This window comes from Flagellimonas pelagia (genome assembly GCF_003584135.1).
GTDB classification, from domain to species: domain Bacteria; phylum Bacteroidota; class Bacteroidia; order Flavobacteriales; family Flavobacteriaceae; genus Flagellimonas; species Flagellimonas pelagia.
On the sequence record NZ_QXFI01000033.1, the window covers coordinates 1 to 57671 of the forward strand.

The following is a 57671-nucleotide window of genomic DNA, read 5'->3' on the forward strand; positions in this document are numbered from 1 at the left end:
AAATGTGGCAATCAAAGCGAGATTTGTGGTATTACCGGTCATGGAATGTTTCTGCACAATGGACAAATGGCTGATGGCAAAGAACAAAATAATGGTCGCCAAACTAACAATGACAAGCCAAGAGGTATAAGTCTCGTTCAAACTGCCCAACATAAAACCGATTATGGCCGTTATCGGAAATGTTCGAATACCGGCAAACCCCTGCTCATCCTTTAGCTTGTCATATTCCCTTTCCAGTCCAAGGATAAGACCTATACCCGTGCTTAGGAGTACCCCCAGAATGTAGGGGCTTAATAGCTCACTTATGTTTTGATGTGTTTGCATTATTTTTTTCTTCCCTTTGTAACCATTATCATTTCATTAATTCCCTTTACGGTCACAATACCTGTCAACTGCCCATTATCCAAGACCGCGGCAAGTTGAGAGTTATTGGACACGAGCTTTTCATACACCTGTTGTAGGGGCGTATTTGGCGCAACTATTGCGAAGTCGTTTCGCATTATATCGGACACGCGGGAATTATTTCCATATGCGGTCAACCCCTTGATCAGTTCCTTTCGTGTCAGGACACCTATTGCCTGATCGTTCTCTACGACCACAAAGCCCTGTTCCTGGGTATTCTGCAACAACTGTACTGCTTTTTCCAAGGTTTCCATGGGCGATAGTCGGGTATATTTTTGAATCAAAACGTCACTTGCGGTATATCCGATGAGTGCAGATTTCGTGCTTTCCTGTACCGCTTCGGCCCCGGCCCCCAAAAAAATGAACAGGCCGATGAACACCAGCCAAAAATTGGAAAAGAACCCTAGGAATACAAATACGATGGCCAGCAATTGTCCTACCCGTGCAGCGATGGTCGTTGCCTTGAGCTTGTCCATATTGAACGCCAAAACTGCCCTCAACACTCTTCCGCCGTCCATTGGAAAAGCCGGTATCAAATTAAAAACAGCTAGGATCACATTGGCGGCCATGATGTTGAACCAAAAATTGTCACCGCTCATATGGTCTATTTCCGAGATGGGCAACAATTGATCGGTCGAAAACAGAAAAATATAGAGAATCCCGGCAATTATGACATTTACCGCGGGGCCGGCCACGGCCACGGCCAACTCTTGGGCGGGTTTTTCGGGCATTCTATCGAGACTCGCTACCCCACCAATGGGATAGAGCGTAATATCACGTGTTGGGATACCATATTTTTTGGCCGTTAACGCATGGCCAAATTCATGCAGTACCACACAGGCAAACAAAGTTAGGATAAAGAGGGCGCCTGCCAGGCCTTCGGCCCATCCATGTCCCATTTCAAAATGCATCATGAATATCCATCCAATAATGATCCAGAAGGTCCAATGGATAAATACCTTGATTCCTGAGTAGCTTCCTATATATAAGGACCATTTTTTCATGTGTGTACGATTTTAAGGGTTTTTAATCTGTACGCCAGCATTATCACTACACCGTATCCGAACAAGCCGAGCAGGAATACAAACCTGTAACCATACAGGATGGAAATGACAATGGCAAAGATCGAGGCAGCAACACCCGCCACGCTTGATATACCTAATAAATAGGGAATGCTTTTCTTCTCTTTCAGCGAGGAGGCCGTTTTTAGCAATACTGGAAAAGGGATCCCTATAAAGAAAGACGGAAGCAGTAAAAATAAGGCTATCCAGAATTCTGATAGTTGTTTATACCATATAGGGAGCAGTACATATACGGTCAATAAGGAAACCAAAACGATCAAGGCCGAGTATACGATGAGCTTACGGGAAAGATTTTTTTTGAAAGTTCCCGTCAAAAGGCTGCCCACCCCATTGCCCAGTAAAAACGTAAAAAGCAATAATGAAAAGGACTGGGAAGGGTTGGAGAGCTTTAAGTTGAGTATTTGAAAAAGATACCCTTGTATGAGTATATATGAGAATCCCAACAAAAAGGATATAAGTGCCCAGGCTCTAAATTTTCTTTGCATGTATATAGAGGTGTTTTCTGAAAAAGAAACCGATCTCCATCCGTTCACATGGTTGACTATGAACCACCCGACGATGAACAGACCAAGCCATAAGGGGGTGGTCATGGCATCGGGTATGCCATTGTTGTAATTAAAAAAATAGGGGGAATCATCGGAAACCGGACTCAAGTTTATGGATGCGGTTTTCCAAAGTTCATCATACGCATAGGAGCCTTTGGAGATATCATACAACAGATCGTCGAACATATACCACTTATAATTTACGTTCTGTACGATGGTGTCCAAACCTTCTTGTTCGATATATGGAAAATAAAACGGCTCCTTGTCCAATCCATAATAGTGTGCGGTTTTATGTGCCTCCTCTATTGTTTTTTGTTCAAAAGGGTTCTTTTTAATGACCAATACAGGGTTCATTTCGTTGGAATAGATATAAACCTTTTTTAACGCCTCTAATTGACCTACCCCCATCCGCTCCTGTAGCTCCAAAAAGTTCGCCAACATTTTATATACCTCCTGCCTTCCGTGCATCGTAAAATAGATGGCACCGTCTTCCGTTAAACCATCCAGATAATCCGCAAGTGCCTCCATGGTAAACAGATAGTTCTCGGTAAGTCCGTAAAAATCTGTGCCCCTTGAACTTTTGGTCACCGGAATGGTCAACATAACGGCATCGTATTTTCCCTTGTTTTCGACCACAAAATTTCTTCCCTCGTTCACATGTACCTTTATGTTCTCCTTGTCATTAAAGGTTGAAGGGTTGTACTTTTTCATCAGTGCCACAAAGGAGGGGTTGACCTCTGCCGCTTCAATATATTTAAAGCCCATGAAGTATGTTGCGGCAATATCAATTCCACCACCGGGACCAATTATCAGCACGGAATCCTTTTCCTTTTCGCTTAAAAAATTCATGGCAAAAATCCCCGGAAACCCATACAGCACCCTTTTCATTTCTACGGTATCCTTGGCAAGCTCGTCAATGGAGATTACATCGGTTCCTGCCGCACCATCGATAAACATTGATTTGGACACCGTACCATCAGGATACGTGAACTTGACCAGATCGGTCTTGCCAAATGCGCTCCAACGGCTTTCCAGTTTTTCGCTTTTCAAAGCAGGGTTGGCCATCAACCGGTACAAATCCTTGGACGGGTCTTTTGCAACGGGTATATCGAAGTTCAGGGCATCCTTTGCAAATCCCATTAAAAAAATAACGACCAGCACTAAGGGGACCAGTATTTTTGAATAACGGTTCTTGACTGTTATCAACGCTATTATCAGGGCCAGCAACAGTAAGCCTATGGCTATCGCCACTACCTCTACCAAGCCAAATGCATTAAGCAAAAAAATGGAGGCGAGTGCGCCTGTGGCCGCCCCTATGAGATCTAAGGCGTATAAGGTTGACACATGCCGTTTATCCATTTCAAAAATATGGGCATAGACTATTCCGATGGCTATGAACGGAACGGTTGACAAGAGTATAAAAATGGGCAGGCCAAAATCCGTGGATGACGAAACGCCTATTTGTGAAAGGACAAGCAAAAGGGTAAAGCTTAAAAACATTGAGATTGACGGTAGTGCCATCCACCAAAGCAATGAATGATCTATCTTCTCGGAATACTTGGCATACGTTATCTGGCCAATGCCAAGACCGAGTATGGAAAAAGCAATGATAATGAGCACGAAATGAAAACTAAGAAGGTATGAGAACAGGCGTGAAAGACTTATCTCAAAGATAATAGTCGCTGCAGTCAGCAAGAAAATAATCGCTATGTTGGTTGTCGATCGTTTCATTCTATTTTTAGTTCCCGAAAATTTTTAATAGGCCCTGCAATTCATCGTTCACTTGATGCTCTTTTACCACTCGGTCAAATGGGGTCAGGCTCAGTTCGTTGTTCAAGATTCCCGCCATGACATTCTTCCTTCCGCGCAAAAGTGCCTCTACAGCAGCTGCACCAAGCCGTATGCCCAACATTCTATCAAAAGCGGATGCGTTGCCCCCGCGTTGCACATGCCCCAGTTTCGTAATGCGCAGGTCCACGTCAGGGTTTATTTCCTTTATCTTTTTGGCTGCCACCTCGGCCCCGAGTTCATCTCCTTCTGAAACGATTACGATAAAGGCCTCTTCACGATCGTAACTTCCCGCCTTTTCCAACAATTGGATAAAGTCATGTGCGCTTTCAGGGATCAAAATGGCATCCGCGCCGGTACCCAATCCAGAGTGGATGGCGATATAACCACAGTCCCTACCCATCACCTCGATCAGAAATATTCTGTTATGAGCTTCTGCGGTATCCCTGATCTTATCGATGTTTTCAATTGCGGTATTTACGGCAGAATCGAAACCGAGCGTAAAATCGGTACCGGCCAGATCGTTGTCTATGGTGCCGGGAATGCCCAAAAACGGGAGGTCACAGATTTCTGAAAATGCCAACAGACCTTTAAATGTTCCATCGCCACCTATGGCGATCAGAGCATCGACTTCATTTTTTTGAAGATTTTCCAATGCCCGCTGTCTTCCTTCTAGCGTTAAAAAACGTTTGCTTCGAGCTGTTTTTAACAGTGTTCCTCCCCGATGTACCATCTTTTGTAATTTGTGGGCGTCCAAGGGAACCAAATCGCCATCTATTAGGCCCTCATATCCTTTTCGGATACCACTTAACCTGATACCACTTTGTTCTGCTTTTTTCACAATTCCGTATAAGGCGGCATTCATCCCCGGGGAATCGCCCCCCGACGTAAAAATTGCTATGTGTTCAATAGTCTTCATACACTTGGTTCTTTATAATTTTTTTATTGAGTACCTCCCGAGAAGATTAACCAGCCCGGTTTACAATACGTCGTTTCAACTAGCGGATATTTCGTACGCCAATCCGAACGAAGAAATCACAATATTCCATTTACCCATCCCATACGTTGGATTTCCCAAAATTTCTTCGGAGGGAAGCCCTCGGACTTTTTTGCCTTTCGCTAAGTCCGTATGGTATTGTTTTATCATCATTGCCATCTTTAAAATACTCTTGGGCCACATTTTTTGCAATGATGGTCTCCTCGTCAGAATGAATTACTTTAACTAGTACCTTACCGTCCACGTCCGAAATTTTATATGAATTTTTCCTGTTTTGTTCTTCATCGAGTCCAATACCTAAAAAGTCAAGTCCCTGACAAATCCTTGACCGTATGATAGGGGCGTTTTCGCCTATGCCGCCAGAGAAAACCAGTACATCCAGTCCGCCCAAGACGGTGGTAAACGCTCCGATATATTTTCTTATCTGATAACAGAATAGGGCCACCGCTTCCGCCGCCCTTGGATCAGCATCTTCTTTCAGTAATAAATCATGTATATTGGCACTTGTTTCGGAGATTCCGAGCAAACCACCCTCATGATTGATCAAACGGTTGAACTGTTTTGCCCCCAACCGTTCTTTTTTCAGTAAATACCCTACAACACCGGGGTCTAAATCTCCGCTTCGAGTGCCCATGACCAATCCACCCGAAGGTGTAAACCCCATACTGGTATCTATGCTCTTGCCCTCTTTGACAGCGGTCAGACTCGCTTCTTCACAAAGATGTACAAGAATGACCCTTCCATTGGCTTTTTGAATACCGATCCTTTTTTTGAGTTCAATCATGAGATGGGAAAAGGACAGGCCGTGAAAGCCATACCTATGGATTCCGGTCCGTTCAAAACGCCTTGGAATAGGGAGTATCTTGGCAACCCGAGGCAAGTCTGCATGAAAGCTGGTATCGAAACAGGCCACCTGCCGTAAGGTCGGATATCGCATTGTGAACGTTTCAACAATCTCAATCTCTGCGGGAAGACGGTCGGGAATGTAGTCCGCGATCTGTTTCAGCTCGGCCAACAGGGCGGTATCGATTACTTTCGGTCCTTGATGGTTCAATCCATATGTTATCTTGTGCCCTATGTGCCCAATACGATCAGAGCCTGGCTGGTTTTTGAGCCAGCTTATTAAAAAAACAGTAGCTTGGTAAAAGCCAGGAGCGTATATCCGTGAGTTTTCCCTTTCATTGCCTTTAACGTGGGTTACCCTGAAAACCTCGTTACCGGAACCGATGTGACGGATATCGCCAAAAAGTTCCTTCACGGGATTTTCGGCCATTTCATACATAGCGAACCTAATACTCGATGGACCGGCACTGATCGTTAAAAGATTTGAATTTTGCGGATATATTTTCACTTGGTATTTTATTTATTGCCCCCGTCTTCGAAAGCACAACTTTTGTTTTCCATAAAACCGGCGGCCATCTTTTTGTATTCCTCGCCAAGGTGCTCTCCGCACCATTCAAGAAGCACTGGCTGTTCGGAACAAGTGGTATTGCGAACCGCCTTTTTCAGTTCCATCTTTAACAACCTCTTGTCGAAGCTGACTTTTTTCAATATGGTTTCGTGATATTCCAGTGTTTTCATCTGTCCGATTATTTGAAATTTGATTTAGTGCTGCCATAGTATCAAGTTATCCTCCAACGGTACGGAAACTCCTTCGTAACTGGGTACAATACGAACGGTAAAGTGATCGGTAGGCCTGTCTGTGATTACCTGTGCATAAAAGTTATGTGCCCCATCTTCCCCCATCCAATCCAATTTCATCTTGATTTTTTCGGGCGCTCCACCGTTGATCCCTTCCGCGAACAGTTCTACCTGAACATGTTTTGGGTTTATTCCATTTAACCAGATAGGTGCCTTAAAGTGATGTTTTTGGCGTTCGCTTTCGATTTGAACTTGTCCGAATTTTATGGCATCCCATTTAGCTTTGAGCTCATGGCCTGCGCCAACGATTCTTTTCCCTTTAGCCCCTTTTCTCGCTGCGCACTTTTTATAGTTGATCGCCGCTGGCAGATAATAGTCCTCCGTATATTCGCGAACCGTTCGGTTGGCTGAAAAACGGGGCGTTAGGGTCGCCATACTTTTTCGCATGCGCTCTACCCAAATTTCCGATACTCCTTTTTTGTTACGTGCGTAGAATTCGGGGACGACCTGCTGCTCCAGTATTTCATATAGTGCTGCTGCCTCGTGCGCGTCCCACGCGGGATCGTCGCCATGTTCTTGGCCATCGCCCAAGGCCCAGCCCACTTCGGGAGTATAGGCCTCGGCCCACCAACCGTCCAGTACCGATAAATTGAGGCCACCGTTCACAAGTACTTTCATACCACTGGTACCACTGGCCTCCCAGGGCCGTCTCGGGGTATTTAGCCATACATCGACACCTTGGACCAAATTTTCCGCCAACATCATGTCATAATCACTTAGAAAGAGGACATGCCTGTGCAGATTATGCTGTTGGATAAACTGCACCCATTTTCGTATCAATCCTTTTCCCGCTTCATCAAATGGCGGCGCTTTACCGGCCAGGACCAATTGTACCGGATGTTCCGGGTTGGTAAGGATTCGGACAAACCGTTCGGGATCGTGTAACAAGAGATCCGGTCTTTTGTAAGGCACAAACCGGCGGGCGAAGCCCAAGGTCAAGGTATTGGGGTCAAAAACCTGTTCTGCGGTCGTTACCACTTCCGACGGTAGGCCCGAGACTATTGCCTGTCTCTCAAACCTTTCCCTTATAAAATCGACAAGGCGATTTCTCGATCGGTTCCTAAATTCCCAGAGTTTTTCGTCGGATAGTTTCGAAATATGCGCTGAATGGTCATCGAGTTCGCCCCTCCAGCGATCCTTTCCGCAGGATTCCGTCCAGATTTCATCGGCATATTTGGAATCCCAGCATGGCATGTGCACCCCATTGGTCACATGGCCTACCGGAACTTCAGCTTCCGGCCAACGCGGGAAAAGATTGTTGAAAAGATTTCTGCTTACCTCTCCGTGCAAACGGCTAACGCCATTTACCGCCCCGCTACCACGAATGGCCAGATAGGCCATGTTAAAACTTTCCGATCGGTTATTGGCGTCCGCACGCCCCAAGGCCATCAGATCATTAAAATCCAGGTCCAATTCTTCTTTGGTATAAGCACCTAGATGGTATTCCATGGACGAGGGACTGAAATGGTCAAAACCGGCAGCAACTGCTGTATGAGTGGTAAATAGGTTGCCCGCCCGGGTTACGGCAAGCGCCTCTTCGAAAGAAGTGCCGTTCGCCTTCATAAAATCGTTGGCACGTTCCAGGACCAAAAACGCCGCATGACCTTCGTTCATATGGCAGACTTCGGGTTTTATATCCAAGGCTTTTAGTAATCTGTAGCCTCCTATACCCAATATGATCTCCTGTTTTATGCGCAGTTCGGGCCCACCCCCATACAGCTCATCGGTAATTCCACGATGAATCGGCAAGTTGGCGGCGTCGTTGCTATCCAAAAGATAGAGTCTCGCCCTTCCTACCTGTACCTGCCAGGCCCGGAGCCATATCGGGTGACCGGGCAACGATACCTTTATACGAAGCCATTCCCCGTTCGGTAAGCGTAAGGGCGTAACGGGCAATTGCCCCGGGTCGTTATAGGGGAACAGGGCATTTTGCGTGCCGTATTTATCGATTTCCTGACGGAAATAGCCTTTGGCATAAAGTAGCCCAACGGCAACAACGGGCACGCCCAGATCGCTGGCGGCTTTCAGTTGGTCTCCCGCTACATTGCCCAGGCCACCGGCATAAATAGGCAGGGCCTCGTTGAGCATATATTCCATACTGAAATAGGCAATGGTCGTAAGTGCTGCCTTCGGATGTTTTTCCTGAAACCATGAAGGAGCGGAATTCGCTTGTTCGTTTGCCTTTAATAGGCCTTTAAGTTTTTCTCGAAAAGCCGGGTCCGTCAAACGCTCCTCCAGTCGATCTCGTGAAACCGTTTGTAGAATGACCCATGGGTTTCGTGTGAATTCCCAGAGTTCCGGATCTAGTTGCTGCCATAATTCATCCGAGGCATGGTTCCATGACCACCGGATGTTCAGGGCCAGTTCAATAAGGGCATCGATTCCCTCGACGTCCGTGTGCATCAATCCGTAGAATTGATCTGTACTGTATTTTTGTTTTTTCATCTTTCTATTTCATTTTCAGATTAGTATTCATTCCTGTTCATTGTGATTTTCCGTCAAAATAATTATCTATCGCTTTCCAAACCTCAAGTGGTACCTTCAGAAAGAGCTGGTGGTCACCATCCCGTATTTCCATTAATTTTGCACGGGGAAAGGACTTTGCAAACTTTTCCACGTTGACAAAGGGTGCCACTTTATCATCGGTGCCTTGGATAAAGAGGATCTTTCGATTGATTATGTTCTTCGTAAGGGCGTAGAGATCCGTTTTTAGAATGACCTCGTCCAACGAATTGTAGTAGCTCTGCCAGGTATGCTTTTTCGAGTCCCTAAAAACGTCATCGGTCAGGTTTTTAGGCTTGAACCATTGGACAATGTATAAGGGGTGGAGCATACAGAACACTTTCCCATAGGAGCTTACGGCAAGCTTGTCAAAAAAGGAATTACTGGACATCTGTTCCAAAAATTGGTCTTTGCCTTCGAAAACGGGGAGGCCTATGACCGTAGCCCCTCTAAACCAGTCGGGGCGTTCCGCAAAGAGGGCCAAGGAAATTACCGCGCCCATGGAGTGGCCCAAGATAAGGGTGTTGCCATTATTAAAGCCCTCGTTCGTGATGATGTTCTCAAGTGCCGCAAGCTGAATTTCGAGGGTATATTCACTTTGGGGTTTTGGCGAATCGCCAAAGCCCAACAAGTCGACCAAAAGAAGCCTGTACGTTCCGGTAACTTGTTCCAAATCCTTTTTCCAATAATCTTTAGTACCTGCCATGCCATGGATCAGGATGATGTTCCTTTCGCCCTTGCCCACTATTTCATAGTTCAAGGGCATGGTATCGGGATCATATTCAGGAGCTACCACGACCATTAGGTATTGGTACCCCGCTACCGAGATGAACAATACCAGAATCACCACTACTGCCAAAAAAACCATTTTTTTTATCTTTATGTATTTCATTATCCTATCCAAATTCTTAACGAGGTTCTGTTTCCGCTACTTGTTCTTGAACATCAAAAACTCCATGGGTTTTAGCTTTACCTTGATGAAAAGGCGGCCAGCTTCTTGATCTGTATTCTTTTCTATTCTGATTTTTTTCTTGTTACCATAGATGCAGTCCATAAGACTACCCTCTTTATTGATAGCGGTATCGACCGCTATATATTCTTCTTTGGTATCCTTTGGGGAAGAATTATAGACGACAAGGATTTCGCCCTGATGCAGGATCCTTGAAAATGCCAATAGGCATTCCTTGCCATCGGGAAAATGAAAATCAACCCCGTTTTTTGAAATTTCCCTGAAATACATTCGACCGAACTTTAGAATGGACTCTTTCTGTCTTAAATGTGCCAAGACCGAAATTCGCTTGTATATCCATGAACCTTGGTTCAATACGTTGGTCTCCTTATCATCGGGATCGAACATTCCTTCCCTGATATACCGGTCATCCATACCGTTACCCTCAAAACCTTGTTCGGTACCGTAATAAATACATGGGGCGCCAAGGGCACAAATAAGAAAGCCCATGCCCGCAACAATTTGCTCGGGAGCGGCATTATGGCCGAAGCGATGCTTAAAGTCCATCCCCACCTGGTCGTGGTCATCGATATAGGTCACCAGGAATTCCCCATATTCGCCCCTGCTCAAAGCATTCTTTTGCAGTTCTGCATACCGCCGTATCAATCGGTTCGGGGATGAATTCCCCTTTATGACCTCTGCCAGAACACTGTGTAACGGATGATCTAAAATGGAATCTAGGCCGTAATATACATTCCGGTCCTTCGGCAGCATTTTGGGGCCTATATAGGGATTGCCCATCTCATCATTACCGATAATTTCGCCAAACAAAAAGAAGTTTCTTTTGCCCAAGGTGTAGGCATATTCCCTTATGTTGGAACAAAAACGGCTGATATCGCTACCCTTCATGTGTTTGACGGCATCCAATCGGAAACCGTCCACATCCGTCTCGCGTATCCAATAACAGTGTATCTTGACCAATATATCCAGTAAACTTTCGCTGGCGGGAGAACCATCGTTCCTAAATGTTTTTAACGTAAAGAAGTCGCCTTCCTGGGTCTCGGGATACGCATCGAAATTCCTGATTTGCCCTTTTCGGTTATACATTTCGGGGTCTGCCAGTTCGACTGGAAGCGGCCTGTCTTTCTCGCGCCAACCTCCTAGTGGAAAACGTTGTCCACCAGCATAGAAATAATCATAATCAAAAGGATAGGACCAATTATCCCCGGAATGGTGCAGAACGATATCCAAAAAGACCCTTATATCAAGCCCGTGTGCCTTGTCCACCAATTGTTCCAGTTCTTCCTTGGTGCCCCAGCGTTTGTCCACGTCCATATAGTTCTGGATCGCATAGCCATGGTAGGATCCCGGGTTATTTTCAAACACGGGACTTAACCAGATAGCCGTACAGCCCAAATTTTTGATGTAATCGATATTGTCCATAATGCCTTTGAGGGTGCCCCCAAAAGGCTTTTGCAACTGGTCTTCGTTCCCGAAACCGGCATGCCTGAAGTCGAAATTCTTCGAATGTCGTTTATTGCTATCATGAAACCGGTCGACCATCATAAAATAAATGATCTCCTCCCGCCATTCCCTGTGACAGTTTACCCAGTACGCCTTGCCCGGTTTCGGGGAAAGATCTATTTTGCTAATTGATTTTATCATTATCCGTTTCTTTTAATAATTAAACAGTTGAATATTCCGTAGTTGTTTTTACATCGCTCTCTTTGGTTCCCCCTGGCTTATTTCCATAAAACCTATCGAATACCATGCAGGCCGTTAGGTCTCCGGTAACGTTGATCGCAGAGCGGAACATCCCGAGCAAGCGCTCGACCCCGATGATGATGATGATTCCTTCGGCGGGAATTCCTGCACTGGATAGTACAGAGGCCAAAATCACCACGCCACCACCCGGTATGGCCGGGGTTCCAATGGAAGCGGCGACTATGGTAACTACGACAACGATGACATTGAGAAGGCCCATTTCAAGGCCATAGGCCTGTGCTATGAACAAGGTCGTTATGGTCTGATAGAGGGCCGTCCCGTCCATATTCACGGTAGTCCCGATGGGGATTATGAAATTGCTGATGGAGGCATCCACCTTAAGTTCTTCCTCCGCTGTCTTTAGCGATAAGGGCATTACCGCGGCAGAGCTTGTTGTTGAGAACGCCAAAAGCTGTACATCCGTGATCTTTCGCAAAAATTTAAAAGGGTTGCTCTGGCCAAGTATGCTGACCAGCATGATGTAAATGCCGAGCAATATGAGCAATCCCATCAGTACCACGAGCACATAAAATCCCAGACCCGTTAAGGAGTTCAGGCCAACGCTCGACGTAAGCTGTGCCATTAGACCGAATACGGCGACCGGAACCAATAACATGGCCCATTTGACCACCGTCATACAGATTTCCTGTATGGCCCCTAAGAGCAATTTTACAGGTTTGAGCAGGTCGTCGGTCAGCGACAATACGGCGACCCCTATGATAATGGTAAAAATGACGATGCTCAACATTTCGCCACTTACCATGGAGGCCAATGGGTTTTCGGGCAGTAAATTGGTTATGGCATTCGGAATATCGTTTATTCCAAAGGATAGTTCCGAACTTTTGGCAGCGTCGGCCAATGCATTTGTATGATCGACTTCCGCCTGTTGGTGCAGATATTTTCCGGGGGAAAAGATCAGTGCAAGTACGGTGCCTATGGTTACCGATATAATTGTTGTCGATATGAAATATAAGAGTACGCCACCACCCAACCTTTTCAAGTTATCCTTATCGTTACTAGCGATACCTGTAATGATGGAAGCCACGATCAAGGGAATCATGATCATTTGCACCAGTTTCAGGAAGAGCATACCCGGCAGGGCCAGCCAATTTCCTAGAACATCGGCTGTGCTTTTGGTGATCCAACCGTTTTGGGGGCTTAACAACAGGCCGACCCCGACACCGAGGAACAAGGCAATTATAACCTTGAGCCACAGCCTATTTTCTACCAGTTTACGCAGGTAGTGGTTTAGGGATTTTAATGACTTTATTTCCGTATCGAGCATGCTTATATCTGTATTATGCCACTGTGATTCTTTTCTCAATGTAAACGCCCTGGACCGCATGTATCAATTCCACCCCTTCCTTAAAAGGCCTTTGAAAGGCCTTCCTTCCCAAAATAAGCCCGGACCCTCCAGCTCGTTTGTTTACGATAGCCGTTGTGATGGCCTCGGTCATATCGGACGCCCCTTTGGAACCCCCGCCAGAATTAATCAATCCAATTTTGCCCATAAAGCAATTGGCGACCTGTAAACGGCACAAATCGATGGGGTGTTCCGTTGTCAGGGTTTTGTACATGGCATCGTCATACTTCCCAAATTGAAGGTCTTTAAAGCCAAAATTTGTTGTGGGCAATTTTTGTTTGATGATGTCCGCCTGTATTGTTACTCCAAGGTGGTTCGCCTGCCCTGTTAGATCCGCGGCGGTGTGATAGTCCTGTTTATCCGTTTTGAAAGCATCGTTGCGGGTGTAGCACCACAAGATTGTGGCCATACCGAGGCTATGGGCCTCGGCAAAGGCTTCCGCAATCTCTTTCAACTGTCGATTACTTTCCTTGGATCCAAAATAGATGGTCGCCCCAATAGCAACCGCGCCCATTTCCCAAGCTTCCTTGACTTTCCCAAAAAGGTTTTGGTCATAGGCATTGGGATAGGACAGGAGCTCATTGTGGTTGATCTTCACAATAAAGGGGATTTTATGGGCATATTTACGGGCATAGAGACCCAGCGCACCGAAGGTCGATGCCACCCCGTTACAACCCGCACCGATGGCCAGTTTTATAATGTTTTCCGGATCAAAATAATCGGGATTCTTATAAAAGGAAAAAGCGGCACTATGCTCAATCCCCTGGTCTACGGGAAGTATGCTTAAATACCCTGTATCCTTTAGATTGCCATGCCCGTACAATTGGGCAAGGCTTCGAAGCGTTTGTGGGCTTCGATTACTATTGACAAAAACTTTGGAGACAAAATCAGCATCAGGCAATTGTAGTTCATCCTTGGTGATCTTTTCGCTTACGTGGTCCAGATAGAAGGAAGCTTTGTCCCCTAATTGTTCCACTATATTTTCGTATGTTTTCATGTGTTTATTTTTTTGTTTTTCAACGGCCATATGTAACATCCATATAATCATTTCGTTGTGTGACAAAATTTTTGGTCATAGATGTTTCATTGTCCTTTTTTATCCGATTCCTAAACTTTCATTGGTCTTTTCGATGGATTTGTGCGCATCGGTCTCAATACCAGTAAGGGCCCGAATGGCGTCGATGGTCTCGGGGATTACGATCGCTTGATTGTCCACCACGTAGGCATAAAAAAGTTCATCGCCCACAACCTTGAGCATATCTTCCCAAAGTGCCACCTCGTACATGTCGCCCCATGGTCTGCCCATGTCCAAAAACATTTCCTTGATCGTGTTGTTGGAGACCAAGCCTTGGTCATAGTGTATCAATTTGATACGGCTCGAAGTTTTAAAGGCGTTGAGCACTTCTTCTTTAGATGCTTCTTTCTTTAGCTTCACGTTCCAATAATGCATATGGCTCAGGGTTTCGGGCACTTTTACCGCCGAGGTGATCACATCCAAATCCGGGTCGACACTTTGCGCATCGGGCCCTTGATGACTTGGGATGTCCTTTTCGGGCACCATGGTGTTCATTATACCTCCTAAATGGCTTTCCCATGGGTCGGTAGCCCTTCTTAATAATGTTCCCCGTGCATAATCCAATAAATCTGCCCTTTTTAAAGCGGTCAATGTTCTCAAGATTGATGTGGTATTACAGGAAACCACCCTTGTAGCATCAAGATTTACAGCGGATTTGTAATTGTTTTCCGCACTAAAGGAATGTCCTGTGGTCTGGTGCTTTTCGCCACCTTGAACAATGAACTTAATACCTTGTTTTTTATAGACCTCTACGTTCTTTGCCGCTATATTCTTCGGAGTGCAATCGACCACGAGGTCCACTTTGTCCAAAAGGTCCTGCAAGTTGCCCTTTACCGAAATGCCGGAAGCCTTCATTTGCTTTTCGGCATCGGTGGTGGCCGCATAGATATCATATTCCTTTCGCACGGCGTTCTGTATGCGCCAATCGTTGATGACATCGCAAACCCCGATAAGGTCCATATCATCTTGTACGTTGATGGCATCGGCCACTCTTTTTCCGATGACGCCGTATCCTACTAATGCTACATTTTTCATTTTTTTCATTTTAATTAATAATTACACTTTTTTGTTTTACGCCTATTTAAAGCCATTATCCCAAAGAATCGCCTTTATCGCTTAATTTTGGCATAAGGGCCTGTTATACTTTATGCTATTGTTCTTATCACTTTTTTGCTGATGGATCTGGACCTTAAAAAATATTTGCCCGCCTCTACCAATAAAGGCCTGAATTTTCCGGCACCGATCAAGGTGTACAAGATTTTGTTGTGCCTATTTTGCAACTTGATCAATTCATCGATTTCTTTACTGTGATACCTATTGTCCAGGATCATTTTCCCTATTTCCCCACCGCTAACAAGGGCCTGGTAAATGCCTTCGCCCGTCAACCTTGAAGCAAACCCGCCGGCATCACCTGCCAGATATATATTCCCTTCAAACCGATACCCTTTAAAATCCCCGTTTATTGGGAATGCCTCATATTTTCCGTCGCTTACGTCGATATGGTGTGTTTTGAGCCAAGCGGAAAAATTTTTTGTCAACCGTTTGGATGAAATTACTTTTGGGTTGCCCATACAACCGACCGATACAGAATTGTTGTGCGGAAAAATCCAGGCGTACCAGGCCGAAAACGATTGGGAATCAAAATAAACTTCCAGATCCTGATATTTGGTTTCGTTAATAATATACTGCATGGCGATTTCCGCCTTCCCTGAAGGCAATTTTAGGTACCTTCGTACCAACGAACTGGCCCCATCTGCCCCGACCAAATGGGCATAGCCTATTTTCCGGCCGTTCAGGACTACATATTCCTTTGTGATCCTTGAGACGGCACAGGCTGTCCTTACCTCGATATTGTCAAATTTCCCCAGTTGTTTCAATTGCCATTGCCCCAGTTCCTTGCGGTCTATGGTATAGGTAAAGTCCTCGTCATCTTTCAGATAGAACAGTTTGTTTTTGTGGTTCAGGTGGATTTTGTTGAAATTATATTCTATCAATTCGTCGGGAAGGTTCAAATTTTCTATGCTTTTGCCCGTTAAACCGCCCGCACAGACTTTGGGACCGACCACGTCGTTTCTTTCGGCAACCAATACCCTCAATGGGGTACCGCCGAGCTGTTTGGCACAATTCAGGCCTGCGGGCCCCGCCCCAACGATGATCACATCATATTTTTCCATATCCATATCCACTTTATTCACTTATCTGAATTTCATATTGGATTTTGATCAGCCACATCAGGAACCGCCAGATTTTTTTGGTTCGTTATCCGTGACGTTCCCGGCAACCCTATAGTTTCCCACTTTTGCCAAAGCGGACTGCAATTGTGCATTGCTTATTTCATGGTCCGTTTGTATATCCGCCTGTGGCGGGACCAGACTTACCGTTGCCGTTTTTACCCCTGCTACCTGCTTCAGGGCTTTTTCAACGGTTTGGGTGCACCCTCCGCAAGTCATTCCTTTAATTGCTACTTGTTGTTGCATAATCTTGACTTTTTAAATATTAATAATTCATTTTCTTGTTTTCATTTTGGTGTTCTTTATGTATTAGGATGTAAAGCCCAAATAACATCCACTATCGATTTCCAAATTTGTTACCGGGCATATCATATATATACTGCCGTGTTAAGGGCAATTGGTTATTGGCCCCTTTTGATAATAGTATTTGATGGACATCTATCTTGGCACAATGGAATGCCGAGGCGCAGGCGTTAAGGTAGAGCCGCCACATTCGTATAAACTTGGTGTCGAACATGGTCTCGATTTTATCCATGTTGCCCTCAAAGCGTTCTGCCCAATGCATAAGCGTTTTCATATAGTGTAGCCTTAAACTTTCTATATCAATGGTATGGAACCCCAGATCTGCGGCTAGGTACAGTTCTTCCCTCAACGATGGTATGTACCCGCCCGGAAAGATGTACTTTGCAATAAACCCATTAACTTCCGTTTCCAACATATTCGTAATATTGTGCAATAAAAACAGGCCGGTTTCGTGCAGTACGGCGTTCACGTTTTTTAAATAGAGGGGCAAATTGGCCTTCCCTACGTGTTCGGCCATACCCACACTGACCACACGGTCGAACTTGAGGCCGGTTTTTTCCAGATCCCTATAGTCCATTAATTTTACGGCCACCAGGACCTGCAGGCCTTCGTCCTTGATCCGTTCTTGGGCTTTTTTTAGCTGCTCTTTGCTTAGCGTAATGCCCAGCACCCTTACTCTGTATTTCTTTGCAGCTTCGATGGCCAGGAATCCCCAACCACAGCCAATGTCCAATAAGGTTTGCCCTTCCCTAAGGTTGAGCTTTTTCAGTATATGGTGTATCTTGTTCATTTGCGCATCGTACAAGTTGTCCGATCCCGTTTTAAAATAGGCACAGGAATAGCTCATGGTCGGGTCCAGCCATAGTGCATAAAAATCGTTGCCTATATCATAATGATGGGCAATGTCGCGTTCCGATTTCCTTTTTCCAGCAGGGCTGCATTTCCCCAACATGCCCAATAATTTGCTTTCGTTCAAGAAGCTCTTATTACGGCGCATGATACTTTCCACGATTTCCTGTAGATTGCCTACCAGCTCGATATCACCGGTCATATAGGCTTCGCCCAAGGCGGTGCTGGGGTCGGCAAACAATTCTTTCTTGCCGGGAAAGTTATGGATGATGATTTTGAATTTGGATTCCCCTTCCCCGATCTCATGGGTTTCCCCATCCCAGAACACAAGCGTGAATGTTTGGTCGCTTATGTTTTTCAAAAAGGTTTTTATAAGTACCTTGTCTATTGTTTTGGTCAGTGTCGTCATATTTTTTGCCTATTTACTCGATAATCGAGATTTAAATGCTCCGAGGCTTGCCTCGATATGTTAAGTCGTTTCCTTACGAATGCCTCGTGGGCTTGCCCCGAGGTTGTTTACTTTTAGCAACTTTTTACCGCTTCTGTGTAATAATAGAGTACCCATTACCCCTGCTATCATCGAAGCGAATAGGATGCTTACCTTGGCCGTAAATATTAGGGACTCGTCCGTGAAAGCCAATTCATTTATAAACAATGACATTGTAAAGCCTATTCCTCCAAGAAAGGCCACACCATAAATCATGTTCCAATTCACGTTTTCCGGTAGTTTGGCCAGTTTAAATGCGACCAGCAGTCGTGAAAAAGCGGTAATACCGATAAATTTTCCAAAAATCAGACCTAGACCAATCCCCAAACTAACGGGACTGGATAGTACTTTCAACAAATCTCCATGAAGATGTATTCCGGCATTTGCCAAAGCGAACAAGGGAAGAATGACGAAGCTCACTATTGGGTTTAAAGTCCTTTCCAATTTTTGAAGGGGAGTCTCCGCCTCAGAACTTATAGTCTTGATATCCTCCAATATCTCCAATTGCGTTTTTGAGATAAGTGTTCCCTTTATAGACTTGGTTTCTTGAAATCTCTTATGCAAACGGTCTAAACGCTCTAAAAAGGTATTCTCCTTAATTTTTACCCTACCAGGAATGGCAAATGCCGTCAGAATCCCGGCAATGGTTGGATGTACCCCTGAAAAAAAGAAGGCCAGCCAAACACCACCGATACCAATGATGGCATAGAACCAAGTGCTTCTCACTCCAGCATAATTGCCTATAATCAAAGCTCCGAAGAACAATAGCCCATGCAGTAAATCCATCTCGGATATACCGGAAGTATAAAATAGGGCAATGACCAAGACGCCTCCCAAATCATCCACTATCGCCAACGTAATAAGAAAAACCCTTAAAGAGGCTGGCAGTCTTTTGCCGACAAGGGCCAGGACCCCTAGAGAAAAGGCAATATCCGTGGCCATGGGAATGCCCCAACCATTAGAAGCTTCGCCCGAGCTATTGAACATAAAATAAACAAGGGCAGGAAGTACCATGCCACCTATAGCTGCACCAATAGGTAGCACCGCATCCTTTGGGGATGAAAGTTTACCACCGATTATTTCACGTTTCAGCTCCAGACCTACTTGTAGAAAGAAGAGGGCCATCAAACCATCGTTGATCCATAACAGCAGTGGCTCCGATAGCTGAAGACTGCCAACGGTAAAGGCAATATCAGTTTGCATTAAGTCGATATAATATTCCTTCCACGGCGAATTGGCCCAGACCATTGCGACGACGACCGTGATAAAGAGAACAACACCACTGTTATTGAGTTCTTTGGCCGTGCTGCCGAAGAATTTAATAATGCTGTTATTTGTATGGTGTTTAGACATCAATACTGGATTTTTTTGTGTTTACATCCTTTTCCAAATGATTTTCGGAATTATCCTTTGTTTGAGTTTTCGCAGTAGTATTAAGTTTGAAATTCCTAATAATTACCCTATTGCTCTTTTCATAGGAAAAATAGCTTACGGCCCAATTGAAACCGACCAATAACTTGTTTCGAAACCCACTAATGGATAACAGGTGTACGACCGACCACAGCAACCAGGCAAAATAGCCGGCAAACTTTAGTTTACCTAAATCTGCAACAGCCTTGCGCTTACCAACGGTAGCCAAAGAACCCTTGTCCTTATAGCTAAATAACCCTATTGGTTTATCATTGATGATCCCCATCAATGTGCAGGCAAGGTATTTTCCCTGTTGGATGGCCGCCTGTGCTACCTGTGGGTGGCCTTTTGGGGTCTCTTCGGAAATCAGGGCGGCAATATCCCCGATGGCATAAATGTTTTCTTGACCGTCTACTTTCAAATAAGCATCGGTTTTTAAGCGATTTCCCTTCACTACATGCCTCTCATCGATACCCTTTGGGAAGTCCCCTTTTACACCTGCCGTCCAAATTAAGTTCTTGGCCAAAATCGTCTTCCCACTTTTGGTTTGTACGATCCTACCATCATAATTGCTAACGGACTCTTTCAGCAATACTTTCACGTTTAGATTTTCCAAATAGGTTAGGGTTTTTGAAGAAGCTTTGTCGGACATCGCCACAAGTAGTTCGTCCATAGCTTCTACCAAATAAATGTTCATTATGGAGGAAGGGTACTCGGGATAGTCCTTTGGAAGGATGTATTTGCAAAACTCCGCCAAGGCACCTGCCATTTCCACTCCGGCGGGGCCGCCGCCCACAATCACAAAATTCGTGAGGGCATCGCGTTCCTCATCATCGCATGTAATCGCGGCCTGCTCCAAGTTTTGCAGCATCATGTGGCGGATATTTAGGGAATCTCGGATATCCTTCATGCCCAAACTATTTCTTTCCACTTCTTCCATACCAAAGAAGTTGGTCTTTGTTCCCGTTGCCAAGACCAGATAATCGTAGGTAAGGTTGCCTTTGTCCGTTATGACAGTATTGGTGGAGGCTTGAATTTCCTTTACCTCGGCCAGCCTGAAGCTCACATTCTTATATCCCTTAATTTGTTTTCTAAAAGGGAACACAATACTATCGGGTTCGAGGCCGCTAGTGGCTACCTGATAAAATAAGGGTTGGAATTGATGAAAGTTGTTGCGGTCGATCAGTACCACCTGAACATCTTTATTTTTCAGCCCTTCCACCAATGCCAGACCGGCAAAGCCCCCTCCAACTATGACTACCCGTGGCAACCTAGAATTTGGCAAGCAGATTACTTCCGTTACTTTGCATGTATGATCGTCGATACCGTTTAACATTTGATTCTGTTTCATTCACTTTTTACCGGTTATTTTTCTCTTTCGAGTCGCGTTTCCGTACTATCATGACGGAACAGCCGGCATGCGTTGCCAAGGACTGGGAAACCGAGCCAAGCAGAAATCTGGAAAATGCACCATGACCCTGCGACCCGACTACGATTAAATCGGCATCAAAGGCTTCCGCTTTTTCCAAAATTGCACTTTTGGGAAGGCCATTGACCACCGCTGTTGTTATAGACAATGCGCTATTATTGTCACTTAATGATTTTGAAGCTTCATTAACAAGATCTTCTGCCATTTTCCTTGTATCGAATATGGCTTCTTCATAATAGTTGCCAAGCGTGCCACCAAATGGTAGGACGCCGGGAACAGACGACATGGGATTTTCGGACACATTCAAAATACATACTTCGGTACCCGCAGGCAACGGCAGCGCTGCAAGTTCATCTATGGCGACTTTACTAAAGTCAGAACCATCTATTGCTAATACTATTTTCATGATTTGTCTTTTGGATGATACACTGTCTTTCATTTTTCAGCTTATAACCAATATTTATTATTGGTCCTTCTTGTTCATTCCGCGATTTCGTACAATCATGACCGAACAGCGGGCGTGCATTGCCACCGACTGGGAAACCGAGCCGAGCAGAAACCTTGATACCGCCCCGCGACCTTGTGACCCTACAATTATTAAATCTGCGTTAAAGGCTTCTGCCTCCTCCAAGATCACATTTTTAGGCCACCCGTTCACAACTGCTGTTGTTACCGATAGTCGGGGATTTTTTTCTCGTAACATCTGGACCGCCAGGTCAACGATTTCTTCTGTTGATTTTTTTGCTCGGGACAAGGCCTCTTCATAATAATTACCAAGCCCTCCGCCCATGGAAACTACTCCCGGAGCGGCCACAACAGGACTCTCAAAAACCGATATGATACGAACTTCGGTATCTGACGGCAACGGTAGCGCCGCAAGTTCATCTATGGCCGTCTTACTAAAATCAGAGCCATCTATGGCCAATACTATCCTCATAACTTGAAATTTTATGAATAAAGGCTTTCTATCCTTTATTCTTATTAATAAATGTTTGGGCATCTTCTTGAGAAGTGAAATAATAAACACTTCCGCTGTTTTTATCCTGGACAATAATTGCTAAAGCTTTATCAACTTTTTTATTGTTAAGTGGATTGCTTCCGAAGCGGACATCATCCAGGTTTTTCTGTAACTTTTCAACACAATTTTCACAACATCCGTAATAAGTAGTTCCGTTGGCTTCAATAGGTATTTGGGACACACCCATATATCGGTCGTTGACCATACATACTTTTTCGTTGGGAACGATTTCATAATTTTCGGATGGCATAATGGCTTCATCTGCTGTTAGGGATGTTTCAACAGTTGGCTGGATTTTACTTTCAGCCACTTTCTTTTTCTTGTTGGAACAGGATAGAAATAATATTGAAAACAATAAAAGGATGAATGTACCAATGGATAATTTTCGCATTGGATTTTTAATGGTAATGCCTTGGGTAGTATTGTTTTTCCTATGTGATGGAATAGGTTTCATAGTGTTAATTTTTTAGTGGAATTATAATTTCAGTTTGAATGAGTTTTCGCCAATAGAGGTGTTCGTATAATCCTGACCAGTACATCCCAAAAGTGAAGGCAAATAATAATTCTTCAATGGGGATACCCAAAACAAGGATATGGGTCAGATTTTCTAGGTTCCAGAACAATTCTACATAATCGGGATAGAACGGAAGTATACTTCCAAAATAAACAAAGTACAATGCCGTGAACAGAAACCCACTTATCCAGATTTTGGTCTTTAGGTCCGGACGGCAGTAAAGCGTGGCAATTCCACCTAAAAACATGGCCAATATTCCACAGTAGATATGATTCAAATGCGTGAACAGCGCCAACACCAAAAACGCAAGAACTGGGACGAAAAGAATGTATATGTGAAGTCTGTGCATGGCATGTTTGCGCTCAGTGTGCGGTATTTCAACATACCTTCGCTTAAAAATTAGATTGTACAGTACCGTGCCTATACCTCCGATGGCAAAAGAGAAGATTAGGCTTTCGATATCGAACCCTGTCCTTATCGCCAAATCAAAAAGGGACGGCGGATGCCAATATTCAGGAACGAACAAAGGTTCTGTAAGCCCGAAGGGCATGGTTATCCAACTCATCTTCAGCATTTCTCTTCGAGAATCTTTCTTCATTAGATAGACCACGCCCCAGAGGGCTAGAATAATAAGGGACCATATGAACCAGACATATTGCATAATTTTTACGTTTTTTGGGTTTTTAAATAATCCACGGTTTCTTTTACGGTCAAGGGATATGTAGCATTACCGGTGCGCACGTAAAAGGTCGTGTCCGCACCATCGTTAACGTAAACAGGGTCTTTGGATGGTTCAATGTCTATGACACATATTTCCTTTTCATTGACGACATAAAAGGAAATATGATTGCTGAAACAGGCTTCATGGCCCAGTTGAGTGGATATAATCCTGTAGACCTCCCGCTCGTAGCCATCCCTGTTTTTATGCTTGAGTGTCTTAAAATCCTTTTCCAGGCCCAAAACGCTTCCATCGTCATCAACACCAATAATTAGTTTGCCGCCTTTCGCGTTCATAAAACCTACAATGGTCTTGGCAATGGCCAGTTCCAGTTCGCGGTTGGTGGTTTTCCTAAAATAATCATAGCGGATGGATGACTTAAATTCTACCCGTTCATTCTCGCCGGCATTTACAAGGGCTGCAATATCCTGTTGCAGAAGGCGCTGTTGTGTACCAATAAGTTCATTTTTCTTTTTAAGGATTATCCAAAACAAACCAGAAATGGTTCCCAGAAGTGCCCCTAATAAAGCCAGTAATCCACCCATACCCCGCATATCTAAGGTAAATGATTCAAAAATGCGTTCTTGCAACACTTCTCGAAATAATGAAAATGAAAAGGTCGTATTGCTAAATTCAAACCAATAGAGCACCATGGTAAAAGGATGGACAAGGAAATAGAAAATACCTGTTCCCACGAGTGCATGAATGAATATGGTCCCTATTTTTGATGTAGTCCTTTTAACTTTCATTGGTCGTTTTCCTTAAACTATTTTATATAACCGTGTTCCAGGTTCAGCAACGAATTCCTGCCATCGAACTGGCTGTTGAACAATTTGTTGAAGGTATAGGCCAGGCCTATCTGCACCCGGTGCTGGCTCTCGCCCAGCAAGGGCTGTAGCGCACCATTGTTCTTGTTGTAGCGGTACTGGAATATAAGGTCGAAATTATTTCCCACACGGTACAGGAAATTGCCGATGGCCATATATTGGTTGGTGTTGCCATCTGTATTGGAAAAATCCTTGTACCCGAACCCGGCGGCTATCTGGAAATTGGGCCGTTCCAGCTTGCGGTTCAGGTAGCGGAGCATCCCAAAGGCCGCCGTACTGCGGGAGCGCGTGTAACTGGTATAATCTGTGATGTTTTCAATAGTTGAGAGCCCGTCATTGTAGATGCCCTGTACCTTGAAATCGACGAAATGTACGGGATCGGGCAATATACTGAAGGTGGCGTTCCCTATAAAACTGGTCAAGGTTTCGTTGCTGTCCGCATTGGGCGCCAGATCGGATCTGTCCAATAAAAAGTTGTTCCAGCTAAAGCCTATTTCCCTTAAGAAGTTCCGGTTCCACAACTGGCTTTCCGGTTGGCGATATATAATGCTGCCCCCAAGACCATTGATGGAATAATCATTGGGTTCCTCAAAATCCTGATAATTTTCGGCGTGCAGGGTTACATAGAGGCGCTGCCCAAAGATGCGGGTGTATTCCAGTACGTTCGCATATTGGTTGTCCTCGGTATTGAGGCCGTTGGAGAAGGGGTTGAGCACATAGGTATATTGCAGCGCATCGTCATCGCGTATGGTATTGAACTCGCCCAAAATGGTCTGTGAGGTGGTACGCCCGATCCTTATGATGTTGTTCTTGTTTTCCACAAGTGCCATCACCTGGTTGTAAAAAACCTGCCCCAGGCCGCTATTGGCGTCTGGGAAAGAGAAGCCCAATACCATTTGGCCCCGCCAACCTTTGTACAGTTTTTGGCGGGCGCCAATGAGGAAGTAGGAATCCGAAAAATCGGAAAGGACCTGGTCGCCTTCGTTGAGTACGGGTATGGCCAATGAGGCATTGCCCTGGTTGCTGTAAAAATTTCCCGTAGAAACGGTCTTGATGCCCAGTTCTATTTCGGGCAGCATATCTTCCCTGTTCAATTGCTCCGATCCCGGTAATTGTGCAAAACCCGGCAATGCGAAAAGTGCAAAAAATAGGATTACATATATTTTATTCATGATTATTTTTTTGGTTTATTAATAATTATTCGTCCAGGGCGATCTTGGGGAGCTTATCGTCCCCGAACAGCATCTTGTCCATATTCATTGGTTTGCCCATATCCATATCCATTCCTTCCATTCCCATGCCCTTGTTGAACATGGTGTTGCCACTGTGTTTGGTAATGATGAGTTCATCTTCGGGTAAGTCTTCGTATACCAATGCCAACAAATTTCCTCCAGGGTATAAGCCATTATTGGTCACTTTTCGCGTATCGTGGTCATGAAAGGTCCAGATACCCCTATTGTCCCCCTCAATAATGATATCGAAAGTTTTGCCGGGCGTCAACGGCACCGTGTTGCGTTTCCAAGGATGAGATAAAGGAATTCCGTCATCGGCCACCATCCAGAAGTCATGCCCGTGCAGGTGGAGGTTATGTATCTCTGCACCAGCATTGATAAGGCGTACCCGTATCTTTTCGCCCGATTTTATAAAAAGGTACGGGGTCTCGGGATACGACTTGCCGTTTACGGTGAACCAGTCTGCCTGTGGCAGGCTTGCCGGGGCCCTGCGGCTCAATGCATAGGGCGGCTCCCATCCGTTCTTGATGGATTCGGCAAACTGGTCGTGGTTATTGAACACGGCCCAGCGCTCCGGATCGAAGCGGCCTTCCTTCATAAGGTAGTTGCGTTCCTTCATACGATCCAGCATCCGGTTCATCTCATTGCGGATGTAGTTGACGTCGTGCGCACCATATACCAAGGTATATTCCCGTTCGTACGGAAACTGTTTTTTAATAGGATCGTCTGGATCCTCTACGATTATGCTCCCGAACATCCCAGCCTGCATGTGCATGACCGTGCCCCAATGGCAGTGGTAAAAATGGGTGCCCACGGGTTTTGCCTCAAATTCGTAAATAAATTCGTTCTCCGGCATTACCGGCAGCTGGCTCACGTAGGGGACCCCGTCCATACGCCAGGGCACATAGATACCGTGCCAGTGTATGGTGTGGTTGATGCCGGTTTTGTTCTTGAATTTCACCCGTACTTTATCGCCATAGTCGACCCGTATCTCAGGGCCGGGAATCATATCGTTAAAGGCCAAGGTGTGATATTTAAAACCCGGGGCGGGTTCGTGTACCTTGATATCGATGTAAAGTTCAAATTCTTTCCATTCGCCATTTTTTTTAAAGGGTAGGGGTTGTGTTAAGCGTTGTTTGTTGGCCTCCTTGGCACTTTCGGCCAAGAGATTGCCGGGAAAAAACAGCATGCCCGCCGTAGATACGGCACCCGTTGCCAAAAAATTTCTTCTGTCCATAATTTTAGAGTCTTTAATAATTTTAAGGTTTTATTTGGCTTTAAGTTGTGCATTATAAAAAGCGGCGATCAGAGCACCCGTGAGCCAGGCAATGATAAAGGTCTGGACAATGCCAATAAGTGCCTCCCAAATTGGCACGTCTACCCGTATTATACTGGTGGTGTCCAAGCCGTGCAACAGGCTGTTGAAAAAGGTTATGCTTCCTTCTTGTCCTGCTGTGGCCAAAACGATCATGCAGCCGGCGTAGAGGATTGCAGCGGTCAGCCCCATGGCAAAACCGAATTTTTTAACATTGATACGATTCATGATTCCTGTTTTAATGTTTATTGTTGTTATTATTCATTTATGAGTTTGTTCATGTGTCAAAACCAAAGTCGGGGTCAATGGTTGCGCTCAAGGCTCTTTTTGTATTCCATTTTATTGTGCATGGCTTTTTCCAATTCCTCATGCTCCAAAGTGTGGTCACAAAAGGTGTCGCTCAAAAGGCTGTCATTGGCAATGACCGGCATAAAATGGTGGGTGGTCAGTAGCATAAGGTCAGGATATCTAGTGATCATATTGCTCAATTTGTTCGCAAGTATGGTATCCTTAGCCGCCTCTTTTACGAGTTCGTCCACCATCATTCCCATGGCATGGTCGTTATCCATCATCTTGGCAATGTATTTTTTGCCCAGATCGTGGTCTTCGACCATCAAGGTCAAAACCTCCTCTTGTTGTGACGGGTCCTTAAGCATATCCTTTACAGCACTTTCCTGTTTTTGTGCACAGGCCGATAATGTGAAAACGGCCAATACAATCCCTATTGCTTTTTTGATTTCTGTTTTCATTTTGATTCATTTTAAGTGTTACTAATTGCTGCTACTTCCTAGTGTCATGTTAAAGTAGAAATGACACTATTCTGACTTTAGAATCCTTTTTGATTCCTCAAATTCCTCTTTTGTAATTTCCCCATTGGCAAATCTTTTTTTGAGAATTGCGAGAGGGTCTTCCTTCTTTGATTTTCGGTAAGGGATGTCGTATGGCACAAAGAATATCCATATTAAAAGAATGAACCATATGATCCACCATACGAAGTGCATACCGCCCCAGTGTCCGTCGAAAAAATGCATAGTTTTAGGTTTAAAGGTTAATAGTTGTTTGTCTTTCCTATTTTAAAAGTTTCTTTGATCGCTCATATTCCTCCTTGGAAATCTCGCCCTTGGCAAACCGGATTTTGAGCATTGTGGCCGGATCGTCTTCTATGGTTTCTGTGTAAGTTGTACTGGAAGGTGCAAAAAATATCCAGCCTAAGGCCACGATCCAAATGGCCCACCAGATAAGGTGCATGCCCCAAAAAAATCCATCTTTGTAAAACATGTTCTAAATTTTAAGGTTCGTATTATTTTAAATGATCTCTGTAATGGTATAGCCGTCAAGTTCATTGAGTTGCCCTTGCAGTTCTTCGACCGTAAGCTTCTTGTTCATGCTGATGATCGTCTTTCCTTTCGGGCTTAAAAAGATTTCGGCCTTCTCTATGGCCGGGTGCGCTTCCAAGGTTTTTCTTACCCTTGTGATACAGCCGCCACAACTTATTCCGTTTATTTGATATTTATGTTTCATTTGTTTCTATTTATTTCTAATGGTGCCGATGCCCTTTGTGTTCTTCTTCTTCTTCTTCAGTACCTGCTATCGATTCTGCCTTACGGTGTTCATGATCGGCACCTCCATGGCCGGCGTGGCCTTGACTGCCGCTCTTATGCCCGCCATGCCTGCCATGACCCCCGTGCGGTATTAAAAGATGTACTGCAAACATTAGAAGGATAAAGGCAAAAATTCCATTGTAGCCTGTGATACCCAGTGCCGGGGCGAAAAAAATTAACAGTAACGGAATACCGCAACCGATGACCATCCAAATCCAATGACCTTTCATGATTTCTATTTATTAGTGTTAAATGTTATATTCTTTAATGATGATCGCCATGGCTTTGGCTTTTGCTCAATTCGAGTTCGCCTCGTTCCCTGGCTTCTAATTCACTTTCTTCTATCATTTTTTTGCACGACTCCATACAATCTTCACTCATCATTCCGTTTTCGTGCATCATTTGCATCATTGAATTCATTGTTTCCGGACTTTTCATCATTCTGTCCATCATTGCGTGCATCACAGGTTGATCGCCCATCATGTTTTTCATTATCATGCTGTCTTTCATCATCATCTGCATTCCGCCACCCTGCATCATATGGCCCATCATCTTTTGGTTGCCCTGCATCATCTGCATGGCATGGTCGTTGGTTTGCATATTGTCCATGAATTGGGTCATATAGCTGTGATTACTGGCAATTGCATCAAAGAGTTCCGTTCTCGTTTGTGAATTTTCAAGCATTGCATTAGGATCTGTTTTCTGTTCGCAACTGGATAGACTTATTAAGCCCATTGCCAATAAAATAATTGTTATCGTTCTCATCATATTTGATTTTTAATTGCTACTTATTTTCGTCAATTCTATTTTTCCATTCCCTAAACTTAAAGTTGAGGGAATTTTGCTATTATTGTGTTACATAAGAAAGAGGAAGAGTTATATTTTTCCCACATTCTTTGTATTAATGTTCGTGCCTAAAAAGAGCCTCAAACCTAGCTGACGGCGAGGTAGGGTTTGAACCAAAAAGGCTTTTATTCGAACAATTTTTACCATGGACTACAAATTCTCTAGATATTTAATTCGTTTCTTTTTCCGTTTTTTATAATAAGATGGGGCGAACCCCGTAACGTTTTTAAACTGGTTCGACAAATGTGAGACGCTACTGTAGGACAGCTTATAGGATATTTCCGTTAGATTCAATTCATCATACAGCAACAGTTGTTTGACGCGCTCAATTTTGTTTAAAATAATGTACTGCTGAATGGTGATTCCCTTTACTTCGGAAAATGTATTTGCCAAATAGGTATAGTCATAACCCAGTTTTTCGTTGATGTAATCCGAGTAGTTTACCTTGGGCAATTCATCGGAATAATGGACCATTTCAATAATTAAGGCCTTAATCTTTTCAACCATGATCCTCCGCTTATCTTCAAGCAGTTCCAGACCGCAGGCCTTCAGGTTTTTACGTAGCTGATCTCTTTGGAAATCAGTGATATTCCCAAGGATTTCGATGGATCCAAGGTCTACGTTGACATAACGCAGGCCCAGCTTTCGCAGTTCTTGCTCTACCACCATCTTACAGCGCAAACTCACCATATGTTTGATGTATATAAATATTTTGTTTTCATATTAAATTAGTGTCGTTGATAAAAGTAGCTGTTACCATAAGCCTTTGTCTGCATAATTTTCGTTCTTCCTTATATAATTTCGTCAAGGAAGCTCCGTTTCCAGATTTGGCTGTTTTTATAATCCGTCATGCTTACTCCGGTAACGTTCTTGAACTGACTGGACAAATGGTTCACGCTACTGTAATCGAGTAGATAGGCTATGTCCGAGAACCCATGCTGTTGCAACTGTATGAGCTCTTTGACCCTTTGGACCTTCAGTTTTATAAAGTACTTTTCAATCGTGACGTTCTCTTTTTTGGAGAAAACCTTGCTCAACATCTTATAATCCCGATGTAGTTCCGCTGCCAAATGTTCTGAAGTCTTTTCCTTAATATGTAAAGGAAGGTCTGTTACAAGTTCGATTAAGGTGATCTTGATATTCTCAACGATCATTTCCTCCTCGTTCTTGGCGATTTCAAATCCGTTGGAATGAAGCACCTCCGCTATTTTCAAATCGATTTTTTTATCGATTTCAGTAGTGATACGGACTGATAGTTTGCCCAGTTCAAGGGAAAGCACTTCTACACCGATTTCTTCAAGGTCTTGCTTTATGACCTTAAGGCACCGACTGCAGACCATATTCTTGATCCAGTATTCTCTCTGAGAATCCATACTTTAGGGTTTATTAAATGTTCTAATTGCTTGTGTCCATAAGGACTCATTATTATTTGGTATTTTGACCAATTGGAGCGAGTGTCGTTGGAATAAAGGGTACGACATTAGAGGGCAGAACGCGATGTCGGCCAATAAGAAGTACAGATTATTGGATCAATAATCTGTTTGAATAAAAATCAAATAAGGAAAGTTTCATGAAGCACAAGAATGTCCTTCTCGATCCATGGCGGATCGTAATTTACAAAGGGAACGATGTTTTTATCTAGCCCTTCAAATCGATTTATATAGGTGTAAAAAAAGCTATGTAAGAAAACATAGTTTTCGATGCTGAATTCCGCGGTAACCTTTTTAACGTTGTCATCACCGGCCTTGCTAAATGTTTCATTCCTGCAACAATCCTCGGCTCCTACAGAACACTCCTTGGAAGGACTTTCGCTTTTTTGAACTTTATCATCACAAGATTTTGCCTTACCAAATACGGCAATATCCACTAATTTGTTACAACAGAAATGCATATCAGCGCTAAAGGATGTGGTCGCAAAAAGTATTGCGAACGTCAAACCGATGGATACTATTTTACGTAAAAAGCGCTTCATACTCTAAAATTAGCAAAAAACTGTTTAAGTTTTAAAATTAAGGGTCAATTTGAAAAATATATAATAATCTAATTTTTATGTAGTTAGAATCAATTTAAATGATATTATTTTTCAAAAGTAACGTAAGTGATCAAACACAAACATGACGATCGTCATGTTTGTAAAAAAACAGTTGAATCCTCCAAAAGCCCTTAAGTAGAGAAGAGCAGTACCTAATTTCAATAAAAATCCAATCAACTTTTACGTCAACAACGTTCCATTTTCATCCCATTCGGCCATGATTCCCCTTCTATTCTGATCTATGCATTTTGCAAGCCACTCTTCCTCGTAGGCTACGCCGTGCTGTTTCAAGACATCTTCGGGTACACCATCCCATACATTGGGTGTATTACCTTTATAGCCCAAATCTTGTATCCCGATTTCCGAGGTGTAATAACCGGTAAGCGTCAAATTTCGCATCAAGGAAAAAAACTGTATTTCCATGGGGAGTTCGTTCTCCGGAACCGATATATCGGGATAGGCAATGGTGTCCAATAGTTGTTTTTGCCGGTCTTCGGAAGCCGATTTGAATTCCGTGCCAAATTGGGTATTGCTCTCGTGGTCCAACCACATGAGCCCGCCCCTGAGGGTTGTCTGCATTTCCGGAATATCCTTGGCCATAAATTCGATGAAATCCGGTACCCCTGCTTCCGTTGCGCTGCCAAATTTATCATCAGCGGGCAAAATCAGATCGCTCAAAACGGCAATGGTACCCAATTCGTGTCCGTTGAAAAATTGCTCCGCTTCCAGTTCCACGATCCGTTCCTTCTCCTTTGGGGTCCGGCCATATTTGTAACTATATCCCTCAAGTATCTGGGCATCTTCCGCCTTGGCCTCCGCTTCCGGTTTGCAGCCGTGAACCGCCAATCCACCGGCGACCGAGCCTAGTATAATCGATTTTATGCTATTCCGTCTATCCATTTTCCTATATGTTTTGCTGTTTCAACTGTTCTATTATATAGTCGGATGTTCTCCAGGAGAGCGCCAAGATGGTCCAGGTGGGGTTCTTGTCGGCCTGGGAAACAAAGGGCCCGGCATCGACGATAAATACATTGTCGGTATCGTGGAGTTGCTGAAACTTGTTCACTACGGAGGTCTTGGGGTCATTGCCCATTCTGGTCGTGCCCACTTCATGGATGATCCATCCCGGTGGCGATATACCATAGTCCTGTTCCTTGGTGGGTTTTGCGCCCAAGGCTTCCCCGCCCATATTGTGGATCAGTTCCTCAAAAGTGTCCTGCATGTGCCTTACCTGCTTTCGTTCGTGATCCGACCATTTGTAGTTGAACCGAAGCACCGGAATTCCGAACTCATCTACTTTGGTAGGATCTATTTCACAATAGTTGTCCTTCATGGCGATGGACTCTCCCCGACCACCAAAACCAATTACGGAACCATAGTATTTTTTGACATCTTCCCTGAGGACATTGCCATAACCTCCCACTTTAGTGCCAAAAAATTTATTGAACTCGTTCGCATTGAAGCCGAACCCATAGTTGGGCATGCCCATTCCGCCCCATACCTCAATATGGTATCCGCGGGGGAAGTCCAATTTCTTATTGTCGCCCCACCAAGGGGAATATACGTGCATGCCCCCCACGCCGTCCTCGTTATAGGAAATTTTCCGGTTCATCAGATCCGGAATAAAGGCCGCCCTACTCGCCCCCGTGGAATCGTGAAGATATTTTCCGACAATATCGCTGCTGTTGCCCAATCCGTTCGGGTGTTGGGCACTTTTGGAATTCAAGAGTATCCGGGCCGAGCTGCAGGCAGATGCGGCAAGGACGACGACTTTGCCCTTTAACTTATATTCCTTTCTATCCTCTTTATTGATGTAGGAAACGCCGGTTGCCTTACCTTCTTCGTTGGTGGTAACCTCCCTTACCATGGCATTTAGGAACAGATCGATCTGGCCGCCGTTTTTCTGTGCCGGGAAGATCAAACAGGTTTCCGCCGAGAAATCGGCATATACCATGCAGGCCCTGGAGCATTGCGCGCAATAAAAACAGATGCCCCTATCCTCATTTATCATTTTGGTCAGGATCGACATCCTTGAGGGATAAACGGGTATATTCGATTTCCGTGCCCCACGGATGTAAAAAAGCTCGTGCAATCGAGGTTTGGGTGGGGGCAGAAAGAATCCATCGGGATCGTTGGGCAAGCCCTCGTTGGTGCCGAAAACCCCGATTAATTTATCTACTTTGTCATAATAGGGTTTTACATCCTCGTAGCCAATGGGCCAGTTATCGCCCAATCCATCCTCGTTTTTGTGTTTAAAATCCTTCGGGCCAAAGCGCAATGAAATCCTGCCCCAATGATTGGTCCGACCGCCCAACATTCGCGATCGGAACCACTTAAAATTACTCCCGTCACTGTTTGTGTAAGGCTCTCCTTCGATATCCCAACCTCCGTATGCGCTGTCAAAATCGCCAAAAGGCCTGACGGTATTCGCCCCTCTCCTTGGAGATTCCCAAGGCCATTTTAATTGCGTCATCAGTTCGGGATCCTTGGGGTCAAAGAACGGCCCGGCCTCCACAATGGCTACCTTTAGTCCCGAATCGGCGAGTATTTTGGTCGCCATGCCACCACCTGCGCCGGAGCCGACTATGACTACATCGTATAGGGTCGAAGATTCTTTTATCTGCATAACAATTTTCTTATGTAATAAATTGGGTAGTAAGACCTGTTCAGAGTAAGCGAAACCCCACATTCGGCTTTAGTGAACAGGTCCTTGTAAAAACGATTTGAATTATTTTGCCATTTTCGTCAGCCTGCATTTTAATTCATTTAGGCTTATCATTTTGTCGTCTAGATTCTTTCATGTTAAGCCCAAAGGAAACAAGGCAATAAACTCCTGTCAAAAGACGAGGGGTCCTCCATTATTTTCCTAGCATCGCATTGACATCGTAATCCTGCAGCCCACTGCGTTTCTTTTCATGAATATTATGTCTTGTCGAAGTTAAAAGTATCTGTTCCCAGCAATCTTTATCTACATAATTTTCTTTCTTTTTTATATAATTTCCCTCTAATACTTTCTATTGAATTCTTGGTTTTCAAAAAAGACTATGGTTGTTTTTGTATAAACACTCTCAGCACAGCACTAAGAATAGGTGTGTGGTTTTGGGCATAATACAGTATATATGTGGGTGGTCAAATACTTAAATTTGGCCCATGTCTAGATATTGTATATTTTATTTCATTTACAATATGCACTGAAGTCCACATATGTGTTATCTGCATACGATTTTCAAGTAAAAGACGTTTAAAATTTAAAAGTTATATGTTATGGAAAGAAAACAGTTTTTACGAAGTTTGGGTGCCGGTGCCGCATTCGCAATTGTTTTTCCGTGTGTTCAAGGTTGTTCCAAAGATGGTAACGGAGACGTTTCCCCAGAGGATATGAGACCTATCCCTGCCGGAATCGATTTTAATATAGACCTTAGCTCCAACGAGGGTAATGGCTTACAGAACAACGGCGATTATATTTTGAAGGACTATGTGGTCGTAGTTAAAAATTTAGAAGGTAATTTTGTGGCGGCCAGTCAGATATGCAGCCATCAACAGACCGAGGAAGTTAGGTTTGTGGAGAACGACGGCGGTATTTACTATTGTTCTGCCCATGGCGCACGCTTTGACCAAACCGGAAAGCCCTTGAACAGTATTACGAGCAACCCTTTGAAAATATTCCAGACAGAACTTACGGGAAACCTACTTCGGGTCTTTGAATGAATTGGACTAGGTTCTGGGTATCTTTTCAATTTTCACATTTTTCAATTCGATGAGCGAGAGCTCCTCCAGTTGGTCATTTTCAAAAGCCTTCTCGATTTCATCAAAATCAATGCCGTCCTTTATTTTAGGTTGTAGGTTACGGTAATCCTGTATTACGACCCCATTAACGTTGCGCTGGTTGTATGCTTCCCGAAACCGCATTCCCCCTTTGCCGGTAAAGTATTTGTAAGCCAGATAATCCATACTATAATCCTCAACATCGAACCAATAGAGGAACACATCCTCAAAATCATCGCCACCGCCCTCTTGCTTAAAAGTAACACGGATTTTATAGTACTCCTTACTTTTTATCACGCTTCTACCTTGGTCTTCTACAATGACCGCGGGATCTTTGAGCCAAAGGGGCAAAAACGCAAAATACATCACTGAATTTACCGAATTGGTATAGGCTTTCTCTCTTTTTTCGGTAAGGCTTATCAAGGTATCGGCCACATAGCGGACCAGCCCCTTATTGGTATAGACATCCCGTATTTCCGTGCTATCGCCTTTCTTGCCGATTCTTGTGTATTCAAATCGCCCCTGGTTTCTTTTGTATTTATAATGATAATCCCGAAAATCAAATGAAGCCTTTGCATTTTTCAATTTTTCGGTTCCCGAAACTGCTATCGCCTTATCGATGATATCTTTTTGCGCAAAGGAAAGACTAAAAGATAGTATGGATATGATTATTGGAATCGAAAAAAAGAATGGTTTGTTGCTTACTTGTTTCATATAGTTCTTGATCGGTCCAGTTGTTTTTTGGCAATTCATTTTATTTCTTGTTTGTTGGTATTCCCTTATTTTTTTCATTAATAGCTTTGGTCTCCGTATGTAAAAAGTCCGGTGCCAAGAACTGTATCCGTTCCCGTATTTTTTTTGCCTTATCTTCTTCCCCGGTACTGACATATCGCAAATAACGATGGTTATTTTTAAATTTTTGGTCGTCCCTTTTAGATAATTCAGTAGGCTAGTTCAATTTTAAGCAGTCATTAAATCTATTAAAATCCATAGGTTATTGAAAAATTAATCCCAAATGGATGCCCAGGCCGTAATCCGGCAGGAACCCTTGACACCGCATAGGTCGTATCGAACAAGTTAATGATATTGGCGGAAAAGGTGAAGTGGCTATTATAGAAATAGCGACCGGACAGGTCAACGACAAAATTGGAATCTACCCTTAAATTTGTGGGAATGGTCCCTGTTCCTGCTTGTGTCCTGAATGCATCGATATAGCGTGCACCCATGTCAATGCCAAACTTTTCATGCCCCAGGCCAAGGTTCAAATTGAACTGGTTCTTGGCGATATAGGGTATCTCATCACCCACCGAGACTTCCCCGAATATAGCGTTGGCACTGTCAAATGAACTAAGAAACTCGGTATCGGTCAAAGTATAGTTAAACGTTAACGGTAAGCGGACCTTTTCCGAGCTGTTATTCAAAAGGTTATAGTTCAACGATACTTCTACACCGCTGACCCTTACCTCGCCAGCGTTGAATTGGTCCAAGCTGCCCGTACCACCTGTAGCCGCAAGGTCGCTCCCCAACAAGTTTTGATAGTCGTTATAGTAGCCTACCACTTCGCCTTGAATTCCATGATAATTGAAACGGGTACCCAATTCATAATTTATACTGCTTTCCGCATCTTGGCCTTCGTTATTGCCGGGAGGGGAAAACCCCTTGTGCACCCCGCCAAAAACGGAAAGATTTTCGGCAAAGGTATAATTTGCCCCTATTCCCGGAATCCAAACATCCACTTGGTTCTCACGTTCGGAAAGGTCCGTACCCGATCTCGTTGCATCGTTGGTACCGTAATTTATCCTGCCCAACGTAATATTCTCGTACCGAATACCCGGGGTGAATGTAAACCTGCCCAAATTTAGTTTGTACAAGGTATGTGCAGCAACTGCCTTCGCGTTGCCGATACGGTTGGCATCCGCCCCTTTGATGCCGACTGTTGTGCGTATTAGTTCATTGTTCTGAAAACCATACCTGTCTACCCATTGAAACCTGTCCTCCTCATCCTCATGGTACCGTATACCCAGCTCCAGGCTTTGTAACCAGTCAGCGCCCCAGCGCAACCGGGCAATGGACTGTATTCCTTGGGAGGTATACCTCCTGTTATTCGCTTTTATGCCGAACACATCTTCCGGGGTATCCGTGTTTCCCAACAGGGCATTGTATTCCATGGCATAGGTTTCCGGATCTGCGAGCACATTGTTTATTCCAATGCGCTCCCCAAGATTTACATCGTCCAATTTATACCAGTTGCGCTTAAACTTGTTCACATATCCCGTGGTGGTAATGGACAGGGCCTGGGAAAGTTTAAGAAAATGTGTTAATTGGTATTGTTGGTGCTCCGCTTCCATCACATCTTCCGAGGATGCCCTGTATCTGCGGTACGGGTTTTCATTGAAATCGGCATCGGTCAACCCTAAATAGGTTTCATTGGCCCTTTCTTCGGAAAATTGGATTTTAAAGAGAAGGGATTGATAGACTTTGGCACCTTCATCGGTATTCATTCGAAACTTTGCCAAATAGTCCGATTTATCAAAACCCGTATTTCCCCCTCCGTCAATATTTTTAAAACCGTCTGAATTGTAGTTATAGTATTCGCTTACGAATCCGAAGTTCTTAAAACTATCGCCTACCACGATCTGGGTATTCTTTGAATTGAAGTTACCGGCCGATAAGGTCGCTCTTCCCATAAACCGCTCCGGTATCCGGGTAGAGATCATGTTGATGGCGCCACCCGTAGTATTTGGCCCATATTGCACCTGACTACTTCCCTTTAATATTTCCACGGCCTGCATCCTTCCGATCGTGGGGAAATAATATGCGGCAGGAGCACTGTAGGGGGCGGGGGCTATAAGTACCCCATCTTCCATAAGATTGATTTTTGCACTACGTTCTGGAGAAGTACCCCTCAAACTGATATTGGGCCGTAATCCAAAACCGTCCTCCTCGTAGATATTGACCCCGGGCACGTTTCTCAATATCCTGTTAATATCGTTATAACTGAATTTTTGGAGTTCTTTCGCCGATATATAATTTGCGGAACCCGTTCTGTTGCTGGCTTCAAATTTACTCCCTAGAATTGCACTTCCATTGACTATGACCTCGTTTAAGACTTCCGTTTTCAGGACAGTTGAATCTTTGCCATCATTGCTTTCCTGTGATAATCCTAAATTCGCTGTCAGGAGCATTATTGAAAATACAGTTAAAAACCATTTCATATTATACTTATTTAGATTGAATAAAAATAAAGTGCAAACGTAGGATAATTTTTGGTTTGGCGCAATCTTATTGAGAAAGATTCTAAATAATTTTTTAGTTTTATAATTACTATTAAGTTTATTGCTTTATCCATTTTGGAACTGTCAAAAAAACCGAAATGGGTATATGTCAGAATCTGTTTTGAGCATTCATATATAATATCATCGGAATTCCTAAACTCGCAGGAGTTTTAGCCTGTTGATGGATTTTTACCTGATGATTGCGGGAGTAGCAATGGCATTCAGTAGCGTATCGTTTGTAGCGAACAGCTTACGGCTAAAATGAGTAAAACTTTAATAAGAATAAGTTCAAACACGATGAAAACTTTAAAATTTAAAACAAATATCAATTGTGGTGAATGTGCATCTAAGGCAACACCTTTTCTAAACAAGCAAGACAGGCTTGAAAATTGGGAAGTGGATACTGCTAATCCTGATAAAACCCGGACAGTGGAAAGCAATGGAGCATTCGAAGAGGAGGTAAATACTACGCTCCAAAATATTGGATTTAAGGCGAAAGTGTAAATTCAAATTAATGCTGTTTTGTAAACTACTCCGCCAATCATGATTTACACCATAATCTTTGGACTACTTCTTGTGCTTGCCGTTTATTTTTTTTCCAGAATAGGAAGAAAAAAGGTAAAGCCTTTCCCAAAACATTGGCATCCGTTGCTGATGGGTCATGTGCTCTTTTACCGGAACCTTCCAAAAGCAAAGCAGGTAGTTTTTCAGGAACGAATGATGCAGTTCTTAAGCGAGGTATATATTGATGGGGTACAACTGGAATTAGAAGAACTGGACAAAATATTGATTGCCGCAAGTGCCGTGATTCCGGTTTTTGGTTTTGAGGAATGGCACTATACCAATTTGAGCGGTATACTTCTATATCCTGATTATTTCAACGAAGATTTGGAATTCGATAGTAAGGGACAACTGCGAAATATAGGGGGACTGGTCGGTAGCGGCAGGTTCGAAAAACAGATGATTCTATCAAAAAAAGCGTTATACCATGGCTTTGCCAATACCACCGATAAAAGCAACACTGGTATTCACGAATTTGTACACCTCATAGATAAAATAGACGATGTGACCGATGGAGTGCCAGAACGGTTATTGAAACATCAATATACAATCCCGTGGCTAAAGTTGATCCACAAGGAAATGGAAGCCATAAACGATAACCATTCCGATATCCGAAAGTATGGGGGAACCAACGAAGCCGAGTTTTTTGCCGTGGCTTCCGAATACTTTTTTGAACGGCCCGATTTACTAAAAAAGAAACATCCGGAACTGTATAAAATGCTGGTGGAATGTTTTAGGCAGGAACCTTCTAGTGGGAACAATTACGGCTAATGAAGAGACAAAAAGTAGTCTATGTGCCAAAATCGAAAATATTATGGGTACACGCTTTAATCTTTGAAGATTGTATTGCTAATATCATTTGTCGCGAATTTTATTGGTTACTTGAATCCAATGAGAAGTAGCATACCTTATAGTTCTGTAAAGGGTATATCGACACAACTATCGAAAGAGACCACAAATGGGATAGTCCTAGAAAACCGCACACAGTTTTTCGGTATACTTCTTTCTTCTTCGCCTATCTTTAATTTACTGATTTCCGCACATTTATAAGCGCGAAAAATTGATATCTATTGGAGTTTTGCAACGGCCACGTTCGTTTTATTTGACCTTAAAATCGCAATCAATAGTTCATATAAATTTGATGCAATCACTAAATATATATCCATATATAAGGCTTAGTGCTTAAAGGCTGTTTTGAAACGTGTGAATTATGTAATGTTTATCAATATTTATGTACCAAACTCTTTATGGTTCTTTTGCACCTTTGACTAAAGTTATCTAAATAGATATTAAGTACAATAATATTTGAAAAGAACAATTTGGTTCACAAGATAATTAAAAGTCAAGAAATTCATTCAGACCGATATTTGATAATGCAAACTCACAAATGGTATGGATAGGAAAATTAAAGGAAAAAGGGCAAAGCGTAATGCAAAAAATAGAGCGGGATACACATAAAAAAACTGTTCGCCCCATAACCTAAGCATTAAGAGTTTAAGGAATCGATTGCGTTTAAAAACGAAAAATTTAGTACTAATTCAAAACAAAAGATTATGGACAAATTACCTAAAATGGCCTTACCCGCAATAATCATATTTATTATACTGGTTATTGTAATAGCAAAATCCGCAGTGACAATCGGTTCGGGAGAGTCCGGTGTATTATACAAAACTTTTGGTGGAGGCGTTGTGACCGACGAACCACCCTTGGGCGAGGGCTTTCATATCGTAGCACCTTGGAACAAAGTTTTTATATATGAGGTAAGACAGCAGGAAGTTTTTGAAAAAATGCAGGTACTATCTTCCAACGGATTGGAAATAAAACTGGACGCCTCCGCATGGTTTGAACCAAAACGGGAATTTTTGGGAAAGCTACACCAAGAAAAAGGCTCGGAATACATTCAACGGGTACTATTACCTACGATTCGATCGGCGGCAAGAAGCGTTGTGGGGCGGTATACCCCGGAGCAATTGTACTCCAGTAAGCGAGATGCGATACAGGCCGAGATCTATGAAGAAACCAAAAAGATCGTTGACGGACAGTATATTCAACTCAATGAGATATTGGTAAGGGATGTCACTTTGCCAGTTACCATAAAGGAAGCTATAGAGCGTAAGCTAAAACAAGAGCAAGAGTCGTTGGAATACGAGTTTCGTTTGGTTACAGCTAGAAAAGAAGCTGAAAAAGTAACAATTGAAGCACAAGGAAAGGCGGATGCGAACAGAATTTTAAGTGCTTCATTGACAGATAAGATATTGCGGGACAAGGGTATCGACGCAACATTGGAACTAGCGAAGTCACCTAACTCGAAAGCAGTCATTGTTGGCAGTGGCGATTCCGGATTACCATTGATATTGGGAAGTAATTGATTTTGTTTAGTGTGATAAATCAAAAAGTTCAGACGAACCCAATCATAAATGGAGCAGGAACTAAAAAGCTCTTGATTTATTTTTCCCCACCCAAAGAAGTTGGCAGCTCAAAAACCTTTAATTCGAAATAAGGCAAGGCGGCCAAAAGATGATCGAAAATATCGGACATGACATATTCGTAATTTTCCCACCGCTTGTCGGCACTAAAAGCATAAATTTCCAAAGGAATGCCCTGTGGTGTCGGTTCCAGTTGTCGGACCATCAAGGTCATGGTCTTGTTGATTGCGGAGTGTTTTTCAAGATATGAAGAAACATATTTACGAAATACCCCAAAATTTGTCAGGTTCCTGCCGTTTATATTCAAAGACTTATCTACATCCTGCTGAGTATTATATGCGTTGATTTCGCTGGTTCGGGTATTTAGGTATTCGGCAATCAATTGTACTCTCTTGAGTTCGGTCAAATCTTCATCTGAAAGAAAACGAACACTTTTTTGACTGATTGTCATTGCCCGTTTGATTCGTCTTCCACCGGAAACCTGCATGCCCCTCCAATTTTTAAATGAATCTGAAATCATAGCGTAGGTCGGGATCGTTGTGATAGTCTTGTCGAAATTTTGCACCTTTACCGTGGCCAAGTTAATTTCGATAACATCGCCATCCGCTCCGTATTTATCGAAAGTAATCCAATCGCCGATACCTACCATATCGTTTATACTGACCTGTATACTTGCGACGAGCCCTAAAATGGAATCTTTGAATATTAATAGGATTATTGCGGAGCCCGCACCGAGGGCGGTAAAAAATTTCCAAATTTCAACACCGGTAATTATAGCGAAAACGGCCATTACACCAACGATCCAAGCAAAAATCATGAAGACTTGAATATAACTATCAATCGGTTTATCGTGAAACCTTGGCTTGGTTTTCAAGTAATCGGTCGTACTCCTGAACAATCTTTTGACCAAAGCGAGTGCCAACAAGACGAACAGAATGTGGAGTATTTTCAATACTAGAACACCGACGTAATCAAATCCGATAAATGCCATCGGGACAAACTTGAACAAGAGTATCAACGGGAAAATATGAGCCACATAGCTTGGTACCCTGTGCGCCACCAGAAAATCATCCAAGTTGGTCTTCGATTTTCGCGCTATTCGAACCGACAGTGCTCGCAGCACCTTCAAGATAATAAGGTCGAGCAACCATACAAAAAGCAGGATTCCCACTAGCCAAATAATCAAATTGAGGTATAAGGCGAGATTTTCGCTCATACCGGTCTTTAAAAAATATTTATACAGTATGCGAAATAGTCCGTCTTTCATGTCCTAAAATTAGTAAGCGTTATGGGTAGAAGAATTTGCAAAGATACGGCTAACTTGACTCTTTCCTCAGTTTACGGGAGCTTATTACTATCCTTATCTATAGCTCAACCGGAAAGTGAATTGCTTACCATATCGTAAACGATGTGCTGTTTGGTGGCATCACCTTGCTAGAAAACGTCATATTTATTCTGTATACTTTCCCAGCGTTCGCTTCATTAATATTTATCGATAAGTATAATGACCAAATTGCCTTTGGTAAAATGTTACTTCAAAGGCGGTTGATTTCCGTTTCAGTCAAACAATATTTATAGAACATGATAGTTGTGTTGGACTTCAATTTCGGACCTTCTTTTAGGCAGATGAATTTAAAACTATCTAAGTGAAAATTTGATATCCAAGGATTTTAGTTGTTTAAGACGACGTTCTTACAAACAGAACAGTAAAAATGAAAATTTTCTCCCACCTGATATATCTAAAAACCTGTGAAATGTGTAAGCTTTACGAAAGTTCTTATAAAAATATCTTTGATGGTTTATTTACCTTTAAACTTCGGTTTTAGACGTTTTATGCATACAGTAAGAATCAAAATCTTTTCTTCGTCCAATTTTATGATAAAGGCAGTTCCCCTCAAACTCGATTAGTGTCGCCTTCAACATTTTTAGCCGAAAAGTGCGATAATTCAATGGGCTGTTCTTTTTTGGTCAATTGTCAAAATCATTAGGAAAGTAAAAATAAATAACTACTGATTTTGAAATCTACATTTCTAAAATTGGTTTAATAAGTGATAAATCATAGGATAACAAAGAAATTTTCGAATTTAAAACAAGAACGTATGGAACATGATATAGAACATAGGGATCAATTGGCGAGATTACATGATCGGCACAAAAGATTTTCACTGAAGGTTTACGACCATCATACCGCCAATGAAGAAGAAAAAAAGGTAAAAGCACATAAAAAATGTAAGAAAGCCTCGGAAGAATTGGAGGCTATGAAGACTAAGCTGCTTACTAAAAAAGGAGAATAGATCTAGTAGAAGGGTCTAAATAGAACGAAGATGTTTTATTGAAAAAAGAATAAAAACTAGAGTAAGAATTCAAGGCTTGGGAGAAAAGGCAGACGAACATGCCAAAAGACCCAAGAAAAGTTTTTGGAGCATTATCCTAATTTTACAATTCGTAATTAGATGTATTCTATTTTTTTATGAACAAAAGGGGCCAGTTTTTCTGGTCTCTTTTCAATAAATTAATGAAGAATGAAAAAAATATGTATTGCGCTGGACTATAATCCGTCCGCAGAAAAAGTAGCTGAAACAGGTTATGACTATGCCAAAGCACTGGGAGCTCAAACTACATTGGTACATGTAATAACCGATGCTACCTATTATGACATTGATTATTCACCCATAATGGGTTATACGAGTGCTTTTGCCAAGAACAATTTGGAAGTGGTTGACGAACTGGTTCATGGTGCCGAGAATTTTCTATCGGCCTCGGCCCAACATTTGGGAAGCGGGGACATCAAGACCGAGGTGTTGAAAGGCGAAACCGCAGACGCCATTCTGGACTACTGCGTAAAAAATAAAATTGAACTTTTGGTTATGGGAACGCATAGCCATGGAGTACTTGAAAATGTACTGATGGGCAATACGGCGGTCACGGTCGTTCGGCATGCCAAAATTCCTATTTTAATTGTACCTACAAAAAATATAAAATAAGAAATCAGCATCAAAGCTAAATAACTATTGTAGGCCAGTCTCGAAACCCTTCATCTCGAGAAGACCAAAGAATGGATTGAACAAGTCCGCCCTTAGTAAGAAGCGTTCAGCATTTTAAGCGATTTCGTAGATTGTAAATAGCCCACAACAATCTTTAAGACTAGTTAAACAAAGGTTTATAACCTATAATGATTTCATTCTATGATGGAATTCCCTTCCTTTCTGGAATATCGAGGAAAAAAAATAGTGCGTTTACCTCGAATAACAAGATGGCGGATGAAACGGTTTGGGTGTGGTTTATGAAGTAGTTATTTCTCAAATATAGGCTCAATTAGTTATCAATATTTTTTAGCACACTTTCGCCATTATCCAAAATGCTGAGCTCTTTTCCAAGACTCGCCCCATTTTCTTCATATTATCACCAACCAACGGTATCGCTAAATTCCTAAGTACTTGCCAATATACGAATATTGACTGAAGGGTCTAGATTGGGGAAAGTTTCCGGAAGGGGCTTACGTAAAAGACACTGCGTAATATCGATAAAACTTCTAATTAGAAATATTATTTCAAGAAATTGGCAAAACATTTTCTAGTGAAGAGATTTGACTATAAGAACTGTTAGAATATATTAATGAGGAGGGACAGGGACGTGTTTATCCAAGTTCCTAGGCGGAAGTTTAAAACCCTTCGCCTTCAAGCCTGACCGAGTGGGCAAGCTGCGCTGGCCCGCATTCGGCCGTCTTTCCGGCTACGGTTTTTAAACATCCTCGGCACCGCGCATAAAAGCATGGAGGCGCAGAAAAAGCGCTCCATGCATTTATCTTGCCTACGCACAATTAATTTCGAAAATTCTTGTTTAAAATATGTAATCCTTAGTGATATATTTGTAATAACCCAAGGCCAATTCCAATGAAAACAAATATTTTCATCTTTCTTGCATTCCCGATGCTGCTATTTCTTTCGTGCAATAGCGACGACGACAGTGTTGCAGAATCGGATAGGAAGCAAGCTTTGTTCGGCCAGTGGGAATATGAGGCTATCGATTCCAATACCGCCGTAGACATAAATGGCGACGGTACGGTAAATATAGATTTATATAATACCAATGAAATCCGCCAATGCTTAAAGGACAACCTTACTTTTTTTAGTGATGGTCCCGCTGACGAAGGAAAAGATTCCTACACTATAAACGAAAACGGATTAAGCTGTGGTGATGTAGCTGCCTTTGCCAATGTTGAAAAAGACCAATACGAATTAATCAATAATGAAATTCTTCGTTTCGATAATAAAGATGATATGACCATCATCGAGTTTAGCCAAAACAGGTTAGTCCTAGAGCAAGACGACTTTTTAGACAATCAAGATGTTGTCATAACGTATACTTTTAAAAGAAGCTAGAAAATGGTTTGCATTACCCCCTTTTGATCATACTCTAACAATTTTCCCCGATGTCCATTCACTCCACTGGCCATTGGTATCCCTGACCCGGACCTCAAAGTCCTGATCAAGATATTTCAAACGGCTTTCTCGGGGTTCCTCTTCCAACATGAAATATCGATCCACTCCACTGCCCGTGGCTTCGTTGTAATTGAACAATCGGGTATCCCACCGGTTGGTACTCCTGTTGAATATCCTGATTTCCACCTGGTCCAGCGTAGCACCGCCATAGGCTTCCGAGCACCCGATATCAAAACAGGTATAGATCCTGACCTGATAATCGCAGCCGTTCAATCCACCACAACTGACATTGTGCTTTTCCCCTTTTACAAAAGCCACGGGCCTTCCTAAAGTGTCAACAAATGTGCTTCCGCTTTTGGAGTGTCCTGTTGAGTTCTCCACCTCAAAATCAATGGTAAACGTATTTGGGGTCTCTGGATAGAAAGTAAGGTTGGTACTCCCGTAGTTCAACGGAATTGTCTCCCCCTCATCATATCTATTTCCGCCATAAAAGAAATAACCGACACGGTTTCCATTGAAAGAATATGTCATTTGATAGGTCACGGCCGGATCATGGGTGCCAATGGCATTGGTAATGACCGTGATGTTAAAGGGTTCTTCTTCCAAACGTTCCCCAGGGGCCTGACTAACGGTCAACTCGAATGGTTCCTCGTACCTTTCATAGTTGATATTGACATTGGCCGTTTTCTCCACATCCGATGAGGAGCGCACCGTAAAAGTGATGTTATGGTTGCCCTCGGTCGTTCCGGTATATTTTCCTGAAAATGCCCCCACGGGTACATCAAAACTTTCCCCAGCAGAGTAATTGGTGCCCGCATATTCAAAAGAACCATTGTTACCATTTGCCGAAAAATACATCACGTAGGTGTCCCCACCGATTCCGATTTCGGAAATATTGAAGTTAACATCCACCTGTTCCCCGATATAGGCCTGCTGCAATGTGCCCGATGCGGTAAAGGTGTAATCCTTGGCCGCAACGTTTACCGTTATATCCACGGTTTTCTCCAATCCGGTATCGTTTCGGACCGTGAAGGCCATTCGAACGGTACTTTCATTGGTACCTTCGAGCGTCCAGTTAAAGTTGCCCGTATTGACATCATAACTGTTCCCGGGGCTTACCTCTATACCATTGTTGTCCCTGATGAGCGCATTGCCGTTCATACTGAATCGCATCGTGTAATCCGAAGACCCGACACTTTCCGAAATATTAAAATTGAGGCCAGTGGTTTCCCCTACGGTTATGTCCGATTTTTGGGTGCCCCCGGTAAAGGTAAAGTCGACCTGGTCAAAAGTGATGGTAGTGTTGGCCGTTCGGGTAACGTCCGATCCCGATTCGACACTGAGAACGATAGTATGCTGTCCGGGTTCCGATCCGGTATAGGAAATATTGTTGACCCCGGCACCCAAAGGAAATTGTTCCCCCGGACCATAGGTTATACCATTAATGGACATCGACCCGTTTTGACTAGAGGAAAAGAAAGCCGTGTAACTGTCGTTCGCTCCGTCGGGAACTTCGTCGATATCCACGATCATACCCACCGGAATGTTGGAAAACTCAGTAGCCTTGGACGGGGTCATATTGACCGTAAAGTCGTTGTTGCCAACGACAACGGTAACCTTATCTTCAAGGATCTGACCGTTGCTGTCACGAAGCAAAAAGGTTATTTCGTAGGTTCCTGCCTGGTCCCCAACGAAATCATACGCAAAGCTTCCCGGACTTACCGAAAAATATTGGCTAGGGATTATTGGCGAATTTCCATTGTACAATTGTGCGTCACCACCTGAAATAAAGTAATTCAGTTCATAGGAAACCCCATCGTAATCCCCTTGTTCGATAAGGCTGAGTGAAATTGTACCGCGCTGGCCTACCAATACCTCGTTGCTATTGGCCGAGGCATTGAATTCCAGTTCAAGGGGATTGGCATCCAGATCGATCTCCACAGGTCCGACCGCTTGCCCGTAATTGTCCGTAACGAGAAAATTGATGCGATGCGGACCCAAGGTTTCGGGCGTATAAAACAATGGGAAATTACCCAAGTCGACCGGATAGTCGGTATTGTTCCGGATCGTATTTCCATTGACCCCAGTAACCCTTCCGTTTCCTTCTTCTAGGTCATAGGTCAGGAAATAATCGATATTGGATGTGTTACCGTTCGATTTAATGTTGAAATTAAGCTGTGTCCGTTGGTTTACGAATACCTGGTTGCTTTCCGAATTTCCGCTAAACGTGAAGGGAATGTTGGCAATCTCGATCTCGACACTGTCCCTTTTCCTCTGGCCATTGCTGTCTCGTATATCAAAATAGATTTTGCGCTGCCCCAATTCATCGTCCTCAAAAGTATAGTTATAATTGCCGGGATCAATGCCGCGAAAAGTCCCGGGGTCCATGACCCCGCCATTCTGGTCCCGTACAACTCCCGCGCCTTGGCTATCGGAAGAAAAGGAATGGCTAATATCATAGGTAACTTCGCTTTCCTCGTCCTGTGTCTGCAAATCGACATTGATTGCCAGGTTGGTATCCAGCTCCACCTGTGAGGATGCCGCGGTTGCCCTGAACGTGAAATCGACATTTCCGACCGTCAGCAGCAGCTCATTCGTCAGGGATGCCCCATCGGGAGCCTTGGCAACCATGGTCAATTTGTGCTCGCCCAAGGTTTCTGGTAAGTAGCCAAATTCGGTAACGCCCTTGGGCAACTTGAAGGGGGTTCCAGCATTGTAGGTAACATCGTCCAAATGAAGCTTGCCCGAACCATCTTCCAGTTGGTAGGTAATCTCAAATTCCTCGGTCGAATCCCCATCCGGAGCTACCGTGTTCTTGTCCCGTAACAAGGTTACATTGACGGGGTTCCGGCTATTGATAATGAAATCCCCGGTACCCTTGCCCAAGAGAAAGCTGAAACTGGCGTACTTGACATTGTAGGCCAACTCCAACTCCTTTTGCAATCGGTTTGAATCCCAGGCCAATACCTTGACTTTGTGCATACCCGTATCGATGGGCATATAGCGGTAAGAAAGGTCAAAATCCTTGACGGGGATGGTATCGTTTTCGCGGATGGTATCGTTTTCCGTACCTAAATAATAGCCTTTCCCGTCAAGGATATTATATTTCATGAAATAGGAAACGGTAGAGACCATCCGATCGGGTTCCAAGCTGAAATCCGTTCTTACAGCTTCAAATACAAAGCCGTTTTCCTCGTTCGTGCCATGAAAGGTAAAATCAAAGGAATCCTGCACTATTCCTTCAAAGTCCTTGCTACAGGCAATTATAAATATCATGCATAGCGTACCTATGGCGACTATGCGTTGTGGGGTATTGAATTTCATAACGTCGCTTTTTAAAACAAAAAATACCGTAGGCCGACGCCGACATACGGATAAAAATTTCCCACGTCCGAATTGACATGGTAGTATTCGTTGGCCTTGACCAATAGCGAAAAATCGTTACTTAGGCCTATTTCCATTTCCGCACCGAGATAAAGGCCGTAAATAAATTGGCTTTTGCCATTGATAAGCGCACCGGTGGGCAGTTCATTGCTCCCGTTGTTGATAACCTCGTATCCGAACAGCCCACCGCCACCGAGGAAAAGGCTAAAATTTTTTCTTCGCGGCGCCATGAATACACGATAGTAAAGCCCCGGCTGAATAGTGAAAATATTATAGGGAATATTTTGGGCACCCTTGTCCTCGGCAATTGCGGCCAAAACACTTATCTGAAAATATTGGAACCGATTGGGATGAAAATTAAACGTTCCCATAATACCATAACCATCCTCGACATAGCCACCGCTCACGCCGACCGAAGAAGCAAGGTTGCCCCGCATTTGGCCTGAGATGGATGAAGCCGCAAGACAAAATAGTATCGCGATGAAAAATCCTGTTGTTTTCATAATTTAAATCCTGATGGGTTATTGATGACAAGTTGGTCTATATCCAAGGACAGGTTTCGATTGCCCTTTTCCTCATCCAGATCCACCATGAGGGACTTTCTCCGGTCAAGGGTAAACTTATCGAAGACCACCATGAAATAGTTCTCGGAATTCCCCTCGACTTTTTTGGGAACTTTGTACCTGAACAAGGGTTTGTGTTCCGTCTTGACATTGCTCGAACTATTCTTGTAGTTGGTGGCGATGCTGAACTTTATAAAATTGACATCATAGTCGATATGTTCCTTGTTCTCCAAGCGAAACTGCAGGTATATTTCGTTATTTTCATAATACACGTTCTCCAGCCAGAGAAATACATCATCGTATTTTGAAAAATATCGGATGATCTTGCCCTTGTTGAACTGGTTGTAATAACATCTCCGCCGTATATATTCCATTCTATCCAAGACATACAATTCCTGGGTAAGCGGCAAGGGTTCCCTATCAATTTCCTTTTCGGGCTTAATCTCCAATTTTTCCCCAACTGTTCCGCTGGGTGCCATGGTGTCTTTTATATCAGGAGATGACGCAAAGTCGGATTCATTCAATTCAGTAACACTTTTCTTATGGGATAGCTCTTCGAGGTTATCGACCATGTCGGTGGTTATGGTCCATCTCTTCTTGGCGGGGATGTCCACCAGTTCCAGGATAAAATCATAGGCACGACCGTCACGGGTATAAATGGTATAGTTCGTAAAATCGGAGGTGTCGGGTGCCACATCGTTATAGATAAGCAAAACGATACGCTCTGAGGTTGCGGAAGCACTTTTCGTCGGGAAGGACTCCAAAAAATTCAGCTCCTTCCCATTGATGGAAAAATCATAAGGGGCGGGCAGTACCAGAATGGTTTTATAGTTCCTTGAAACCGGAATGGTGTCCATTTTCGCCATAACCGATAGAGACCCCAATAGCCCAATTATTGTAAGTACAGCTTTTATTTTCATTGTGTTGCCAATAAGAGTTCATAATCATCCATCAATAGGATTTTTTCCTTTTCCCGTAACCTTTTTTTTCGAAGGAAAGTCCCCAACCCTTGGGCGATGCCTTTTAAAACATCCGGTGCGCCGCTGGTAATTTCGTCGGTGGCCCCTCGCAGTGCATCGCCTCCCATTTCGGCCTTGTACTCCCTCCAGAGTTCCCCGGCCCTTTTGTTGTAGATTCCTTCCCTGCCATCGTTGAAGTCCCTGACGGAGATATCGACCGGATGGTGCTCGATATTGTCTATATCCAAATACACCCTGTTTCCCCGTATGGAAGCCATAGCGTAGATGAAGGTATTTTTGGGAAATCGTTTTTCGCTAAGGACCATATCTTCCATGAGTAGGAGCCTTACGTTCTCATTGGGCAAGATGAATTGGTCGCCATATACGGTTGCCCTAAAGAAGATTGGCTTTTTGGTAACGGGCATCCGTTCCTGTTGGGGCCTGCGGTTCCCTCTCAAGGATTCCCCGACTATTTTCTTTTTTCCCTCCAGCAGCATCTCACGGTAGGCCAAGCGGTTCTCGACGAATTTTTGCTTCTGCTCTTCAGCGGTCTTTGCGCTCTTCTTTTCCCTCTCCACGGTTTTCTTTCCATCGGGGATTTCGGCCTGCACCGTTTCCTGTGGTTTAGCATCCAGGGAGAGCCCTTCCAATCGCTTCAAGATCTTCTGGAGAGAATCGTTTTGCGAATCATTCATTTGGGTCATGTCCGGTAAGGACGAAGATTTCCCTACCTTTTTCTTTTCAGTTGAGTCCTTTAATTTCCAAGGCTCGGCGATAGCTTCGGATTCCAAGGTCGGAACCTTGCCGGGAAGTTCTGGATTGAAGCCATTCGTAGGATCGGTAGTGTCGCCGAACCCCATTTGAAAATCCTTGACGTTCTCAATGACAAAAAAACTGGTCAGTACCAGAATAAAAGGTAGGGCCATAGCAAAATTTCTGTGCCTTACGACCCATCGCTTCAAACGTTTTATGTTGCCACTGAATTTCATGTTACCTACGCTCGAGATCGGAATTGTCCACGACCTCAAAGTCGATAATCTTGATTCCGTTCAGGTTGTTTGGGGTAATGCCCGCTTTTTTCAGGTGCCCCTTGGTGACCAAGTTCCTATACGTTGTGGATTTGCCTTTTTCTATGGCCTGTTTGCCGTAAAAAGTAAACGGAAACGGATAGGTTGCATAGTCGATTTGAATCGAATCAAGTTCCACAAAGTAGTGATAGTCACGCATTACCACATCATGGAAGTATTTTTTTTCGACCAAACGGGCATATAAACGGTTGCCTGACCAATCGACCATGAACAAGGCTTTTTCCTCTATGTTTCTTTTGATCAGGTTCAGATCGGGTTCCAACGAGAAAAACAGTTCATGAAAGTTTTGGACGTGACCTTCGCAAAGAATTTCGAGGTTTTCCTTGGCATCCCTGATCGGTACCATGGGGAGGCGTTGCCCCCCGTGCAGCACATAGGCGTTATTGTTGGCACGCTCATGGGCCGATACCACGAAATAGATGGCAATCGCGAAGACCGCTATCATCAAGATCAGGCAGCTATAGACGAGCCTGTTGTTGTGCCTTCTACTTTGGGCGATATCATTGAATATCTCGTATTTTCCTTTCATAATCCTAATTATTGCGTAAGTGTCCTAACCGCTTTTGTGGCCCCGCCGCTCTTTGCATCGATGACCGTTTGTATTGCTTTTTTGCCATAGTGCTTGGGCTTGGAGACGATGCCCCCACCCGATATGTTAAGTCCCTGCACTACAAAGTTGGCCAGTGTAGGGGCCTTGATATAGAAGAAGGAGGTCATCAAGACCAGAAGGGAGGAACTCAAAATCAATCCGAGGTCGTAGGCACTGTTACGCAACAAATGGTCCACGAGCGCATCGACAAGATTGACCATAAACATATCCACTACATATAACATGGGAAGCCAAAGACAGAGGCTCATGAACTTTTGCAACCATGCTTTCCAAAGGCCCGAAATGGCGGGAATGAACGAAAGCCCGATATTGATCGGCCCGAAAATGATAAGGATGAACAGGTAAATGGTGGCCAATGCCTTGATGCCCACGAAAATCAGCGTAGAGATAATATGTGCGAAGGCCGTTATGGAACCTGCCAGACCCGTAAGGGCAAAGGATTGCAGTCCATCGATATCCATGCTGAACATGTTCCATTCTACCACATTGTTGGCTGCCACATCGATTTGGGCCAAGGCCACCTTTTGCCCGATGGTATCCCAGTTCTTTTGGGTACTGACAAATGAGGAGCCGAGGTTGTTATAAAATTCAAAGATGGCGTGTGCAAACTCGGAGTAGTTGAAAAGGATGAACATCAAGGGAAACCACTTTAGGGCCTTGAACACATCGGCGCGATCATTGCCCACAAAATGCATGATGGCGAAAATGCCCAACCCGATCTTTGCCATTTGGAAGCCAATGCCCAAGGTAGGGCCTAAATTCGCGAAGGCATCATCGATATATTGGTCGAATATCGTGTTGACCGTTACCCTAAAACCTGTATCCGATTGCATTACGTACATCAATTGGTCTTAATCAATGAATAGACCGCTTTGCGGTGTTCGTTTTTCTGTAAAAGGGAGGTGTTGACTTTTATGATGGTTTCCAGCACGCTGTCCATTTTGTCCAAGATCGACCGTAGTGCCGAAAGCCGGTCGGCCGATTCGATGATCTCGCCCGTGGAGGCGATATGCGACCCTTGTGAGACCAAGGAGGTAACCTGCACGAGGGCATCGGCCAACGCTTCGGTCGCCCTTTCCTTTTCCACCTTTTCCAGATTGGCGAACGAGCGCAGGTTTTTCTGAGTACCCTTATAGGCTTCCACGATCTTGTCCTTCAAGTCATATAGCTCGTTCATTTCTGGACTTCCCATGACATAGCTGGCGGGGGTCCTTTTTGCGGTCAGGTCCTGGCTAAGGATTTTGGAGGCACTGGAATTTGCGGTAACGTTCCGTTCCATCTGTGCCAAAAGCTTGCCCATGGTCGAGTTCAAGGTGACCAGTTGCGAATTCAGCGTGGCCACATTTTGATTGAGGATGACCAGTTGCGCGTTCGCCGCCACATCGGTTACGGGAATCTGGGCGGCCCCAAAATAAGGGAGTAGCCCGATTAAAATTCTTAGGTAAACAATTCTTGGTTTCAAGTATATCATCATTTTCTATTTTTAGGGTTAATGTCGCTGCCGTTCAAATTCCCAGAACCGGATTCCGCCAGTTCGTTCTGCAGCTGTTTGTAGGCGTTGGCCGTTCTTACCCAATCACGGCCATGTTTTTCATGGAGACGGTTGATCTTTGCTTTTTCATTGGGATTGGTCTCGAACAGGCATTTGGTGGGCAACGAGGTCTCCAATCCGAACACCTTGACCCGGTCCTTCCAACAAATGGCCATTTCCCTTAGCTTTCGGCCCATGGGCAAATCTTTGTTGATGGATAGGATCAGTTGCTTCTGTTTCTCGTTCAGGCCCAATAACCGTTGGATCTCCCCAAAGGAATTTCCGAATTCGCCGAGGTCCAGCAACACCTTAATATGGCTGTTGACCACAATGGTATTGCCGATGTATTTGGATTTGACGAAATCGCTTACCTTTTGCGAGATAAAAATGGGCTGCCCCCCATATTTCCGGGCCATTCTGGACTTGGCGTCAAAGTAGTGGGCCATTATCGGATTGTCGAACAGGTTCCACGCCTCGTCAACGACCAATATTTTGTTTAGGGAAAGTTTTTTGGGATCCTTCAGTTTTTTGTCGAACACATCGATCATCAGGAACGCCAGGATCGGAAAGAGCTGTTCGTTTTCGATCAGGTTTTCGAGTTTGAAGTATACCAACCTTTCACGACCCAATTGGGCTATCCTTTTGTCCCTACTGTTCAACAGGTATGCCCTGGGGCCATCGTGGGCATATTTGCCCAAGAGCAGTAAAAACAGATTGGGGTCGAAGACTTCCTTTCGTATGCCCTTGGAATCCATAAGCCGCTCCAAATGCCTTTCCGAATACCCATAAAAAGTATTGAAGGAGTTATCGGGATTATCCTTAAGGAACTGGTCCCTATAATATCCCTGTACCAACAATTCGATAATGGTCTGGATTACGGCACTGTCATGACCGTCGTCCGTTGTAGTATCCTTTCGCCCCAATAGAAGATAGACCAATGCGATAAGCTGCGTCAGCTTGTGCTCGGTAAGCATCTTTTGGCCGTCTTTTTCTACCATATCCCCCGGATCCAGCATAAAGGGGTTGAACGTAAAGGGATTTTTGTCGTCGTTCTCTATGACGACCCCGTCCAGATGGTCCAGCAACTTGTCATAGGAATTCCCGTTCTCAAGAATGAGGATTTCCGCTCCCTCGCGATATTCGGAGAACAGGTAGGCATTGGCAAAAAAGGTCTTTCCGCCACCGGAACCGGAGGCGATGAGCATGCCCCGGTTAAAGATCCAGTCCTTTGCCTCGGGATCGCGGTAGAGACTTACCAATAAAGGTTTTCCCGTGGCCCTATCGACCATGCGCAGGCCGTGGGGGCCGTGCATCCTGTTTCGATATCCCCCTTCAAAATACCAAAGGCTGGCCGCCATCTCCGAGGAAAAGGGGCTGAAGAGTTCCATGCTGAGTCCGATGCCGTTGCCAAGGATACCCCCAAAAAAGAGGTTTTTCCGATCCACGGTATTTTCCTTGGCATGAATACCCAGCTTCCGAAAGGCCGACCGGACGGAATTGCACATCGACCTAAAGGACTTTTTGGAATTGGAAATGCCCAATACGTTCAAGTGATAATAGACCAGTTCCTTATGCTCGTTAAGGATATGCTGCTGGAACTCATAGATTTGGTCCCGGTAGGTGCTGTTCTTGTCCCCCTTGCGGTTCCGGGCATATTTGTCAAGTCGTTTCGCCTTCGACCGAAGTTTGGCCATGGCCTTCTCCTTTTCGGGTATATAGATATATTGGTTGACAATATGTTCCTGCGGAATCCTGAACCCCAAGGAAAACAGGTTTCCTATAGGAAAGAGGTTGTTCCCTGTACTGTATTTTCCAAAATATTCGTGAAAGGCCATATCCTCCTTGGAGAACTGGTCCAGGTTTTCCAAAGTGAAGTACTGTCCCTGTTTTTCGCCGATCCGCAGCCCGTAGTCGGAAAAATCGATATCCCTGCCCGTACCTTCCCCGTAGCCCGCTTCCAGATAACAGTCGTAATAGCCCGATCGTCCGAAAAGCCCCTCGGAATCAAGGATTTTTGAGCTCATCAGGCCCGAATCGTTGATAAGGTCGTTGACGGCACCTACCCTGGCCTCGAAATCCGCCATTGTGTCCCCGTCGAGGTATTCTTCGGGAACATATTTTTGGCCGTAGAACCGGCGCTCTTTCTTTAAGAAGGAATTGGCCCCGATAGGCGTTCGGCCGATATAGTTTTTGGGTACTTTGTGGATGGCCAGATAGCACCGGTGCTCCAAAAAAGGCCTGTCCTTGAAATAGCGTTCGTCCTCGGTCTCGAAAAAATCCCGTTCCAACCGCTGTCGGTCCATGGCATAGGTTTCTCCGAAGAACAGGTCCTGTTTGTGCAAAAGACAGTTCTCGCCCAGGATTTCCAAGATACCCGAGACCATCCGGTTCAGGTTCAGATAATCCTTGCTGTCCAAAGTGTAGATTTCGGGAAGTTCCAATTGCAGCGGAATGCTCAGGCATCCTCGTTCCTTTGATACCAAGATCGGTGCCTCATAACCATAAATGGGAAAGGCATCCAGAAGATTCAATCTTTTTTCCATAGCACCAACTTTTTTTTATTGACATGGCCCTTAATGGTGTCCGGCCCCTTTCTGTCCGCTCGGGACTTGATAAAACCGTTTTCCCCATAAGCCTTTGAATAGAAAAGCATGAGTGCGATATAGAGGGCCGCGGTACAGAAGGAAAGCAAAAGGCTAAGAAAGGTAGGGATGACCGTACTGAGGAACAGTCCCACCATCAGGGACAGGAACGAGCCCTTAAAGGCTTGGTCCACATATTTAGCACGAAGCCCAAAGAAGGAAACGTCCTTTTGCAGGGCCTTTGGAATTTTGACCAGCTTGTTTTCCATGATCAGTTGGCCAAGTTTTCCCCGATTTCGATAAGGCCGTAGAAAATGACCAGCCCCACAATGGCGTTGCCCACTTTTCGGGCCATATCCTGGTTCTGTTCCCTGATGATGAGAAAGGCCAGTGCCGCGATGGCCAGAAGTACGCCTGCGGCAATCTTGATGATGCGGAAAATACTGTTCCCTATCTGTGCCGTACCCTGTTCCGCCTCGTTGACCTGATCGACCAGTTCATCGATCTGGGCAAAGCCGGCCGAATGGAAAGCAACAATAAGGAATAGTGTTAGGAAGACGTTAATCGGAGTCGTCCAGCTCCGGTTCCGGAGGGGACTCGGAGTTTTTGATAATCTTGAATTTTTCATGTTCTGGAATTAAGGATTCATTCTGAACATCTTTATCGGACGCATTGAAAATATCCAACAGCTCGGAGCTGGTTTCATTCTCATCGACACGGCTGAGTAACTGGTCCATATCTTTATCCTTTGAAGATGTGTTTTTTACAAATATATGTGATTTTTGCATATATGAATCATTTTCCTGAACATTTTTTTCGTTTTTTGATTTTTTAAGTATGACAAAGACCCATAGGTACCACAACAGGCACAGGATACCGATGACGGCATAGACGATATGTTCCCACTGCCAATTCAAATCTTGTCGATAATTCGTTGAAGTTCCCGAATGTTTTCTTGGTGGTAAATCTCCAGGGCCTTTCGCATGATATCGTTGCGCGATACCTTTTTTTCCAATTTATAGCTGCATGCGCTGGCCAGCCGTTCATAATCCTCGAAACAGGTCTTGCTCAACCTAAAGATAAACTGCTCCTTTTTGTCGGTATAATCGTTTTGCTCCATTAACCTCTCGAAATCCATTACTTTCCTTTGTTCTCTACGGCTTAACTTTGTCAACGGAAATGTACGGGCAAAGGCCCTATGCGTTCTGCTATCTTTAAGGGTGTCATCAGTTGTTTTATTTTGCTCCATCGGATTATTTCCAACTTTTCCGCCTGTGCCGTGCCGTTGTTCCCTCAGTCCCTCGACCTCTTCCTTGGTATCCGTATTATCTAGGATGGCCGATTCCAGCAAATCCTTAACGTTTACTTTTTTGCCCATTTTTAGTTTTTTGAAATTTTCATGACCTCTTCCATAAATCGTTTCAACCCCAGTTCCCCGTTCTCTTTTGTCTCGGGAATGGGAATTAGGGTATTCCGGTATCGCTCCCTGTATACGGTCCGTTCCA

59 protein-coding genes (1 of these 59 running past the window's edge) are annotated in these 57671 nt (G+C 44.0%); 7 read left to right on the forward strand and 52 right to left on the reverse strand.

All coding sequences use genetic code 11. From position 1 onward, the window contains the following. From D2V05_RS14045 to D2V05_RS14220, 36 genes are all read right to left on the reverse strand, one after another. Positions 1 to 324 (reverse strand): MgtC/SapB family protein (locus tag D2V05_RS14045; protein ID WP_235855466.1); only part of this gene is annotated, 324 nt, incomplete at its 3' end. After that, positions 324 to 1406 carry a site-2 protease family protein gene (locus tag D2V05_RS14050; protein WP_119648261.1) on the reverse strand — a complete coding sequence of 361 codons (1083 nt, stop codon included), beginning with the start codon at positions 1404 to 1406 and terminating at the stop codon, positions 324 to 326. The genes D2V05_RS14045 and D2V05_RS14050, both read right to left, overlap by 1 nt. Next, positions 1403 to 3760 carry a hypothetical protein gene (locus D2V05_RS14055; protein ID WP_147378285.1) on the reverse strand — a complete coding sequence of 786 codons (2358 nt, stop codon included), beginning with the start codon at positions 3758 to 3760 and terminating at the stop codon, positions 1403 to 1405. The genes D2V05_RS14050 and D2V05_RS14055 overlap by 4 nt, the downstream gene beginning before the upstream one ends. Before the next feature lie 7 nt (positions 3761 to 3767). Then, positions 3768 to 4736 (reverse strand): 6-phosphofructokinase, encoded by a 969-nt coding sequence (locus D2V05_RS14060; protein ID WP_119648263.1) that lies wholly within the window; start codon positions 4734 to 4736, stop codon positions 3768 to 3770. 130 nt (positions 4737 to 4866) lie between these two features. Then, positions 4867 to 6165, reverse strand: a complete 1299-nt coding sequence (locus D2V05_RS14065; RefSeq protein ID WP_205791668.1) for an acetate/propionate family kinase — start codon at positions 6163 to 6165, stop codon at positions 4867 to 4869. An 8-nt stretch (positions 6166 to 6173) separates the two neighbouring features. Continuing rightward, entirely contained in the window at positions 6174 to 6395 is a 222-nt protein-coding gene (locus D2V05_RS14070; RefSeq protein WP_119648264.1) for a hypothetical protein, read from the reverse strand. Between the two features lie 24 nt (positions 6396 to 6419). Beyond that, the gene (glgP, locus tag D2V05_RS14075) at positions 6420 to 8960 is read right to left on the reverse strand and encodes an alpha-glucan family phosphorylase (RefSeq protein WP_119648265.1); all 2541 of its coding nucleotides are present in this window, start codon (positions 8958 to 8960) and stop codon (positions 6420 to 6422) included. Positions 8961 to 8997: 37 nt separating this feature from the next. Further along, complete coding sequence (locus tag D2V05_RS14080) at positions 8998 to 9909, reverse strand: alpha/beta fold hydrolase (RefSeq protein ID WP_235855467.1); 912 nt, start codon at positions 9907 to 9909, stop codon at positions 8998 to 9000. Positions 9910 to 9945: 36 nt separating this feature from the next. After that, a complete protein-coding gene (locus D2V05_RS14085) occupies positions 9946 to 11631 on the reverse strand; it encodes an alpha-amylase family glycosyl hydrolase (protein ID WP_119648266.1) in 1686 nt (561 codons plus the stop codon). Positions 11632 to 11650: 19 nt separating this feature from the next. After that, positions 11651 to 13015 carry a dicarboxylate/amino acid:cation symporter gene (locus D2V05_RS14090; RefSeq protein WP_119648267.1) on the reverse strand — a complete coding sequence of 455 codons (1365 nt, stop codon included), beginning with the start codon at positions 13013 to 13015 and terminating at the stop codon, positions 11651 to 11653. A 13-nt stretch (positions 13016 to 13028) separates the two neighbouring features. Continuing rightward, positions 13029 to 14090, reverse strand: coding sequence for a class I fructose-bisphosphate aldolase (locus D2V05_RS14095; RefSeq protein WP_119648604.1), 1062 nt, complete (start codon positions 14088 to 14090; stop codon positions 13029 to 13031). A 99-nt stretch (positions 14091 to 14189) separates the two neighbouring features. Next, positions 14190 to 15203 carry a type II glyceraldehyde-3-phosphate dehydrogenase gene (locus tag D2V05_RS14100; RefSeq protein WP_119648605.1) on the reverse strand — a complete coding sequence of 338 codons (1014 nt, stop codon included), beginning with the start codon at positions 15201 to 15203 and terminating at the stop codon, positions 14190 to 14192. Positions 15204 to 15313: 110 nt separating this feature from the next. After that, on the reverse strand, positions 15314 to 16363 hold the full coding sequence (locus D2V05_RS14105; protein ID WP_147378286.1) for an FAD-dependent oxidoreductase: 1050 nt from the start codon (positions 16361 to 16363) through the stop codon (positions 15314 to 15316). 36 nt (positions 16364 to 16399) lie between these two features. Further along, complete coding sequence (locus D2V05_RS14110) at positions 16400 to 16645, reverse strand: heavy-metal-associated domain-containing protein (RefSeq protein ID WP_119648269.1); 246 nt, start codon at positions 16643 to 16645, stop codon at positions 16400 to 16402. Positions 16646 to 16736: 91 nt separating this feature from the next. Further along, on the reverse strand, positions 16737 to 17960 hold the full coding sequence (locus D2V05_RS14115) for an SAM-dependent methyltransferase (RefSeq protein ID WP_119648270.1): 1224 nt from the start codon (positions 17958 to 17960) through the stop codon (positions 16737 to 16739). Positions 17961 to 18020: 60 nt separating this feature from the next. Next, positions 18021 to 19391, reverse strand: a complete 1371-nt coding sequence (gene nhaA / locus D2V05_RS14120; protein WP_119648271.1) for a Na+/H+ antiporter NhaA — start codon at positions 19389 to 19391, stop codon at positions 18021 to 18023. After that, on the reverse strand, positions 19384 to 20799 hold the full coding sequence (locus D2V05_RS14125) for an NAD(P)/FAD-dependent oxidoreductase (protein WP_119648272.1): 1416 nt from the start codon (positions 20797 to 20799) through the stop codon (positions 19384 to 19386). Before D2V05_RS14125 ends, nhaA begins: the two co-directional genes overlap by 8 nt. Before the next feature lie 7 nt (positions 20800 to 20806). Next, positions 20807 to 21283: a universal stress protein gene (locus D2V05_RS14130; protein ID WP_119648606.1), complete on the reverse strand. Its 477-nt coding sequence runs from the start codon at positions 21281 to 21283 to the stop codon at positions 20807 to 20809. 57 nt (positions 21284 to 21340) lie between these two features. Beyond that, positions 21341 to 21814 (reverse strand): universal stress protein, encoded by a 474-nt coding sequence (locus D2V05_RS14135; RefSeq protein ID WP_119648607.1) that lies wholly within the window; start codon positions 21812 to 21814, stop codon positions 21341 to 21343. Between the two features lie 28 nt (positions 21815 to 21842). Further along, complete coding sequence (locus tag D2V05_RS14140; RefSeq protein WP_119648273.1) at positions 21843 to 22349, reverse strand: hypothetical protein; 507 nt, start codon at positions 22347 to 22349, stop codon at positions 21843 to 21845. 4 nt (positions 22350 to 22353) lie between these two features. After that, positions 22354 to 23007, reverse strand: coding sequence for a lycopene cyclase domain-containing protein (locus tag D2V05_RS14145; RefSeq protein ID WP_235855468.1), 654 nt, complete (start codon positions 23005 to 23007; stop codon positions 22354 to 22356). A 68-nt stretch (positions 23008 to 23075) separates the two neighbouring features. After that, positions 23076 to 23876: an AlbA family DNA-binding domain-containing protein gene (locus D2V05_RS14150; RefSeq protein ID WP_119648275.1), complete on the reverse strand. Its 801-nt coding sequence runs from the start codon at positions 23874 to 23876 to the stop codon at positions 23076 to 23078. Between the two features lie 17 nt (positions 23877 to 23893). Continuing rightward, on the reverse strand, positions 23894 to 25126 hold the full coding sequence (locus D2V05_RS14155; protein WP_119648276.1) for a hypothetical protein: 1233 nt from the start codon (positions 25124 to 25126) through the stop codon (positions 23894 to 23896). Between the two features lie 25 nt (positions 25127 to 25151). Beyond that, positions 25152 to 26423 (reverse strand): multicopper oxidase family protein, encoded by a 1272-nt coding sequence (locus D2V05_RS14160; protein ID WP_119648277.1) that lies wholly within the window; start codon positions 26421 to 26423, stop codon positions 25152 to 25154. Between the two features lie 30 nt (positions 26424 to 26453). Continuing rightward, positions 26454 to 26729, reverse strand: coding sequence for a DUF5676 family membrane protein (locus D2V05_RS14165; protein ID WP_119648278.1), 276 nt, complete (start codon positions 26727 to 26729; stop codon positions 26454 to 26456). Between the two features lie 74 nt (positions 26730 to 26803). Further along, positions 26804 to 27250, reverse strand: coding sequence for a hypothetical protein (locus tag D2V05_RS14170; protein ID WP_119648279.1), 447 nt, complete (start codon positions 27248 to 27250; stop codon positions 26804 to 26806). A 66-nt stretch (positions 27251 to 27316) separates the two neighbouring features. Then, a complete protein-coding gene (locus tag D2V05_RS19905; RefSeq protein ID WP_119648280.1) occupies positions 27317 to 27532 on the reverse strand; it encodes an SHOCT domain-containing protein in 216 nt (71 codons plus the stop codon). Positions 27533 to 27569: 37 nt separating this feature from the next. Continuing rightward, on the reverse strand, positions 27570 to 27779 hold the full coding sequence (locus D2V05_RS14180) for an SHOCT domain-containing protein (protein ID WP_119648281.1): 210 nt from the start codon (positions 27777 to 27779) through the stop codon (positions 27570 to 27572). Positions 27780 to 27806: 27 nt separating this feature from the next. After that, a complete protein-coding gene (locus D2V05_RS14185) occupies positions 27807 to 28022 on the reverse strand; it encodes a heavy-metal-associated domain-containing protein (RefSeq protein WP_119648282.1) in 216 nt (71 codons plus the stop codon). Positions 28023 to 28038: 16 nt separating this feature from the next. Further along, positions 28039 to 28332, reverse strand: coding sequence for a hypothetical protein (locus D2V05_RS14190; protein ID WP_203583837.1), 294 nt, complete (start codon positions 28330 to 28332; stop codon positions 28039 to 28041). Between the two features lie 34 nt (positions 28333 to 28366). Beyond that, on the reverse strand, positions 28367 to 28870 hold the full coding sequence (locus D2V05_RS14195) for a hypothetical protein (RefSeq protein ID WP_313786754.1): 504 nt from the start codon (positions 28868 to 28870) through the stop codon (positions 28367 to 28369). Positions 28871 to 29098: 228 nt separating this feature from the next. Beyond that, complete coding sequence (locus D2V05_RS14200; RefSeq protein WP_119648284.1) at positions 29099 to 29638, reverse strand: helix-turn-helix domain-containing protein; 540 nt, start codon at positions 29636 to 29638, stop codon at positions 29099 to 29101. A 101-nt stretch (positions 29639 to 29739) separates the two neighbouring features. Further along, positions 29740 to 30321, reverse strand: coding sequence for a helix-turn-helix domain-containing protein (locus D2V05_RS14205; protein WP_119648285.1), 582 nt, complete (start codon positions 30319 to 30321; stop codon positions 29740 to 29742). Positions 30322 to 30500: 179 nt separating this feature from the next. Beyond that, positions 30501 to 30920, reverse strand: coding sequence for an HYC_CC_PP family protein (locus D2V05_RS14210; RefSeq protein WP_119648286.1), 420 nt, complete (start codon positions 30918 to 30920; stop codon positions 30501 to 30503). A 240-nt stretch (positions 30921 to 31160) separates the two neighbouring features. Beyond that, positions 31161 to 31880, reverse strand: coding sequence for a gluconate 2-dehydrogenase subunit 3 family protein (locus D2V05_RS14215; RefSeq protein WP_119648287.1), 720 nt, complete (start codon positions 31878 to 31880; stop codon positions 31161 to 31163). A gap of 4 nt (positions 31881 to 31884) precedes the next feature. Next, positions 31885 to 33606 (reverse strand): GMC family oxidoreductase, encoded by a 1722-nt coding sequence (locus D2V05_RS14220; RefSeq protein WP_119648288.1) that lies wholly within the window; start codon positions 33604 to 33606, stop codon positions 31885 to 31887. A gap of 638 nt (positions 33607 to 34244) precedes the next feature. Between D2V05_RS14220 and D2V05_RS14225 the strand changes: the two genes are divergently transcribed. After that, positions 34245 to 34688: a QcrA and Rieske domain-containing protein gene (locus tag D2V05_RS14225; protein WP_119648289.1), complete on the forward strand. Its 444-nt coding sequence runs from the start codon at positions 34245 to 34247 to the stop codon at positions 34686 to 34688. A 6-nt stretch (positions 34689 to 34694) separates the two neighbouring features. Here the strand turns inward: D2V05_RS14225 and D2V05_RS14230 are convergent, their stop codons facing one another. Together D2V05_RS14230 and D2V05_RS14235 are read right to left on the reverse strand one after the other, a co-directional pair. Continuing rightward, on the reverse strand, positions 34695 to 35459 hold the full coding sequence (locus D2V05_RS14230) for a DUF6503 family protein (protein WP_220473563.1): 765 nt from the start codon (positions 35457 to 35459) through the stop codon (positions 34695 to 34697). A gap of 266 nt (positions 35460 to 35725) precedes the next feature. Next, entirely contained in the window at positions 35726 to 37930 is a 2205-nt protein-coding gene (locus tag D2V05_RS14235) for a TonB-dependent receptor family protein (RefSeq protein WP_235855469.1), read from the reverse strand. A 387-nt stretch (positions 37931 to 38317) separates the two neighbouring features. Between D2V05_RS14235 and D2V05_RS14240 the strand changes: the two genes are divergently transcribed. The 3 genes from D2V05_RS14240 to D2V05_RS14250 all read left to right on the forward strand — a co-directional run bounded on the left by D2V05_RS14240 (position 38318) and on the right by D2V05_RS14250 (position 40950). Further along, entirely contained in the window at positions 38318 to 38524 is a 207-nt protein-coding gene (locus D2V05_RS14240) for a heavy-metal-associated domain-containing protein (RefSeq protein WP_119648609.1), read from the forward strand. A gap of 39 nt (positions 38525 to 38563) precedes the next feature. Next, entirely contained in the window at positions 38564 to 39352 is a 789-nt protein-coding gene (locus tag D2V05_RS14245; protein WP_119648292.1) for a M90 family metallopeptidase, read from the forward strand. A gap of 782 nt (positions 39353 to 40134) precedes the next feature. Beyond that, positions 40135 to 40950, forward strand: a complete 816-nt coding sequence (locus D2V05_RS14250; protein ID WP_119648293.1) for a prohibitin family protein — start codon at positions 40135 to 40137, stop codon at positions 40948 to 40950. 76 nt (positions 40951 to 41026) lie between these two features. On the opposite strand, the gene D2V05_RS14255 is transcribed toward D2V05_RS14250, so the two are convergent. Next, positions 41027 to 42223 carry a mechanosensitive ion channel family protein gene (locus D2V05_RS14255; RefSeq protein WP_417935676.1) on the reverse strand — a complete coding sequence of 399 codons (1197 nt, stop codon included), beginning with the start codon at positions 42221 to 42223 and terminating at the stop codon, positions 41027 to 41029. A gap of 883 nt (positions 42224 to 43106) precedes the next feature. On the opposite strand from D2V05_RS14255, the gene D2V05_RS14260 reads away from it, so the two are divergent. The 3 genes from D2V05_RS14260 (at position 43107) to D2V05_RS14270 (ending at position 45389) form a co-directional block, all read left to right on the forward strand. Then, on the forward strand, positions 43107 to 43301 hold the full coding sequence (locus tag D2V05_RS14260; RefSeq protein ID WP_119648610.1) for a hypothetical protein: 195 nt from the start codon (positions 43107 to 43109) through the stop codon (positions 43299 to 43301). Between the two features lie 228 nt (positions 43302 to 43529). Then, positions 43530 to 43991 carry a universal stress protein gene (locus tag D2V05_RS14265; protein WP_119648295.1) on the forward strand — a complete coding sequence of 154 codons (462 nt, stop codon included), beginning with the start codon at positions 43530 to 43532 and terminating at the stop codon, positions 43989 to 43991. A gap of 909 nt (positions 43992 to 44900) precedes the next feature. Further along, positions 44901 to 45389, forward strand: a complete 489-nt coding sequence (locus D2V05_RS14270; protein ID WP_119648296.1) for a hypothetical protein — start codon at positions 44901 to 44903, stop codon at positions 45387 to 45389. 27 nt (positions 45390 to 45416) lie between these two features. On the opposite strand, the gene D2V05_RS14275 is transcribed toward D2V05_RS14270, so the two are convergent. From D2V05_RS14275 to D2V05_RS14330, 13 genes are all read right to left on the reverse strand, one after another. Next, positions 45417 to 48773, reverse strand: a complete 3357-nt coding sequence (locus D2V05_RS14275) for a TraQ conjugal transfer family protein (RefSeq protein ID WP_119648297.1) — start codon at positions 48771 to 48773, stop codon at positions 45417 to 45419. An 11-nt stretch (positions 48774 to 48784) separates the two neighbouring features. Beyond that, on the reverse strand, positions 48785 to 49336 hold the full coding sequence (locus tag D2V05_RS14280) for a conjugal transfer protein TraO (protein WP_119648298.1): 552 nt from the start codon (positions 49334 to 49336) through the stop codon (positions 48785 to 48787). Next, a complete protein-coding gene (locus D2V05_RS14285) occupies positions 49333 to 50316 on the reverse strand; it encodes a DUF4138 domain-containing protein (protein WP_119648299.1) in 984 nt (327 codons plus the stop codon). The genes D2V05_RS14280 and D2V05_RS14285 overlap by 4 nt, the downstream gene beginning before the upstream one ends. After that, positions 50313 to 51281, reverse strand: coding sequence for a conjugative transposon protein TraM (traM, locus tag D2V05_RS14290; RefSeq protein WP_166248845.1), 969 nt, complete (start codon positions 51279 to 51281; stop codon positions 50313 to 50315). Before traM ends, D2V05_RS14285 begins: the two co-directional genes overlap by 4 nt. A gap of 64 nt (positions 51282 to 51345) precedes the next feature. Further along, positions 51346 to 51972, reverse strand: coding sequence for a hypothetical protein (locus D2V05_RS14295; RefSeq protein ID WP_094997547.1), 627 nt, complete (start codon positions 51970 to 51972; stop codon positions 51346 to 51348). 8 nt (positions 51973 to 51980) lie between these two features. Then, entirely contained in the window at positions 51981 to 52886 is a 906-nt protein-coding gene (locus tag D2V05_RS14300) for a TraJ family protein (RefSeq protein ID WP_162987836.1), read from the reverse strand. A gap of 8 nt (positions 52887 to 52894) precedes the next feature. Next, complete coding sequence (locus tag D2V05_RS14305) at positions 52895 to 53527, reverse strand: TrbJ/VirB5 family protein (RefSeq protein ID WP_119648302.1); 633 nt, start codon at positions 53525 to 53527, stop codon at positions 52895 to 52897. After that, a complete protein-coding gene (locus tag D2V05_RS14310; protein WP_119648303.1) occupies positions 53524 to 56127 on the reverse strand; it encodes a TraG family conjugative transposon ATPase in 2604 nt (867 codons plus the stop codon). Before D2V05_RS14310 ends, D2V05_RS14305 begins: the two co-directional genes overlap by 4 nt. Then, complete coding sequence (locus tag D2V05_RS14315) at positions 56112 to 56435, reverse strand: DUF4133 domain-containing protein (protein WP_094997551.1); 324 nt, start codon at positions 56433 to 56435, stop codon at positions 56112 to 56114. Before D2V05_RS14315 ends, D2V05_RS14310 begins: the two co-directional genes overlap by 16 nt. A 2-nt stretch (positions 56436 to 56437) precedes the next feature. After that, the gene (locus D2V05_RS19575; RefSeq protein ID WP_147378288.1) at positions 56438 to 56794 is read right to left on the reverse strand and encodes a hypothetical protein; all 357 of its coding nucleotides are present in this window, start codon (positions 56792 to 56794) and stop codon (positions 56438 to 56440) included. Then, positions 56727 to 56903, reverse strand: a complete 177-nt coding sequence (locus D2V05_RS19720; RefSeq protein ID WP_166248844.1) for a hypothetical protein — start codon at positions 56901 to 56903, stop codon at positions 56727 to 56729. Before D2V05_RS19720 ends, D2V05_RS19575 begins: the two co-directional genes overlap by 68 nt. A 176-nt stretch (positions 56904 to 57079) precedes the next feature. Continuing rightward, positions 57080 to 57544, reverse strand: a complete 465-nt coding sequence (locus D2V05_RS14325; protein WP_119648305.1) for a hypothetical protein — start codon at positions 57542 to 57544, stop codon at positions 57080 to 57082. A 2-nt stretch (positions 57545 to 57546) separates the two neighbouring features. Further along, positions 57547 to 57671: the 3' portion of a ParA family protein gene (locus tag D2V05_RS14330; protein ID WP_183114848.1), read on the reverse strand. It continues 550 nt past the right edge of the window; the window shows 125 of its 675 coding nt (coding positions 551–675); its start codon lies off the right edge, out of view; it ends in the stop codon at positions 57547 to 57549.

Bases quoted from the DNA above. Each gene is read 5' to 3' on its own strand.
- D2V05_RS14050 (WP_119648261.1), bottom strand. From the start codon at position 1,406: ATGAAAAAATGGTCCTTATATATAGGAAGCTACTCAGGAATCAAGGTA.
- D2V05_RS14055 (WP_147378285.1), bottom strand. From the start codon at position 3,760: ATGAAACGATCGACAACCAACATAGCGATTATTTTCTTGCTGACTGCA.
- D2V05_RS14060 (WP_119648263.1), bottom strand. From the start codon at position 4,736: ATGAAGACTATTGAACACATAGCAATTTTTACGTCGGGGGGCGATTCC.
- D2V05_RS14070 (WP_119648264.1), bottom strand. From the start codon at position 6,395: ATGAAAACACTGGAATATCACGAAACCATATTGAAAAAAGTCAGCTTC.
- glgP (WP_119648265.1), bottom strand. From the start codon at position 8,960: ATGAAAAAACAAAAATACAGTACAGATCAATTCTACGGATTGATGCAC.
- D2V05_RS14080 (WP_235855467.1), bottom strand. From the start codon at position 9,909: ATGAAATACATAAAGATAAAAAAAATGGTTTTTTTGGCAGTAGTGGTG.
- D2V05_RS14085 (WP_119648266.1), bottom strand. From the start codon at position 11,631: ATGATAAAATCAATTAGCAAAATAGATCTTTCCCCGAAACCGGGCAAG.
- D2V05_RS14090 (WP_119648267.1), bottom strand. From the start codon at position 13,015: ATGCTCGATACGGAAATAAAGTCATTAAAATCCCTAAACCACTACCTG.
- D2V05_RS14095 (WP_119648604.1), bottom strand. From the start codon at position 14,090: ATGAAAACATACGAAAATATAGTGGAACAATTAGGGGACAAAGCTTCC.
- D2V05_RS14100 (WP_119648605.1), bottom strand. From the start codon at position 15,203: ATGAAAAATGTAGCATTAGTAGGATACGGCGTCATCGGAAAAAGAGTG.
- D2V05_RS14110 (WP_119648269.1), bottom strand. From the start codon at position 16,645: ATGCAACAACAAGTAGCAATTAAAGGAATGACTTGCGGAGGGTGCACC.
- D2V05_RS14115 (WP_119648270.1), bottom strand. From the start codon at position 17,960: ATGACGACACTGACCAAAACAATAGACAAGGTACTTATAAAAACCTTT.
- nhaA (WP_119648271.1), bottom strand. From the start codon at position 19,391: ATGTCTAAACACCATACAAATAACAGCATTATTAAATTCTTCGGCAGC.
- D2V05_RS14125 (WP_119648272.1), bottom strand. From the start codon at position 20,799: ATGAAACAGAATCAAATGTTAAACGGTATCGACGATCATACATGCAAA.
- D2V05_RS14130 (WP_119648606.1), bottom strand. From the start codon at position 21,283: ATGAAAATAGTATTAGCAATAGATGGTTCTGACTTTAGTAAAGTCGCC.
- D2V05_RS14135 (WP_119648607.1), bottom strand. From the start codon at position 21,814: ATGAGGATAGTATTGGCCATAGATGGCTCTGATTTTAGTAAGACGGCC.
- D2V05_RS14140 (WP_119648273.1), bottom strand. From the start codon at position 22,349: ATGAAACCTATTCCATCACATAGGAAAAACAATACTACCCAAGGCATT.
- D2V05_RS14145 (WP_235855468.1), bottom strand. From the start codon at position 23,007: ATGAAGAAAGATTCTCGAAGAGAAATGCTGAAGATGAGTTGGATAACC.
- D2V05_RS14150 (WP_119648275.1), bottom strand. From the start codon at position 23,876: ATGAAAGTTAAAAGGACTACATCAAAAATAGGGACCATATTCATTCAT.
- D2V05_RS14155 (WP_119648276.1), bottom strand. From the start codon at position 25,126: ATGAATAAAATATATGTAATCCTATTTTTTGCACTTTTCGCATTGCCG.
- D2V05_RS14160 (WP_119648277.1), bottom strand. From the start codon at position 26,423: ATGGACAGAAGAAATTTTTTGGCAACGGGTGCCGTATCTACGGCGGGC.
- D2V05_RS14165 (WP_119648278.1), bottom strand. From the start codon at position 26,729: ATGAATCGTATCAATGTTAAAAAATTCGGTTTTGCCATGGGGCTGACC.
- D2V05_RS14170 (WP_119648279.1), bottom strand. From the start codon at position 27,250: ATGAAAACAGAAATCAAAAAAGCAATAGGGATTGTATTGGCCGTTTTC.
- D2V05_RS19905 (WP_119648280.1), bottom strand. From the start codon at position 27,532: ATGCATTTTTTCGACGGACACTGGGGCGGTATGCACTTCGTATGGTGG.
- D2V05_RS14180 (WP_119648281.1), bottom strand. From the start codon at position 27,779: ATGTTTTACAAAGATGGATTTTTTTGGGGCATGCACCTTATCTGGTGG.
- D2V05_RS14185 (WP_119648282.1), bottom strand. From the start codon at position 28,022: ATGAAACATAAATATCAAATAAACGGAATAAGTTGTGGCGGCTGTATC.
- D2V05_RS14190 (WP_203583837.1), bottom strand. From the start codon at position 28,332: ATGAAAGGTCATTGGATTTGGATGGTCATCGGTTGCGGTATTCCGTTA.
- D2V05_RS14195 (WP_313786754.1), bottom strand. From the start codon at position 28,870: ATGATGAGAACGATAACAATTATTTTATTGGCAATGGGCTTAATAAGT.
- D2V05_RS14200 (WP_119648284.1), bottom strand. From the start codon at position 29,638: ATGGTGAGTTTGCGCTGTAAGATGGTGGTAGAGCAAGAACTGCGAAAG.
- D2V05_RS14205 (WP_119648285.1), bottom strand. From the start codon at position 30,321: ATGGATTCTCAGAGAGAATACTGGATCAAGAATATGGTCTGCAGTCGG.
- D2V05_RS14210 (WP_119648286.1), bottom strand. From the start codon at position 30,920: ATGAAGCGCTTTTTACGTAAAATAGTATCCATCGGTTTGACGTTCGCA.
- D2V05_RS14215 (WP_119648287.1), bottom strand. From the start codon at position 31,880: ATGGATAGACGGAATAGCATAAAATCGATTATACTAGGCTCGGTCGCC.
- D2V05_RS14220 (WP_119648288.1), bottom strand. From the start codon at position 33,606: ATGCAGATAAAAGAATCTTCGACCCTATACGATGTAGTCATAGTCGGC.
- D2V05_RS14225 (WP_119648289.1), top strand. From the start codon at position 34,245: ATGGAAAGAAAACAGTTTTTACGAAGTTTGGGTGCCGGTGCCGCATTC.
- D2V05_RS14230 (WP_220473563.1), bottom strand. From the start codon at position 35,459: ATGAAACAAGTAAGCAACAAACCATTCTTTTTTTCGATTCCAATAATC.
- D2V05_RS14235 (WP_235855469.1), bottom strand. From the start codon at position 37,930: ATGCTCCTGACAGCGAATTTAGGATTATCACAGGAAAGCAATGATGGC.
- D2V05_RS14240 (WP_119648609.1), top strand. From the start codon at position 38,318: ATGAAAACTTTAAAATTTAAAACAAATATCAATTGTGGTGAATGTGCA.
- D2V05_RS14245 (WP_119648292.1), top strand. From the start codon at position 38,564: ATGATTTACACCATAATCTTTGGACTACTTCTTGTGCTTGCCGTTTAT.
- D2V05_RS14250 (WP_119648293.1), top strand. From the start codon at position 40,135: ATGGACAAATTACCTAAAATGGCCTTACCCGCAATAATCATATTTATT.
- D2V05_RS14255 (WP_417935676.1), bottom strand. From the start codon at position 42,223: ATGAGCGAAAATCTCGCCTTATACCTCAATTTGATTATTTGGCTAGTG.
- D2V05_RS14260 (WP_119648610.1), top strand. From the start codon at position 43,107: ATGGAACATGATATAGAACATAGGGATCAATTGGCGAGATTACATGAT.
- D2V05_RS14265 (WP_119648295.1), top strand. From the start codon at position 43,530: ATGAAAAAAATATGTATTGCGCTGGACTATAATCCGTCCGCAGAAAAA.
- D2V05_RS14270 (WP_119648296.1), top strand. From the start codon at position 44,901: ATGAAAACAAATATTTTCATCTTTCTTGCATTCCCGATGCTGCTATTT.
- D2V05_RS14275 (WP_119648297.1), bottom strand. From the start codon at position 48,773: ATGAAATTCAATACCCCACAACGCATAGTCGCCATAGGTACGCTATGC.
- D2V05_RS14280 (WP_119648298.1), bottom strand. From the start codon at position 49,336: ATGAAAACAACAGGATTTTTCATCGCGATACTATTTTGTCTTGCGGCT.
- D2V05_RS14285 (WP_119648299.1), bottom strand. From the start codon at position 50,316: ATGAAAATAAAAGCTGTACTTACAATAATTGGGCTATTGGGGTCTCTA.
- traM (WP_166248845.1), bottom strand. From the start codon at position 51,281: ATGGCCCTACCTTTTATTCTGGTACTGACCAGTTTTTTTGTCATTGAG.
- D2V05_RS14295 (WP_094997547.1), bottom strand. From the start codon at position 51,972: ATGAAAGGAAAATACGAGATATTCAATGATATCGCCCAAAGTAGAAGG.
- D2V05_RS14300 (WP_162987836.1), bottom strand. From the start codon at position 52,886: ATGCAATCGGATACAGGTTTTAGGGTAACGGTCAACACGATATTCGAC.
- D2V05_RS14305 (WP_119648302.1), bottom strand. From the start codon at position 53,527: ATGATGATATACTTGAAACCAAGAATTGTTTACCTAAGAATTTTAATC.
- D2V05_RS14310 (WP_119648303.1), bottom strand. From the start codon at position 56,127: ATGGAAAAAAGATTGAATCTTCTGGATGCCTTTCCCATTTATGGTTAT.
- D2V05_RS14315 (WP_094997551.1), bottom strand. From the start codon at position 56,435: ATGGAAAACAAGCTGGTCAAAATTCCAAAGGCCCTGCAAAAGGACGTT.
- D2V05_RS19575 (WP_147378288.1), bottom strand. From the start codon at position 56,794: ATGAAAAATTCAAGATTATCAAAAACTCCGAGTCCCCTCCGGAACCGG.
- D2V05_RS19720 (WP_166248844.1), bottom strand. From the start codon at position 56,903: ATGGACCAGTTACTCAGCCGTGTCGATGAGAATGAAACCAGCTCCGAG.
- D2V05_RS14325 (WP_119648305.1), bottom strand. From the start codon at position 57,544: ATGGGCAAAAAAGTAAACGTTAAGGATTTGCTGGAATCGGCCATCCTA.